Source organism: Pseudomonas sp. IT-P258, from assembly GCF_949767825.1.
GTDB lineage: Bacteria > Pseudomonadota > Gammaproteobacteria > Pseudomonadales > Pseudomonadaceae > Aquipseudomonas > Aquipseudomonas monachiensis.
In genome coordinates this window covers 1-48,184 of the sequence record NZ_CATKPU010000026.1, presented here as the reverse complement: position 1 = coordinate 48,184, position 48,184 = coordinate 1, and the positions used below count along the sequence as shown (strand labels likewise).

Genomic DNA, 48,184 nt, shown 5'->3' with positions numbered 1-48,184 from the left:
TTCGACATTGCTGGGGGACAGGTCGAAGATGCCGTTCACTTGCAGCAGCACGTCATTGAGGTGTTTGTAGACTTCCCGGGGGTGGGTGCTGGTGCCGGGGGACGCCACCAGGAAGATCGGTATATCAAAACCGGTGCGCTGAATGACGTCGAGGGAACCGGCCAGCACATCATTGACCGACACCACGGCCACGGCGACGTCGGTGAAGTCGGTGTGACCGAGCGGGACCACCTCCCGGGCGTTCAGGAAACAAGCGGATGCGCCTTCACTGGCGGCGATTTTCAGGGCTTTCATCGGTGGTGTCTCCTGGCGGGCACTCAATTGTCCGCTGCATTTTTAGAGATCAACTTCCGGGAGAGCCTTCCAGTTCCCCTGATCGGAAATCGTGTCACCACTGGTTATAGAGCATATTCCTGATCTGTCAGGCTTTTACCGCGACCTTGCACATCTTGACGCCTCGCGACCGGCCGGTCAGGCGTGTACCAGCGCAATGGTGAACGAGACCACGATCATGCACGCAAAAGCAAAATTGATATTCATGAGGTTTCCATCCGAAACATGAGTGACGGCGCCATCTTGAACAGGTCACGGGAAAATAAAAAATTCGGCGTAATGATTTGAAAAATCGAAAAAAATGATACCTGGCCGGTTCGGCACCAGATCGCGCGTTCGCTGCCGGTGGAAACCACCATTACCGGCGTGCACACGCTGATCACCGAACGGCATTTGGCGTCTGGCAATGTCGAGGACTATCGGGCGCTGGGGATTGAGGTGGTGCAGGCTTGAGTGGGGCCCTGTGGGAGCGAGCTTGCTCGCTCCCACAGGGGTTGATGTCGACCACAAATATCGAGGCCGGCAAACGAACCCTGTGGGAGCGGGCTTGCCCGCGAAGAGGGCGGCACAAACAACATCAATGCTGGATGTGCAACCAATGGCTCAGCGCAATCGCTCAAGCATCTGGTAGTACCACATGCCGGCGGCGAGCATCGGGTTGCCGAGCAGGTCACCCATGGGCACGCGGATGTGCTGGCAGGCGGCGAAGGTGTCGAACTGTTCCAGTTTTCCTGTGATCGCCCGGCCCATGATTTCGCCCATGATGTGGGTGGTGGCGATGCCGTGGCCGGAGTAGCCCTGGCAATACCAGACGTTGTCCGACAGCTTGCCCAGTTGCGGGATGCGGTTGATCACGATGCCCATCGCGCAACTCCACTGGTAGTCGATGGCCACGCCTTTGAGCGCCGGGAAGGTCTGCTCGATGCACGGGCGCAGTTCGGCGGCGATGTCCCGCGAATCCTTGCCGCTGTAGTTGGCGCCGCCACCGAACAACAGGCGACCGTCGGCGGTGAGGCGGTAGTAGTCGAGCACGAAACGGCAGTCGTAGACCGCCAGGTCTTCGGGGTTGATCTGCCTGGCCAGATCGCCCAGGGGCGCGGTGGTGACGATGCCGCCCATGGCCGGGAAAATCTTGCCCTTGAGCTTGCCCGGTTCCAGCTTGTGGTAGACGTCGCCGGCCAGCAGCACCTGGCTGGCGTCGATCTGCCCGTGGGCGGTGCGTACGCCCGGGCTCTTGTGCAGGCCATCGCGGTGGATGATCTCCAGCACTTCGCTGTTCTCGAAGATCAACGCGCCCAGGCTTTCGGCTGCTCGGGCTTCGCCGATGCACAGGTTCAACGGATGCAGGTGCATGTTGCGGGTGTTCTTGATCGCGCCGTGGTAGAGGTCGCTTTGCAGCAGGTCGCGCACCTGGCTGCGGTCGAGCAGGCTGACTTCGTCGCCCATGCCACGGTGTACCGCCTCTTCGTAATCCTTGCGCAAGCCGACCATGTGCGCGGGTTTGTACGCCGCGTGCAGGTGACCGTGCTTGAGGTCGCAGGCGATGCCGTATTTTTCCACGCGCTGCTGGATGATCTGGTGCCCGCGCCAGCGCAGGTTCCAGATAAAATCGTCGACCTCATCACCGATGCTGCGGCGCATCTGTTTGCGCATGGCCTCGTCGCCCGACAGGCTGCCGGTGACCTGGCCGCCGTTGCGCCCGGTGGCGCCCCAGCCGATCTTGTGGCTTTCGACGATGGCGACCTTCAGGCCTTTTTCCGCCAGCTCGACGGCGGTGGCCACGCCGGTGAAACCGCCGCCAATGATCACCACGTCAACCCGGTGCCGGCCTTGCAGCGTCGGGTAATCGGTGTCCTGGTTGAGGGTGGCGGTGTAGTAGGAATTGCAACGTTGAGTCATGTCGGTGTCCAGGCAGAATTGGGAGAAACCAATGCCGGTCAGGTGAGCGCAGTCATTGTGGGATCGCCGCACCGCCGCTCCCACAGGTTCTGTGTATGGCTGAGCTTCACGCGGACCGGGATAGCGAAGGAGGGGGCTCGCCGATCAGGCGGGCAGGATGCTATCCGGCGGACGTGCGGAGTGACGCAGTTTGGAGCGGCGCAGGGCCATGGGCAGGTTGACGATGCGCTTCATGCAATGCCGTCCACGGCCAGCAGCGAGGTGGCCAGGTTCGAGAGGTTCAGCAGGTGCTGTTCTGACGGCAAAGTACGCATGGCGCAGGTTTCCGGCGGCGGAAATCGTCGGTGGCGAGTGGAACAAGCCATCCGGGGATGGCTGGATACTAGGGAGGATTGGGCCGCGTGTAAATGTTTGATTCAGAACATCAGGTGCACGACAAGGCCGATCAATCCGCAGCCGATCAACACCTCGATCACTCCGCGCTTGAATCCAAGCAATGCAACGCCCGCCACCATCGCGATCAGCAGCGAAGGCCAGTCCAGTGGTCCTTCGAAGCCTTTGGGCCACAGCACGTGGTAGCCAAAAAAACAGGCCAGATTGAGAATCACGCCCACCACGGCGGCTGTAATGGCCGTCAGCGGCGCGGTGAACTTGAGTTCGTTGTGTGTCGATTCCACCAACGGTCCGCCAGCGAGGATAAACAGGAACGAGGGCAGGAAGGTGAACCAGGTCACCAGCGTGGCGGCCACGGCACCGGCGACAAACGCTTGATCCGGTCCGAAGACCTGAAGCACGTAGGCGCCGATGAACCCGACGAAGGCGACGACCATGATCAATGGACCTGGCGTGGTTTCACCGAGTGCCAGGCCGTCGATCATTTGCGTCGGCGTCAGCCAGGCGTAGTGACCGACCGCGCCCTGGTAGACATACGGCAGCACCGCGTAGGCGCCGCCGAAGGTCAGCAACGCGGCCTTGGTGAAGAACCAGGCCATCTGGGTCAGCGTGCCTTCCCAGCCGAACAGCGCGGTGAGCAGGGCCATGGGCAACGTCCACAAGATCGCACTGATAATGGCCAGGCGCGCCAGTTTCCAGCCACTGAAACGGGCGTGTCCGGGGGTTGGGGTGTCGTCGTCGATCACGGCCGGGCCGAAGGACTTTTTCGCCGCGCTGTGGCCACCGGTCCTGAATTTTTCCGGTGCCAGGCGTCCGCCGAAAAAGCCGATGACCGCTGCGCCGAGCACGATCAACGGAAACGGCATATTGAGCACGAAGATGGCTACGAAGGACGCGGCGGCGATGCCCCATAACCAGCCGTTCTTCAGCGCCCGCGAGCCGATCCGGTGAGCTGCCTGCACCACGATTGCCGTGACCGCGGGCTTGATCCCGTAGAACAGTCCGGCGACCACGGGCACTTCGCCAAAGGCGATGTACACCCAGGACAGCGCAATCAGGATGAACAGCGATGGCAACACAAACAGCACGCCAGCGATCACACCGCCCCAGGTCCGGTGCATCAGCCAGCCGATGTAGGTCGCCAACTGCTGAGCCTCGGGCCCGGGCAGCAACATGCAATAGTTGAGGGCATGCAGAAAGCGTCGCTCGGAGATCCAGCGCCGGCGCTCGACCAGCTCCTGATGCATGATCGAAATCTGCCCGGCCGGCCCGCCGAAACTGATGAAGCCAAGCTTGAGCCAGAACAGGAAGGCTTCGCGCAGGCTGATGGACCGGGGTTGCGGCACATCCTGTTGGGTGATCGGGGAGGGCGTGGGGCTCAAGCGGAAATTCCTTGTGCAGAAAGCTTGGAGCCAATGACTGTAGCTACGCCGGGGCGCGTTGCATAGCCGTCTGATACTGCGTATCTGCCCAGCGCTCGAGGGCCGAGCGGTCGCTGTCACGGGCATCGACCCAGCGCGCGCCGCTCGCCACGTCTTCGCGTTTCCAGAACGGCGCGTCGGTTTTCAGGAAGTCCATGATGAACGCACAGGCCTCGAAAGCCGCTTGACGATGGGGGCTGCTGACACCGACAAACACGATCGGCTCGCTGACCGACAACGGGCCGATCCGGTGCACGATCTCCACGGCCCGGAGTGGCCATCGGGCCCTGGCGTTGTCGATGATTGTTTGCAGCGAGCGTTCGGTCATGCCCGGGTAGTGCTCCAGAAACAACCCGGTGACCGCCTCACCCTGATTGATGTCGCGCACGTAGCCGACGAAGTTGACCACGGCACCCACCCCCGGATCGTTCGCCTGCAGGCTGTCGATCAAGCGGCCGACGTCGAACATTTCACGCTGGACCCGAACCGTCATGCCTCAACCCCCGGTGACCGGCGGAAAAAAGGCTATCTCGTCGTAGTCCTCGATCACCCGGTCCGGATGGCACAGCTCCTGGTTCAGCGCACACATCAGGTTGTTTTCACCCAGCACATGGCTCCACAGCTCACCGCGAGCCATCAGCAGTCGGCGCACGTCCTCGATGGTCTTGAGGCTGTCGGTCAGGGGCAGTTTTTCGCCGCCCAGGTTGAGCTGCTCGCGGTAACGGGCGAAGTAATTGATCAGGATCATTGTGCGTCCTCGAACTTGAAATGACCGGAGCGGCCACCTTGTTTGCTCAGCAGGCGGATGTCGTCGATGACCATGCCGCGGTCCACCGCCTTGCACATGTCGTAGAGGGTCAACGCCGCCACGCTGACGGCGGTCAGGGCTTCGAGTTCGACCCCGGTCTGGCCCTCGACGCGGCAGGTGCCGACGATTTTCACGCTGTCCGGTGTGCAGGCCTTGAGTTCGACGTGGATCGAACTGAGCAGCAGGGTGTGGCACAGCGGGATCAGCTCATGGGTTTTCTTCGCCGCCATGATTGCGGCGATCCGCGCCACGGCAAATACATCGCCCTTGGGGTGGCCGTCGCTTTGAATCAGTTTCAGGGTTTCCGGGCGCATGCGCACCCAGGCCTGGGCCTGGGCTTCGCGCTGCGTCGGGGCTTTTTCGCTGACATCGACCATGTTGGCGCGACCCTGGCGGTCGAGGTGGGTCAGGCCATCGGGGGATGCATCTGCAATGTCTGTCATGGAAGGTTCCTGCGCTTGCCGGCGCGGTGATCGGGTGAAGGCATCATGCCGGGCTGTAAATGCGTGGTGCGTTGCGGTGGGGGACGTGAATCAGGTTGAGGCGTCGCCTGACAAACTGACGCGGCATTGTCGTATTCGCCAAAGTTCACACCCGATGGTTTTGGCGCGGGGGCGTTAGTGTCGCTTCGAACATCGGCTTGTTCAACTTTGCACAACATGAAAAGAACCTCGAAGCGCTGGATTAAGTTCAGGCTACGGGTAACTTTTAAACGCGTCCAATCGCTTGTTCCGATGTGCTGATTGGTGATGTCTATCAAGCCGGGCAAACATGTCCGGCTCGGTTTATATAAAACCGAAACTTGATCAGTCGGTCCGGCTGAATAACGTTCGTGCTTCGGCGAAACACTTCTCGGCAATCGCCGAGCGCGGTTCGGTCTTGCGCATCACCAGACCCAGGGGCGCGAGCACGCTGGCATCCGGCAATTCGATGAACGACAGGTGTTCGATGGGCTCTTCCAGGCCGCTGTCCAGTGGCATGATCGCGCAGCAGAAACCCTCGTGGATCGCCTGCAGCAACTGGTAGGTCGAATCGCTTTCGAGGATCGGCTGCGGGTCCAGTCCGCGGCTGCGAAAGCTCAGGTCGATGGATTTGCGGTAGTGCATGCCGTTGCTGAGCATCCCCAGCGGCAGCTCGGCGGCGTCCTCCCAGCTCATTTGCGTGCCGTCGAAATGGAAGTGGCGATTGTCGTACAGCAGGCCGACGCGGGTCTCGCCGATCTCGAAAAACTCGAAATAGCTCGGGTTGACGTGATCGAGGTAGCACACGCCCAGGTCCAGCTGATTGTTGCCTAGGCCCTCGATGATCTGGTCGGAACTCAAGGACGACAGGCTGTACTTGAGCTCGGGAAAGCTGCGGGACAGGCCCTGGATGTAGGTGACCGGGTTGAAGCTGCTCAGCGGCACCAGCCCCAGGCGCAGGTTGCCGACGAGCTGGCCCCGGCACGCGGCGGCCTCGGCGAAGAGCCCGTCGTGGGCGGCCAGCAGGGTCCTGGCCCACGCCAGCACGCGCTCGCCGGCCTCGGTAAAGCCCTCAAAGCGCTGGCCCCGGGTGACCAGCACCAGGTCCAGTTCATCCTCCAGATTGCGCAGGCGCATCGACAGCGTGGGCTGGGTGATGTGGCAGCGCGCGGCCGCCTGGCCGAAGTGGCGGGTCTGCTCCAGGGCGATCAGGAACTTGAGTTGTTTGATGTCCATGACGGCACCTGCTGGCGGGGGAGTGAGGGGGGTAAGTATTGACTCAGGTGCGCAAGACACAAGGCGAGGCAGCAATCGTGAGGTGCAGACGATCTCATTGTCCTTGGCGGGCGTCCAATCACTACTATCTAAGGGGTTATCGATGGGCTCTATCATTGATGTGGTTCGTGGTCTTTTTATATTGATAGATCGGCTCGATAGTCTGGTTGGTTAGAGTGATTAGACAGGGCTTTATTTGTCGAATTAGTCTCCGGAAGTCTTTTAATTAATATCTGCCGGAGAACCCCATGAGCGTCAAACCGGATGCATTGTTTATACCATTGAATATTGCCGTGCTGACCGTCAGCGATACCCGTGAATACGCCAATGACACCTCCGGCCAACTGCTCGTCAGTCGCTTGCTGGAAGCCGGCCACACCCTCAGCGAGCGCAACCTGCTCAAGGACGACCTGTACAAGATCCGCGCGCAGGTGGCGAACTGGATTGCCGACGACGGCATCCAGGTGGTGTTGATCACGGGCGGCACCGGGTTCACGGGCCGCGACAGCACACCGGAGGCCGTGGCCTGTTTGCTGGATAAGCAGATCGATGGCTTCGGTGAGTTGTTCCGGGCGATCTCGATTCTCGACATCGGCACCTCCACGGTGCAGAGCCGGGCCCTGGCCGGGCTGGCCAATGGCACGCTGGTCTGCTGCCTGCCGGGTTCCACGGGCGCCTGCCGCACCGCCTGGGAAGGCATCCTCGCCGAGCAGCTCGACGCGCGCCACCGGCCGTGCAATTTCGTACCGCACCTCAAGCCGATGCAAGCCTGCGGGACGCGGGGATGAGCACTTCACCGCTGATGTCGGTGGAGCAGGCCATCGACCGGCTGCTGACCATGGCTGAGGCGCAGTGGATTGAAGACAGTGAGGCGGTGCCGCTGAGTGCTGCCAGGCAACGGGTGTTGGCCAGTGATCTGGTGGCGAGCCTCGATCTGCCGCCGTGGCCGAACAGCGCCATGGACGGCTATGCCCTGAATCTCGACGGTTGGGGCGGGGAGCCACTGATCGTGTCGCAGCAGGTATTTGCCGGTCACGCCCCTGAAGCCCTGGCACCAGGAACCTGCGCGCGGATCTTCACCGGCGCGCCGGTTCCGCCGGGTGCCAACTGCGTGGAGATGCAGGAGAACACCGAGGTGCTGGATCGCGGACGTATCCGCTTCAAACAGCCCCTGAGCGCCGGCAGCAACATCCGCGCGCAAGGCCAGGAGAACCGCGTCGGCGATGTGCTGTTGCGCGCCGGCAAGCGCCTCGGCCCCTTCGAACTGGCGGTCGCGGCGGCGCAGGGCTGCACCCATGTACAGGTCGTGCGACGACCACGGGTGGCGTTGTTGTCCACCGGCGATGAACTGGTCGAGCCGGGTACGCCACTCAAGCCCGGCAGCCTCTACAACAGCAACCGCACCTTGTTGAGCCATTGGTTGAGTGCGTTGGGTTGCGAGGTCATCGAGGCCGGCATTCTCCCCGACGAGCCACGCCAGACGCGGCTCAGGCTTGAACAGCTGCAACACACGGCGGACCTGATGCTCAGCACGGGCGGCGTGTCCGCCGGCGACGCCGACTGCCTCGGCCAGGTGCTGCGCGAGTGCGGCAAGCCGTTGCTGTGGAAACTCTCGATCAAACCAGGCAAGCCGTTGACCGTGGGCCACTTCGGTCGCGTGCCGGTGATTGGCCTGCCGGGCAATCCGACATCGGCGTTGGTGACATTCGGCCTGTTGGCCCGGGCTTATCTGTTGCGGATTCAGGGGGTCGAAGACGTCGAGCCTTTGAGCTTCCCGGTCAGTGTCGGCTTTGCCTGGCCCAAACCCGGAAGCCGCCGCGAGTACCTGCGGGCGAAACTCGAAGCCGGTCGCGCGGTGCTCTATCCGAACCAGAGCTCAGGCGTTTTGCTGGGGGCATGCTGGGCCGATGGACTGGTGGAAGTGCCGGAAGGCTGCACCCTGGAAGCGGGCGACACGGCGCGATTCATACCCTTCAGCGAACTGTTCTGAATTCCGCAAACAAACTGTGGGAGCGAGCTTGCTCGCGATGAGGCTGGCAAATCCAATAGAGATGTTGGCAGGCAGACCGCTATCACGAGCAAGCTCGCTCCCACAGGTTTTGTGTGTTTCTTGAGTATCAGTTCAACACAAAATCCACCGGCTCCAATTGTGGCGGCAACTCCGTCACACCCAGGGCCGCCAGTACATCACGCTCGATATTGCGCACGATGGCGTCGGTGGGCAGGTCGTTTTCGTCGCGGCCGAAGGGGTCTTCCAGTTCGTCGGCAATCGCATCCAGGCCGAAAAAGGTGTAGCTGACAATCGCCGTGAATATCGGTGTCAGCCAACCCAGGGGTTCGGCCATGGCAAACGGCAGGAGGATGCAGAACAGGTAGATGGTGCGGTGCAGCAACAGGGTGTAGGGGAACGGCAGCGGGGTGTTCTTGATCCGCTCACAGACGGCCTGGGCATGGGTCAGACTGGTCAGATGGTTGGCCATGAGCGTGTAGCGCCAGTCGTTGATCGCCCCGGACTCGTTGAGTGCCGAACACTGTTGACCAACCTGCATCAGGATCTGCCCGCTGATGTCGGTGGAGTTGCTCTTGGGCATCGGGTGCAGCCAGTCGCCACTGGCGGCCATTTCGTTTTCCTGGCGCAGCCGCGCGTTGAGGGCATGGGCGAAGCCGCACAGGTTGCTCAGGATCGTGTGGCGTTCAGCGGTGTCCTTGATCACCAGGGTTTCACGAATCATCGAGCGGACGTCCACGATCACATCGCCCCACGCCTTGCGCGCTTCATACCAGCGGTCGTAGCAGGCGTTGTTGCGAAAGCTCATGAAGATCGACAGCGACAAACCCAGCAGCGTGAAGGGCGTGGCGCTGACCTTGGAGAAGTAGCTGGGGTGCAAGGTTTCGATAAGCACGATGGCCGAGGCGAGCAGCGTCACCATCAGGCTGCGCCAGGCGATGCGTTTGGCAATCGAACCCTTGAGGGACGTCAGCACGCCGATCAGGTTGGGTTTGGGTCTTACGATCATGGGGTTCAGCCGCCCGTCATGTTCATGAAGCGAACAACCTGAACATCGTCGTTCACTTCGAAGTTGTGTCGATAAGGCTTGAGCTTCATCGCCTCGATAATGGCTTTCTCCAGGCGCTCGGGCTGTCCGGGGTGGCTGCGCAGGACAGCCTTGAGATCCACGGAGTGCTCATTGCCCAGGCACAGCAGCAGACGTCCTTCCACGGTCAGCCGCACCCGGTTGCAGGTGCCGCAAAAGTTGTGGCTGTGGGGCGAGATGAACCCCAGGCGAATCTGCGGCGCCTCGGCCAGGCGCCAGTAGCGCGACGGCCCCTGGGTCGACTCGGCGGAATCAATCAAAGTGTAGCGTTCGGCGATGCGTTCGCGGACCTGGCTGCTTGCGAAAAACGCTTCGGCGCGGCTGTGCTCGTCGATGGTGCCCAACGGCATTTCCTCGATGAAGGAGATGTCGAGGTTGCGGTCGATGGCGAAGCTCACCAGATCATTGATCTCATGGTCGTTACGGCCTTTCATCACTACGCAATTGAGCTTGGTGTTGCGAAATCCGACCTGGATGGCCGCGTCGATGCCCTTGATTACCTGCGCCAGGTCACCGGTGCGGGTCAGTTCGCGAAAACGTTGCGGGTCCAGGCAGTCGAGGCTGATATTGAGGCGCTTGACCCCGGCGTCGAACAACGGCCCGGCCAGTTTGGCCAGCTGCGAACCGTTGGTGGTCATGCACAGTTCACGCAGGCCGGGCAGGGCGGCGATCTTCTCGCACAGTTGCACCACCCCGGGACGGATCAGCGGCTCGCCTCCGGTCAGGCGAATCTTGCGGGTGCCCAGCGCCACGAAGCTTTGTGCCAGTTGATAAATCTCTTCCAGGGTCAGCACCCGTTGGCGCGGCAGAAACTGCATGTCCTCGGCCATGCAATAGACGCAACGGAAATCGCAGCGGTCGGTGACCGACATCCGCAGATAGTCCACGCGCCGGGAGAAGCCATCGATCAAGACTCGTTCTGACATGACACCCTCGCTTGGCGTTTTTTTGTATGAGGTTTCCGTCACTGACGGACTTGTTGAGCGCAGGCTAAGAGCAACTTCAGCGGGCGTCCAATCACTATTGATGACCGGCTGATCGAGCGGATCTATGATGAACTTTATTTTGTGGCTTAAAGAGTTTTAAGTGATTTCAAGTTATTGATAAACAACGATAAAAATCCATGATAGAGCGTTTCGATAATGTGGTCATAAATAGCGATTAGACAATAATTAAACGCCATTCATATGCTTTCTCCGCAAATCGAACAATGACCTGAATCAGGTCGAAGCCTGTGTGCATTGTCACGGAGAAGTACCATGTCTCAAGTCGACCGCTACAAACCCTATAAAGGTGCCGCCGCTGGTTGGGGCGCGCTGATCGCTGTTACCAAAAACTGGCTGGGCAGTGAAAACGCGCTGAAGAACATTCGCGCCATGCTCAAGACCAACCAGAATGGCGGGTTCGACTGCCCCGGTTGCGCCTGGGGCGAGTCGCCGGAAAACGGCATGGTCAAGTTCTGCGAGAACGGCGCCAAGGCGGTTAACTGGGAAGCCACGGGCCGTTTGGTCGACCCGGCCTTCTTCAACAAATACAGCGTCTCGGCGCTGGCCGAGCAGAGCGATTACTGGCTGGAGTATCAGGGCCGTCTGACCCACCCGATGCGTTATGACGCGGCCACCGACCGTTACGTGGAAACCACCTGGGACGAAGCGTTCGCGACGATCGCCCGGCACCTCAACGCGCTGGAATCGCCGGATCAGGCCGAGTTCTACACCTCGGGCCGGGCCAGCAACGAGGCCGCCTATCTCTATCAACTGTTTGTCCGCGCCTACGGCACCAACAACTTCCCGGACTGCTCGAACATGTGCCACGAAGCCAGCGCGGTGAGCATGATCGAAAGCCTCGGCGTGGGCAAAGGCACCGTGGTGTTTGACGACCTGGAGCATGCCGACGCGATCTTCGTCATCGGCCAGAACCCCGGCACCAACCACCCGCGGATGCTCGAACCCTTGCGCGAAGCGGTCAAGCGCGGTGCACAGGTGATCTGTATCAACCCGCTCAAGGAGCGTGGGCTGGAGCGCTTCCAGCATCCACAGCACCCGATCGAAATGCTGCTGAACGGCTCCGAGCCGACCAACACCGCGTACTTCCGCCCGGCACTGGGCGGCGACATGGCGGTCATGCGCGGCATGGTCAAGTTCCTGCTGCAGTGGGAGCGCGAAGCACAGGTCAGCGGCGGCGAACCGGTGTTCGACCACCAGTTCATCGCCGAACACACCTCGGGAATGGGTACCTACCTGGGGGAAGTCGACGCAACCAGCTGGGAGCACATCGAGCAGCAGTCGGGCATGTCCCTGGCTGACATCGAACTCGCCGCCCGCATGTACGCCCGGTCCAAGCGGGTGATCATGTGCTGGGCGATGGGCTTGACCCAGCACACGCACTCGGTGCCGACGCTGCAGGAAGTCATCAACCTGATGCTGCTGCGCGGCAACGTCGGCCGTCCGGGCGCGGGGCTGTCGCCGGTGCGTGGTCACAGTAACGTGCAGGGCGACCGCACCATGGGCATCAACGAACTGGCGCCCGCGGATTTGCTCGATGCCCTGGAAAAGCGCTTCTCCTTCAAGCCACCGCGCGAGCATGGTCACAACACCGTGATGGCGATCGGCGCGATGGAGCAGGGGCGTTCGAAAGTGTTTATCGCCCTGGGCGGCAACTTTGCCCAGGCCACCCCCGACACTCCGCGCACCCACGCCGCGTTGCGCAAGTGCGACCTCACCGTGCACATCGCCACCAAGCTTAACCGCAGCCATCTGGTCACCGGTCGTGAAGCGCTGATCCTGCCGTGCCTGGGCCGCACCGACATCGACATCCAGGCCGAAGGGCCGCAAGGCGTCACCGTGGAAGACACCTTCAGCATGATTCACATCTCCCACGGTCAACTGAAACCGAAGTCGAAACACCTGCGCTCCGAGCCTGCGATCATTGCCGGCATCGCCGCCGCGACCCTGGGCAAGCACCCGATCGACTGGAACTGGGCCATCGGCGACTACGGCCGCATCCGCAACATGATTGCCGACACCATTCCCGGCTTCGAGGATTTCAACCGGCGTTTGCTGCATCCGGGCGGTTTCCACATGCCGAATGATGCGGCCAAGCGCATCTGGAAAACCGCCAGCGGCAAGGCCCAGTTCACCCCGAGCGTGCTGCCGGAGCACCTGATCAGCGAGGGCGTGCGCAACCTGGCGGTCAAGCCGCACCTGATCCTGCAGACCATGCGCTCCCACGATCAGTACAACACCACGCTGTACGGCCTGGATGACCGTTATCGCGGGGTATACGGCATGCGCGACGTGGTGTTCGCCAACGAGCAGGACATTCGCCGCCTGGGTTTCGAGCCGGGGCAGAAGGTCGACCTGGTGGCGCTGTGGGACGACGAGCGTGAGCGTCGGGTCAGCGGTTTCACCCTGATCGCCTACGACATTCCGGCCGGTCAGGCGGCGGCGTACTACCCCGAGACCAACCCGCTGGTGCCGCTGGAAAGTTACGGTGACCGCACCTTCACCCCGACTTCCAAGTTCATCGCCATCCGGCTGGAACAGGCGAAGGCCAGCAACCTGATTTCGACTTCCGCCGCCTGACACCGGGGGCGGCCCGATGCCGCTCGCGTAACCCTTTCGACTTGTGTTGGCTGCAGGCCCCCCGGCCTGACGGTGGCCCGGCCGTGTGCCGCCGTTTTTCAGCCGCGATGAGGATATCGACATGTTTAACCTGGAGGCACTGGACCTGGCGCGCATGCAATTCGCGTTCACGGTTTCGTTCCACATCATCTTTCCCGCCATCACCATCGGGCTGGCCAGTTTCCTGGCGGTGCTCGAAGGGCTTTGGCTGAAGACCCACAACGACACCTACCGCGATCTCTACCATTTCTGGTCGAAGATCTTCGCCGTCAACTTCGGCATGGGCGTGGTCTCGGGGCTGGTCATGGCCTACGAGTTCGGCACCAACTGGAGCCGCTTCTCCGATTTCGCCGGCAGCATCACCGGGCCCTTGCTGACCTATGAAGTGCTCACGGCGTTCTTCCTCGAGGCCGGTTTCCTGGGGGTCATGCTGTTCGGCTGGAACCGGGTAGGGCGCGGCTTGCACTTCTTCTCGACGGTCATGGTCGCCATCGGCACGCTGATTTCGACTTTCTGGATTCTTGCCTCCAACAGCTGGATGCAAACGCCCCAGGGCTTCGAGATCGTCGACGGTCGGGTGATGCCGCTGGACTGGCTGGCCATTGTGTTCAACCCGTCGTTCCCGTACCGCCTGGCGCACATGGCGATCGCCGCATTCGTGGCCACGGCGTTCTTTGTCGGCTCGTCGGCGGCGTGGCACCTGCTGCGCGGCAACGACACCAAACAAGTGCGCAAGATGCTGTCGATGGCGTTGTGGATGGCCTTGATCGTCGCGCCGATCCAGGCAGTGGTCGGCGACGCCCACGGCTTGAACACCCTGGAACATCAGCCGGCGAAGATCGCGGCCATCGAAGGGCACTGGGAAAACAACGGCAGCGAAGCGACGCCGCTGGTGCTGTTTGGCATCCCCGACATGCAGGCCGAGAAGACCCGATATGCCATCGAGATTCCTTACCTGGGCAGCCTGATCCTGACCCACAGCCTCGACAAGCAGATCCCGGCGCTCAAGAGCTTCCCGAAAGAGGACCGGCCGAATGCGACGGTGGTCTTCTGGAGTTTCCGCGTCATGGCCGGGCTGGGCATGTTGATGGTGCTGGCCGGCGTGCTCGGCCTGGCCCTGCGCCGCAGCGGCGCCATCTACCGCAATCGCTGGTTCCTGCGCCTGATGCTGTGGATGGGGCCAAGTGGCCTGATCGCCATGCTGGCCGGGTGGATAACCACCGAAGTCGGGCGTCAGCCGTGGGTGGTGTATGGCCTGTTGCGTACCGCCGATGCCGCGTCGAATCACAGTGTCGCGCAGTTGAGCATCTCGCTGGCGCTGTTCGTGGTGATCTATTTCTCGGTGTTCACGGTGGGCATCGGCTACATGATGAAACTGGTCGGCAAAGGGCCGCAGCCGCATCACGGGCATGCCGTCGACGGGCATTCCGATCAGGTCATCACACCGCGCCGGCCGCTGTCCGCCGACGCTGAAATCCTCGAAACCGACGCCCGCGTCAATTGAAGGAAGGGAGTTGAGTCATGGGTATTCAAGGTATCGATTTATCGCTGATCTGGGGCGTGATCATCGCCTTCGGCGTGATGATGTACGTGATCATGGACGGCTTCGACCTGGGGTTGGGCATTCTGTTTCCGCTGATCCCGGATGCGCAGGAACGCGATGTGATGATGAACACCGTGGCACCGGTCTGGGACGGCAACGAGACCTGGCTGGTGCTGGGCGGCGCGGCGCTGTATGGCGCGTTCCCGCTGGCCTATTCGGTGATTCTGGAAGCGTTGTACCTGCCGCTGATCCTGATGCTGTGCGGCTTGATCTTTCGCGGCGTGGCCTTCGAGTTTCGTTTCAAGGCCAGCCCTGAAAAGCGGCATGTCTGGGACATGGCGTTCATCGGTGGTTCGCTGCTGGCAACCTTTTCCCAGGGTGTGGTGATCGGTGCCTACATTGCCGGCATCCCGGTGGTCGACCGCCAGTTCGCCGGTGGTTCGCTGGACTGGCTGGCGCCGTTTCCGCTGTTCTGCGGTGTCGGGCTGATCGTCGCTTATGCGCTGCTCGGCAGCACCTGGTTGCTGGTCAAGACCGAAGGCATGCTCGAATCGCGTATGCGCCTGTTCACCCGGCCCCTGGCCTGGCTGCTGTTGGCGGTGATCGGCGTGATCTGTGTGTGGACGCCGATCCTGCATCCGGACATCGCCACCCGCTGGTTTGCCCATGCGCACCTGGCGGTGTTCGGTGGCCTGGCGGTGCTGGCCCTGCTGGCGATGTTCGGCTTGCTCAAGACCCTGCGCCAACGCCACACCCATTGGCCGTTCGCCTTCACCCTGATGCTGGTGTTCCTGGGCTACATTGGCCTGGCGTTCAGCATCTGGCCGAACATCGTGCCGCCGTCGATCAGCCTGTGGGCCGCGGCCTCACCGCCGACCAGCCAGCTGTTCATCCTGATCGGCGCACTGTTCATCCTGCCGATCATCCTGATGTACACGGTCTGGAGCTACTACGTGTTCCGCGGCAAAGTGAGGATTGGCGATGGCTACCATTGATACGAATCAAACGGCACCCGCGCGCTGGTACAAGCGCCTGGGATGGCTGGTGGTGATCTGGCTGGGCAGCGTGGTTGCCCTGGGTGTGGTGGCGGGGGCGTTGCGGATGTTGATGCATGCGGCCGGGATGAGTAGCCACTGAGGTTCACTGCGAAAAAAGAAACCCGGAGCCCATGACAGGGCTTCGGGTTTTGTTGGGTAGGCGTTGTGATTTCTTCCAAAACGGACTTGATTCTTCAGTCCTTTTCAATGGCTCTCTATGAAGTAGGCTGAAACCCTGAGTGCGATCAGGGAAAAAAACAAAACGAACAAAATAATCACCGGAATGATCAAAAGGTTCTTGTAGTGCCTTGGAAGGTCTTTCACTTCGCTGGCATCAATAACGCCCCTTCGAGCGCTGAGCGCGGGCATCATCAATACCATGGCAATAGCGCCACCGCGCATGACCTTGCCGACCAGGCCGCCAGCTGAAAATGCGTTTCTGGTGGTTTTTATAAAAGAGCAATTGGGTAGAAGTTCTTCGATAGCGTCAACGTACTTGTGTGCGATGAAGGCGACAGCGAAACAAGTCAGTATCATCGGCGCCAGTATCAATCCGGCAATCAAACCTATCGGGATACTTGTCATTTTGTCACCTCTCCGTATAGAAACTCGCCAAGTTGCTCACTGAGCCCCAAACATTGCCGTCCAGTAAATCCCCGCATCGCTCTTCGGATCATTCGCATAGGCCGCGCCCAATTCGTTGAACTGAGGGTTCATCAGGTTGGCGCAGTGGCCAGGGCTGACCAGCCAGCCTTCGACCACCTTGCGTACGCTGTCTTGCCCGGCGGCGATGTTTTCGCCGATCTGCTGGAAGTTGTAGCCGGCCAGTTCCGCGCGGTCACCCGGGGTGCGGCCGTCGCGGTCCTTGTGGTCGAAGAAGTTGTTGTTGGCCATGGAGCGGGAGTGGGTTTCGGCGGCCGTGCCCAGTATGGCGTTCCAGGCCAGCGGCGCGGTCGCATTGAACGACTGTGTGCCGCATTGACGCGGTTTGGCCCGTGCGGCGTTGAGTTCGATGAGCAGCTTCTGGCCCTCGGTCTGCCAGTCGCCCAGGCGCGAACTCAGCAGTGGCCGGGCCAGGACGATGCGCCACTGATTGTCCTGGCGGCTGACGCCGACATCGACGAATTGCGGATCGAGGACGATCTGGCAAAAGCTCTCCTGGATCGCCTTCATCGCCGCGGCCGCATCGCGAGGCCCGGACAGGCTGATGGCCTGCACATTCTTCATCGGGTAACCGGCAGTGGCCATGGCCTGCTGCAGATTACCGATGCTCGGGGCGGTCAGCACCAGGCGCGGGTCGGCCGACAGCGGCGGTAGCTCCGATGAAACCTGGCCGGCGCAGCGCTGCAACTGGCTGCGGTAGACGTTGATCGATTCGATCAATTGCGCTTCGTCGGCCGCCATGGCGTTGGCGGCGAATACCAGGCCCAGAGACACACCGGTCAAACGCATTGCGGATGAGATGAAACCCATGAATATCCCCTTGAGCAGATTGCGTCCATGATGCGCGAAGTTGGTCCATCCAGGACAACGGATTTATCCAGAGTGTAGTGGGGTGGGCGAAATCATTTCACTACTAGACTCAATCGAACCACTCACCGAGTGACACCGACCATGCGCTTCGACTGGATCGCCACCTGCCTCGCCCTGACGTTGCTTGCCGGCCCGGTGTCCGCTGCGGATCAAGCGCAAAAGCAGCAAGAGGCCGAGAACAAGGCCGAGGTGCTGGAACACAAAGCCGCCGAGAGCAACAACCCGGCACCGGCGCCCAAGGCAGAAGCCATTACCCCGTCCGAAGTCCAGGCCGTCGACCCGGCCGGCGCCGCGCCGCTGGATGATGCGATCACCTGCCTGGCCCGGTCCATTTACTGGGAAGCCAAGGGCAAGGACACCGCCGACATGGAGGCGGTGGCCAATGTGGTCATGAATCGCCTGGGCCACGAGGGCTTTCCGGACACGGTGTGCAAAGTGGTCAAGCAGGGTTCGCAGACCAAGAGTTGCCAGTTCTCCTGGTGGTGCGACGGCAAATCCGATTCGGTCCAGGAAGAGCTGCCTTACGCGATGGCCAAGGAAATCGCACGCAAGGCCCTGAACAAGGAGCTGCCGGATCGCACCCGGGGTGCCCTGTATTTCCATGACCGTACCGTCAAGCCGGACTGGGCCAGGCAATACATCAGGACCGTGGATATCGGCTTGTTCCGTTTTTACAAACCCCGTGGCGAGTCGGCCAGATAACCGGGGTATTTTCGGCCAGATATTTTATTTTTCCGAGGTAGTGCGAGGCGTTATCCAAACTGAAATGTGTCTGTTTTATAAGCTTCATAACGCAACCGTGCGCGAATGACGCCATAAGCAGGGACTACACATGAAGTTGACGAGGGTCCGGATCAGTAACCTCGCGTCGATCGCGGCGCGGTCTCCGGCGCGTTTCCCATGACCGTCCTGGTCACCGGTGCGGCCGGTTTCATCGGCTTTCATACGGTCCAGCGCTTGTGCCGCGAGGGGCAGGAGGTCGTCGGTATCGACAACCTCAACGACTACTACGACGTGGAACTCAAGCACGCACGCCTCAAGGTGCTGGAGACGCTGCCGGGTTTTCGTTTCCGGAAAATGGACATCGTCGATAAACCGGCCCTGATGAGCCTGTTTCAGGAGCACGCTTTTACCGAGGTGATACACCTGGCCGCCCAGGCCGGGGTGCGCTTCTCGCTGGACAACCCGGATGTCTATGGGCAATCGAACCTGGTGGGCTTCCTCAATGTGCTGGAAGCCTGTCGGCACCATCGCCCCGAGCACCTGATCTACGCCTCGAGCAGTTCGGTGTACGGCGCCAACAGCAAGCTGCCGTTCAGTGTCGAGGACCCGGTCGAACATCCCGTTTCGTTGTACGCCGCCAGCAAGCGCGCCAATGAACTGCTGGCCGAAAGTTACTGCCATCTGTATGGCCTGAAAGCCAGTGGCCTGCGCTTCTTTACCGTCTACGGCCCGTGGGGTCGCCCGGACATGGCGCTGTTCAAGTTCACTGACGCCATTCTCAAAGGCTTGCCCATCGACATCTACAACCAGGGGCAGATGTCCCGCGACTTCACCTATGTCGACGACATTGTCGAAGGGATCGCCCGACTGCGCCCAAGGCCTCCGGTGCCGGAAGGCTCGGTCGCCGGGGTCAACCGGCTCTTCAACATCGGTCGCGGCATGCCTGTGGCGTTGCTGGATTTCGTCGAGTGCCTGGAATCAGCCCTGGACCTGCAGGCCCGGCGCAACTACCTGCCGATGCAGGCCGGTGATGTGGTCAAGACCTGGGCCGATGTCTCGGCACTGGCCGAGCGGGTGGGCTTCAGCCCGCAGGTGACGCTGGAAACGGGCATAAGAGCATTTGTGAAGTGGTATCGGCAGTTCTACCGGATTTGAAGCGTTCGCCTCTGATCTCGAAAAATCAAACAGGGCGAGAGAGACCCCATGAGCCAAGATATTTTTGTATCCGTACTGATTCCCGCCAGGAACGAATCAAACAACCTCAAGCCATTGCTGGAAGAGATCCGTGTGGCGCTGGCCGACGAGGCTTACGAAATCATCGTGGTCGACGATGGCAGCACCGACGCGACCCTGCAGGAGCTGCGGCAGATCCGCAACGACGGCTTGAACACCCTGCGCATCCTGCATCACGAGCGGTCGCTGGGACAGAGCACCTCGCTGTATCACGCGGCCCGTGAGGCTCGCGGGCAGTGGCTGGCGACGCTCGATGGCGACGGCCAGAACGACCCGGCGGACATTCCCGGCATGCTCGCGCTGGTGCGTGGCGAACCGGGCAAGGTCGACGTGCAACTGGTGGCCGGGCACCGGGTCAATCGCCGTGACACCGCGAGCAAACGCTACGCCTCGCGGTTCGCCAACAACCTGCGTCGGCGCCTGCTCAAGGACGCTACCCCGGACACCGGTTGCGGCCTGAAGCTGATCGAGCGTGCGGCATTCCTGCGCCTGCCGTACTTCGACCACATGCATCGCTACATTCCGGCGCTGATCCAGCGCCATAACGGACGCATGATCGTGCACCCGGTCAACCATCGGCCGCGCACGGCCGGAGTCTCGAAATACGGCAACCTCGACCGCGCGCTGGTCGGCATTCTTGACCTGATCGGTGTGTGGTGGCTGATCAAACGCACGCGCCTGCACACCCAGGCCCAGGAGCTCGAAGGATGATTCTGACCCGTGAAACCCTCTGGCTGCTGGTCGGCTTTGCCGGGCAGGCTGCCTTTACCGGGCGGTTTGTCTTGCAGTGGTTGTACAGCGAGTACAAGAAACGCAGCGTGATCCCGACCAACTTCTGGTACCTGAGCATCGTCGGCAGCACCTTGTTGCTCGCCTACGCCATTTACCGCCAGGACCCGGTGTTCATCGTCGGCCAGGCCTTTGGCTCTCTCGTCTATTTCCGCAACCTGCAATTGATTGCCAAAAGCCGAAGCGCAAAGGAATAAGCAATGCGTAGATCGTTGTCGCCCAGGGTCGAGTGCCTGGGCCTGATGCTGCTTGCCCTGTTGCTGATCGGCGCGGGAATTGGCCTGCGTCTGGCGCAGAATGTGGACGAAGAGCGTTTCCTCGGTGTCGCGCTGGAGATGCTGCAGAACGGCTCGTGGCTGATCCCGCACCGGGCCGCCGAGATCTATGGCGACAAGCCGCCGATTTTCATGTGGACGGTGGCGTTCTTCACCTGGCTGACCGGCAAGCCCAACATCTCCCTTTATATCCCGGGGCTGTTTTCGGCGGTAACGGTCACGGCGATGGTCTATGACCTGGGCCGGCGCCTGTGGACCCAGCGTACCGGGCGCAACGCCGCGCTGCTGTACCTGGCGACCTACCAGACCTACAGCATCCTGCGCACCGGTCAGATCGACAGCTTGCTGATTCTGTTCACCTCCCTGGGCCTGTACGGTCTGGCGCGACACCTGCTGCTGGGACCCACGTGGCGCTGGTTCTACGCGGGCTGTGCGGCCATGGGCATTGGCGTGATCACCAAGGGCGTGGGCTTCCTGCCGGCGTTGTTGCTGATTCCTTACGCCTATGGGGTGCGCAAAGGCTGGCCCGGTGTGGTGGCGATGCCCGGCGAGGCGCGCAAGTGGTTGCTCGGGTTTGCACTGATGCTCGCGGCGATTGCGATCTGGCTGCTGCCCCTGGCCTTGTCCATCATCTTGGATGGCAGCGCAGACGAAGTGGCCTATGCGCGGGAGATTCTCCTGCGCCAGACGGCGGGCCGGTATGCCGCCGCGTGGCATCACCGCGAACCGTTCTGGTACTTCTTCACCAAGGTGATTCCGCAGTATTGGCTGCCGTTGGTGCTGGTGCTGCCATGGCTGGTGCCGGCCTGGCGCCGTCAGTTGCAAAAACGCGATGGCCGGGTGTTGGTGCTACTCGGTTGGGTGCTGCTGGTGGTGCTGTTCTTCTGCATCAGCACGGGCAAGCGCAAGTTGTACATCTACCCGGCGCTGCCCGGGCTGGTGCTGGTCGCCGCGCCGTTGGTCCCGTGGCTGCTCAAGCGCTGGTTCAAGCGTCACCCGCGTTTGCGTCGGGTGTTCCCGGCACTGGTGGCGACCTGGTTCGCGTTGTGGTTCGCCCGTGGTTTCATCGAACCGCTCAAGGACGGCACCAACGTTGATCAGGTGCTCATGACCCAGGCGGCGACCATGACCCAGGGCGCCGATCTGGTGCTGGTCAACTGGGAGGAGGGGCACTGGTTGTTCGCCCGGCAGCCGATCGTGCATTTCGGCATGGACAATTCGACCATCGAAAAGGCCGCGCTCTATTTGCGCGAACACCCCAAGGCCTACGCTTTAGTGCCCGATGACGTACTCAACCAGTGCTTCAAGCCCGAAGCGGCCCGTGAGCTGGGGGGAAACGCCCGGGCGAACTGGTCGATCGTCGGCGCGGATGCCGACAACGGCAAATGCCTGCCGCAAGAGGCCGGCAAAGCCTATCGGTTTACCTGGAACGACCCGCATATGCCAGCGTTGCCTGCTCAGGTGGCCAATCCCTGAGGAACAAAAAGGGGCCGCTGTTCACTTAGGCGCGCTCTTGGATCGTGAGTACCTTTGTGGCGAGCGAGCTTGCTCGCGCTGGGCTGCGTAGCAGCCCCAAAAATCTGACAATCATTGCCGATTTTTGTGAGTGCTACGCACTCAAGCGGGAGCAAGCTCCCTCGCCACAGGTTTCTCTGATTCAAGACGCTCTTAAGTGAACAGCATTACGCTTGAACAAGCGGCCCTTTCTCTTCGTTTTTCGCCTGTCACTGACTGGCGTCCAGCACCACGCGGTAGCGCGCCTTGCCGCTGCGCAAATGATCGATGGCCTCGTTGATCCGGCTCATGGGAAACATCTCGACCTGCGGCACAATCTGGTGGCGTGCGCAGAACTCCAGCATGGTCGCGGTATTGGCGGGCGAGCCGACCGGTGAGGCGGACATGGTTTTTTGCTGGGGAATCAGTTCGAACACGTGCATGGGGATGGCATCGGGCACGACGCCGACAAAGTGCAGGCGACCCTTGCCGCGCAGGGTGGCGAGCATGGCGCTCCAGTCGAGGTTGGCGTTGGCGGTGACCAGGAGAAAATCCAGGGTGCCGGCAATGGCATTGAGCGCATCGGTATCGGTCGAGGCGACCACCTTGTGCGCGCCCAGGCGCTTGGCTTCGTCCTGCTTGCTCAGCGATGAGGTGAACGCCGTGACTTCGCAGCCCCAGGCGTTGAGGAAGCGCAGCGCCAGGTGACCAAGACCGCCGATGCCCACCACGCCGACCCGGTCGGTGGGCTTGATGCCGAATTCCACCAGCGGGTTGAACACGGTGGAACCTGCACAGAACAACGGCCCGGCCATCGCCGGATCGAGCCCGGCCGGGATCGGCAGGGCCCAGGCCCAGTGCGAACGAATGCGGTCGGCAAAGCCGCCGTTGCTGCCGATGATGGTTGGTTGCACGGTGCGACACAGGTTATGGGAGCCTTCGATGCACGACGTGCAATGCATGCAACTGCCCTTGTACCAGCCGATGCCCACCCGTTGCCCCATTTCCAGGCCGCGCACCTGATCGCCCAGGCGCACGATACGGCCGACCACCTCGTGGCCGGGGATGAACGGGTAGCGGCTGATACCCCAATCGTTGTCGATCAACGACTGGTCGGAGTGGCAGACGCCGCAATATTCCACGGCGACTTCCACCTCATCGTTGCCCAACGGACCGGGATCGTAGCTGTAGCGTTCCAGTGGCGCGCCCGCTGCGGTGGCGGCCCAGCCGGTAAAGGTGGTGAGTTCGCTGCTGTCGCTCATGGGATACCTCCAGATCAGAAGTCAGGGGTTTGGCCGCTTTGGTGCAGCGGCGCAGCGAGGAAAGTGTAGCGGGTTGCCGGCGTTCCATCGGGTGCGAGCCTGGAGACTGTTGATTTCAGCGTTACCTCAGATCTGCAGGTCAATCACGAAGGCCGCGTCGAAATCAGGGTTTTCGTTGATGCCATTCCTGGCATAGCCCCGGGGGTTGCAGACTACCCGGGTGTTGCCTACTCGATAGTCAAAGCTGCCATGGGTATGGCCATGCAGCCACAGTGCCGGCTGCCAGTCTTTGATCCGCGCTTCGAGGTCCGAGACAAAGCTTGAGTTGATCGGCGAACCGGCAAAGGTCGGGCTGATGCTCGACCGTGTCGGGGCGAAATGCGAGACCACCACCGTGGGTGTGCTGCTGTCGCGGCTGAAGCAGTCTTGCAGCCAGGCGACCGTCTGCAAAAATACCAGCTGGGAAATGGCCGGTGTGAACAGGTCCGGAAAGTCGGGGGCGATCTTGATGTGGCTGAAGTCACGGATCAGCCGGGTCGCCAGATCGATGCCCAGCGCCCGATCATCCGGGCTGTCGAGCAGGCGATAGTCAGACCACAAGGTGCAACCGAGAAAGCGCACGCCGTCGTGGACGTACTCCGAGCGTTCCAGTACGTGGATCCGGGTGCCTTGCGCCAGACTGTTCAATTGTTCGTAGGTGGTGACCAGGTCACTGCCATAGAACTCGTGATTGCCCGCCACATACAACAGTGGAACCGGGCAGGCTCTGGCCCACTCGATGGCCTTGGCCGGCCGTGCTATGTCCCCGGCGAGCACGACGATATCGGCCTCCACGGCGGGAAAGGGGATCGCATTGACGGACAGGTGCATGTCGGACAACAAGGCGATGCGCATGGATCAACTCCGGCGTGTCTTGAAGGGCAGGTCATTCAAGTTACGCGTTGATAAGCGGTTGTCACAAGCCTGCTGGTCAGCAAAACAAGTGTGGGAACGGGCGTACGCCGATGCGGTGTTCACAGCCGGTACATATCCGTTTCTTCGGTAACGGCGGTTATTGGTTCCGCTCTTACAGCGGGTCACTTTGGAAGAGCGCCAAAGTAACCAAAACGCTTTGCCCCTGACGTTCGGCCCTTCGCTTAGGCTCAGGGTGCCCTCGCTCCGGTCCTGCTCCGTGGACCCGCCGCCATCGGCCATCCATGGCCGGCGGCGGCTAACCCGGCATCCATGCCGGGTTACCCACTGCGCAGAACCTGCGCTCGGCCTCACGAGGGGGCGTACACCGCAAAAGCAAAAGCAAAAGCAAAAGCAAAAGCAAAAGCAAAAGCGAGGCGGCCGGCCTGCTCGCGATGAGGTTGACCTGTTTACTTCAAATACCACCCCCACGGCTGGTCGCTGACGTACTCGGTCACCTGCTTGACCTCAAGATAATTGTGCAACCCCCATTGCCCCAGCTCCCGGCCAATGCCGCTGTGTTTCATCCCGCCCCAGGGTGCTTCGACGAAGGTCGGTTGCGAGCAGTTGACCCAGACGATCCCGGCGCGCAGTTGGTTGGCGACCCGGGCGGTGCGCTGCAAGTCGGTGCTCATCACCGCGGCGGCCAGGCCGAAGCGGCTGGCGTTGGCCATTTGCACTGCTTGCTCTTCGGTCTTGAAGCGCTTGATGCACAGCACCGGGCCGAACACTTCTTCGCGCCACAGAATGCTGCTGTGTCCCGGCTCGTCGAAGATTGCCGGCTCAATGAAATACCCTTCGGCCAGATGCGCCGGTCGCCGTCCGCCGGTGAGCAAACGGGCGCCGCTGGCCAGGCCCTGATCGATGAAACCGAGCACCTTGTCGTACTGGCCCTGGCTGACCAGCGGCCCGAGCAGCACGCCGGGCTGCATGCCGGGGCCGATGCTGATCTTGCGGGTTTCTTCCACCAGCCGTTCGGTCAGGCGCGGGGCGATGCGTTCCTGCACCAACAGGCGTGATGTGGCGCTGCACACCTGACCCTGGTTCCAGAAAATCCCGAACAGAATCCACTCCACGGCGGCGTCGACATCAGCATCATCAAACACGATGAAGGCTGACTTGCCCCCCAGTTCCAGGCTGATGTTCTTGATGTCCCGCGCCGCCACTGACATGATTTTCGCCCCGGTGGGCACGCTGCCGGTGAACGCCAGTTTGTCCACCCCCGGATGCTCGGTGAGCGGGCTGCCGGCGTCGGCGCCAAGGCCCGTGACCAGATTCAACACCCCGGCGGGCAAGCCGATGCGGTCGGCGGCAGCGGCCAGTTCCAGGGCGGTCAGCGGCGTCAGTTCGGACGGTTTCAACACCACCGTGGCCCCGGCGGCCAAGGCTGGCGCGACCTTCCACGCGGCCATCAGCAGTGGGTAGTTCCAGGGAATGATCTGCCCGGCCACGCCAATCGGCTCGTGACGGAGGCGGCAGCGAAAGCGCTCATCCGGCAACGCCAGCGGTTGGTCCTGTTGCTGATCCAGCTCACGGGCCAAACCGGCGTAGTACCGGAAGCAACCAATCGCATCACCAATGTCCCACTGTGCTTCGGGCAAGGGTTTGCCGTTGTCACGGACTTCCAGTTCCGCCAGCGCCTGCTGGCTACTTTCCAGTTCATCGGCCAGCGCCTCCAGCCATTGCGCTCGCTCGGTGCCACTGGTCTGGCCCCAGCCATTGTCGAAGGCACGCCGGGCCGCACGCACGGCATGGTCGACATCTTCTTCAGTGCCCGCCGCGACTCGGTGGAAGACTTGTTCGGTGGCCGGATCGATCACGTCCAGATAGCCGCCCAGGTCCGGGCTGACCCATTCGCCGTTGATGTAGAGCTGATCACGCATGGTGCGACTCCTGGACGCCGGTGCGGCGATTTTGCAGATGGCGGGAAGTGAACAGCAGGGCCAGCGACACACAGATGATCACCGTGGAAATGGCGTTGATCTCTGGCGTCACGCCGCGGCGGATGGAGGAAAAGATGTAGATCGGCAGCGTCGTTTCGGAACCGGCGACGAAGAACGCGATGATGAAATCGTCGAAGCTGAAGGTGAACGCCAGCAGGAAGCCGGCCATGATCGCCGGACTGATCTGCGGCAGAGTCACCCGCCAGAAGGTGTCCATCGGTGGCGCGTACAGGTCCGCCGAGGCTTCCAGCAAGGCCTTGTCCAGGGAATCGACACGGCTGCGCACGATCACCATCACCAGGGCCATGGTGAACAGCGAATGCGCGGCGATCACCGTAAAGAACCCCATGTTCAACTTCGGCACCGTCGGCAGCCAACTCGCCAGCAACGGGTTGATCAGGTCGAACAGGCTGATGAAGGCGATCAGTGTCGAGATGCCGATGACGATGCCCGGCACGATGATCGCGCAGTAGGTCAGGGCATCGAACAGCAGGCGTACCTTGGCACCGCAGCGCTGCAAGCCGAACACCGCCAGGGTGCCGAACAGCGAGGCGATCACCGCCGAACTCAACGCGATCAGCGCGCTGTTGCCCAGGGCTTCCATGATGAACGGGTTGCCGAACGCGGTGGCGAACCATTGCACCGAGCAGCACTGGAACGCCAGGCCACTGCGCCCGGCGTTGAAGCTGAACAGCACGATCAAGGCAATCGGCGCGTAGAGAAACAGGTACAGCGAAGTCGAATAGCTGCGCAACCACATGTCACAGGCCTCCGTCGGCAGGGCGGCCGCCATAGCGCGCCACCAGTTTCAGATACACGCCGATGATCAGCAGCATCATCGCCACCAACGTCATGGCCAGCGCACTGCCGAACGGCCAGTTGCGCGATTGCAGGAACAGATCGACCAGCGCGTTGCCGACAAAGAACACCTTGCCGCCGCCGAGAATCGCCGGGATCAGGAACTCGCCCATCAGCAGGATGAACACCAGCATCACCCCGGTGATGATCCCTGGCGCGGACAGCGGCAGGGTGATCCGACGGAAGCTTTCGAAGGCGCTGGCGCCGAGGTCCGCCGAGGCTTCGAGCAGGCGCTTGTCGAGCTTTTCCAGGCTGACGTAGATCGGGAACACCATCAGCGGCAGGTAGCCGTAGACGATGCCGATCAGCACCGCCCACGGCGTGTTGATCAGCCGCACATCCTCGAGACCCAGGCTGGCCAGCAGCGCCGGAATACCCTTGCCGCTGAGGATGAAAATCCAGGCGTAGGTGCGGATCAGGAAACTGGTCCAGAACGGCACGATCACCAGGGTCAGCAACAGCGAGCGGTTCCTCGTGACCTTGACCGCAAGGAAGTACGCCAGCGGATAAGCCGCCACCAGGCACACCAGGGTGCCCAGCGGCGCCAACATCAGCGTATTGCTGAACGCCGCGCCGCGAGAACCGAGGTTCAGGTAGTTGGCCAGGGTGAAGCCACCGGCGTAACCGCCCACGGCGCTGCGCTCGCCGAAACTGAAGACCAGGATGATCACCAGCGGCATCAACAACAGCAGCAGGAACCACAGGGTCGAAGGCAAGAGCATCAGCAGGGTGATGCGCCGGCCGAGGCTGCGCCGTTGGCGAACCTCGACCGACAGGGCATGGCCCGACTGCACCGTTTGCGGGTGGGCGGCGGCATTCATGGGTGACTCCTCATTGGCCATGGTCAGGCGATCAGGCGGACTTGAAACGCGCCATCAGCTCGGCGCGGGCCGGGCTGGTCAGCGTCGCGGCGGCACCGAACTCCAGCGGGCTCAGGGCCTCGGCGGCCGGGTACATGATCGGATCGTCGAGCATCGCCACCGGCAGCAGCGCGTCGACACGCTTGTCGCCACTCGGGTAACCGTGGCTTAGCACTTCGAGCTTGTTGTGCTGCGGGTCGAGCAAGTAGTTGATGAAGGCGTAGGCGGCGTCCTTGTGCTCCGAGCTTTTGGGGATGGCGAAGAAGTCGCTCCACAACTCGCCACCTTCCTTGCCCAGTTCGAACTGCATTTGCGCGTTGTCGCGGTGCAGTTGCGAGGCGTCCCCGGTCCAGGACATCGCCAGCCAGGCATCGCCGCTGCGCATCGATGGCTGAATGTCGGAGTTGATGGCGAACAGGTGCGGCTTGACCTCGATCAGCAGTTTTTCCGCGTCGGCCAGTTCTTTCGGGTCCAGGGAGTTGAAGCTGTAGCCGAAGCTTTTCAGCGCGTTGCCGATGGCGGTCAACTGGTAGTCGTGGACCATCGTGCGGCCGCTGGCCGGGCCTTGGGCGGCGGCCCAGAATTCCTTCCAGCTGGCGGGGCCATTTTTCAGCTTGCCGGTGTCGTAGAGCATGCCGGTAGTGCCCCAGTTTTTCGGCACCGCGTAGACCTTGCCATCCACCGTGCCCTGGGCCATGAACTTCTGCTGGAACGCCGAGGCATCGAAGTTGGGAATGCGCGACAGGTCCAGCGGCTCGATCAACCCCAGGCCGACGTAGGTGCTGATGGTGTAGTTGGTCGGCACCAGCACGTCCCAGCCACTGCCGCCAGCCTGCAATTTGGCGAGCATTTCTTCGTTGGAACCGAACACGCTCATCGACACCCGGGCACCGGTGGTCTTGCCGAAGGTGTCGAGGTTTTCCTGGCTGTGGTAGTTCGGCCAGGTCGCCAGCGACAGGCGATCCCCCAGCTTGGCCTGTTCGGCGGCCTCGGCGGTGGAGGTCAGCAGGCCGGGCATGTTGGTGGCGACCACGGCGGCGGCGATCCCCAGGCCGGTGCGGCCAAGAAACTCGCGGCGGCTGATCGAGCCGTTCTGCCAGCTGCGCAGGGTTTTTATAAAAGTCTTCTGGTCCATAGCACGCTCCACATCCGGTTGATGAAACGAATCGATGATTTACAACGCCATGGCCAGGCCATTGGCGTGATCCCAGCCGACGCGCACTGGCGCGCCGTGTTCGAATGCATTGGCGCCATGATCCTGCTGGCGCGGCACCCGCACGCAGACCACGCCGAAGGCCTGGGTGCGCACGCGGTATTCGGTGGAATTGCCCAGGTAGATGCGGTCCTCGACGCAGCCTTGTAGCTTCACTTCCCGGGTCATTTCGGCGTTGGCGCTGGCGATGCTGATCAGCTCCGGCCGCACCGCAATGCAACCGGCGGCGTTGGCGCTCAGGCCCTTGCCAGTGGGGGTGAGGGGGCTGGTCAGCTCCAGACCCTGCTCGGTACGCAGTACCACCGAGTTGCCGTTGAGCTGGCGCACAGTGCCGTCGAACAGGTTGGACTCACCGATAAAGTCGGCCACGTAACGGCTGGCCGGGGCTTCGTAGAGTTGTTCCGGGGTGGCGGTCTGGATGATCGAGCCGTTGTGCATCACGCTGATGCTGTCGCTCATCGACAGGGCTTCTTCCTGGTCGTGGGTGACCAGCACGAAGGTGATGCCGACCTCGCGCTGCAAACGCAGCAGTTCCGATTGCATCTCCTTGCGCAGCTTGCGGTCCAGCGCCGCCAGCGGCTCGTCGAGCAGCAACACCGTCGGCTTGTTGACCAAGGCGCGGGCGAGGGCGACACGCTGTTGCTGACCGCCGGACAATTCACTCGGCTTGCGCTGGCCGAAGCCGCTCAGGCGCACCATCTCCAGCGCTTCATCGGCCATGCGCATTTGCTGCTTTTTGTCCGGGCGCGGCGTGCGATAACGCAGGCCGTAGGCAATGTTTTGCGCCACGGTCAGATGCGGGAACAACGCGTAATGCTGGAACACCATGTTCACCGGCCGCTCGAACGCCGGCACGCCGGCCACGCTTTTGCCGGCCAGACGAACCTCGCCGCTGGTGGGCTGCTCGAAGCCGGCGATCATGCGCAGGGTGGTGGTCTTGCCACAGCCCGAACCACCGAGAAAGGAATGAAACGAGCCACGCCGCACCGCGAAATCCAGACCGCTGACGGCCTGCACCTCGCCATAGCGTTTGACCACATTGCAGAATTCGATATCGCTTGGCGGGGTGTTGTTCACGAGGCGGGCTCCCTTGCAGTGATGAATCAGTGCGTCGGGGGCCAAACTAGCAATCGGGGTTTTGCGGTGTATATATCCCTTGGGGGATAGGAGGGGGAGTGGTTCAAGTGTTTAGTAGGTGTGCAGTGTAGAGATCACACGCGACAGGCCGCACTTGAGGTTCTGGTGGGCAAGTTCGACTTTCTCATTCATTTCAGTAAGCGGGTATCCAGTCCAAAACGCTCCTGCGAAACAAGCTTGAATTGATCCGCCGCCAAATCACAGCTAACGAGTAGGTTCCAAGAGTGGCGGGTAACTGCGGACGGGATAAGCACGAAAGGATGTTCGGAAAGTAACTCATCGGCAAAGTGCTGCTGATTGGGCGAGAGCTCAGACGGGATGAGCCAGTTCGGGTTTGGCACGTCTTCGGGTTGAACAACTTTTATGAAGTTGGAATCCAGTACTTCGAAACACGTGAGCACGTGGGGCACCGTATCGAGCGTATCGAAACCAGCGTGGGTTGCGACTTCCAAAATGGCGGTGGCCGGGTCGGCCGAAGCGTAAATAACCCGGCGACCGGGAGGGTTCCACCGGCCACCGGATCGCTGAGCACCCAAGCCACTATTCCACGTGTCCTTGTAGACCTCGCGGTCAAGGCGCCAAGCGTGCCACTTCCCATCCCACGGTAAAGGATTCATTGATAAACCCCGTGTTCAATCCGGGTCAAATAATCCTCCACCACCTGGAAACCAAGCGAGTTGTCGATCAGTTCCAGCGGGATATGATCTTCCAGGTACTTGCAGGGTTTCTTCAGCCAGTTCTCAGCCAACTGTAGATTGCCGAACACGTTGATGGCGTGCTCCAAGGCCTGAGCATATTGAAAGGCGACGGTACTTTGCTGCTGATTTAATCGCACCGGTTCTGTCTCCTTTGCCAAGCGTTGTACAGTCCTGACGGACTTCCCTGTGATGCGCTCAACAAGGCCGTGCTCCATGTACAGTTCGGAGGTAGAAAGCATCTCCCTCACGTCGCTCAGATCAAAGCCTTCTTGTGTGTATTGGATGATCATCATGCGCGTATTACCTTCGCGGCCATGTAACAGCACCTCAGTCGGCTTTCGGGTGACAGGTTTTGTCTCCGTCGTGACGACTGTTCTTCCTTTGGATTTGACGGCGGGCATACCGAATACCTCCATGCGACATTTGACGCGATCATAACGCCAAATGTCGCTGTTGGGGCAATTAGCTTTGTCGACTAGTGTCCTGCTCATGCAATCGTTTCACCCTCAATGTCTGAGAGAGCGCCTGCATCAGGCGAAGAATCTCTCGTCTCTGTTTAGGGCTGCAAAGTTAACCCTCGTGCTTCCGGTCGCCAACCTTAAAAATACGTCAGACATTTCCTCTGGCTTCCTAAGAAATTCAACGCGAGTAGCCTGCGTAAATTTTCGGTTGGATATACGTGTTTAATCGCTGTCAGCGTTACTTCATGAAAGCTACAACGCCTTGCGTCGTTGCCTACAGGTACGCCAGAATCCGCCGGCTTGTGCGCCTTGGGGCTGGGTTTTATCGTTCCCGGGTCGCTGCCAATTCAGCGACCGGGCTTGGAACCCCGAGGAGTAAACGGCACAAGGCGTGCCGCTTAACATATGCTGCGCACCTTCAAGTGTGCACTCCGTAATGGCGGCTGTGCGCGGGAGACCTTAGGGTCTGCCGGGTTCCGTTTACCCCGGGTTCCAACCTGCGTACAGCTGCCACCCCTTCGCTTGGAACCGAATGGAGCAGCTCCAACTCGTAGACGGAGACTTGCCATGTTCAAGGTCACACCCAACCCGCCGGACACCGATCCAGCATCCCCATACGAAAGCCTCGACTCCAAAAAACTCCACGAAGCCGCCGAGCGCGCCCTCGATCATTACCTAAACCCCGGCCCTGCAATCATGGCCACCCCGCGCACACCCAGCACGATGTTCATCGTCAATCCCGAACTCAGTGCCGAAACCTTGCTGGTGCACGCTTGTGAATCGCTGGCGTCGGCCAATGTCATGGCCAACGATCTGGTGGATCATCTGGAAGGAACGAGCCGCAATGCGCTGCTCGGGATTGCGCAGGTGATCATGCTGGGGGAACTGGCCGTAAACCGCGTGCTGGATCAACTCGATCCGCCTGAATAACCGCTTATCTGCGGATCACCAATAGACCTGTGGGAGCGAGCTTGCTCGCGATGGCGGTGTGTCAGACACATCAATGTTGAATGTGCTGCCGCTATCGCGAGCAAGCTCGCTCCCACAAGGATATGCGTATACCAACGGGCATCAGGCCTGCAGCTTGAAACCGGGAGCCTGCAACGGATCCTCCGTCAACTCCCGAATAAACAACCCCAGCAATTCCGACTGGCTGCCAATCCCCAGCTTGGCGTAAATATTCTTGCGATGAATCTTCACCGTGCCGGGGCTGATGTTCAGTTGTTCGGCCACCGAAGCGCTGGAGTGGCCGCGCAGCAACAGTTGAACGATTTCCTGCTCACGCCCGGTGAGGATGTGCGCGCCGAAATGGTCGAAGGCTTCGCGGATCTTGAAGTCGAGGTCCTGCGCCGGTCGCGGCTCCTGAGCCTGACGCAAGCGCCAGGCCTCATTGATGACCTGTTCGACCACTGCTTGCGCACACTCGACCAATTGCATTTCATCCCGGCTGAACGCACAGCTGGCGCTGGATCGCATCAACGACAACACCGCCGTGGCACCACCGCCGAGGTCGACGAAAAACGCCACTTCTTCGGCCAGGCCCGTCTGCTGGTAATAGGTCAGGAAGTACTCGCCGAGGTAGAAGTGGTCGGGGGCGAACTGGCGCAGGCGCCACAGCCCCGGCGCCTGCCCGCGTGTACAGGCGAGGTAGAACGGATCGAGCAGGTAAGGCCCGCACTGATAGTCGTCGACATACACCGCCCGCTTGTCCGCCGAGAAGGTATCGAACAACGCCAGTGGCCGGTGATTGCCTTCGTAGACGAACAACACGAAATGATCGACCGGGCAGATTTGCCGAAGCCAATGGCTCAACCCCGACAGCCGTCCATGCCCGGCAGGCAGGTCGAGCAGGTGGGCGACACCGGTGGTCCAGAGTTTCAGTTCCTTGGGGCGCATGGCGGCTACAGGCAGAAGAGGATGGCCATTGGATGCACAAAGTACGCCATGGCGGGTGGCCCCGTGTGGAGCGGGGTGGCGCACGGCAGGGCGTTTAAAAGACGCACCGCATTGGGGCCGGGTGTTACCGAGTGCTACAGCGCTGGTAGCAGAAATGATCAGGCGGTTGAGTTGTGCTGGACGATCTGGATGAGATTGCCGCAGGTGTCGTCCAGTACCGCGAGGGTGACCGGTCCCATCACCGTCGGCGGGCGGGTGAATTGCACGCCGACGGCGCTGAGCCGGGCATATTCGGCCTGCACGTCTTCCACTCCGAAAAAGGTGCAGGGAATGCCGTCCTGCTTGATCGCGCTCTGGAACGTCATTGCCGCGCCGTGGGCATTGGGCTCCAGCAGCAGCTCGACGCCATCGGGGTCGCCGGGGGATGTCAACGTCAGCCAGCGATGTTCGCCCATGGGGATATCGTGCTTGAGTTCAAAACCGAGCACATCCCGGTAGAAGGCAAGTGCCTTGGCCTGATCGTCGACGAGCACGCTGGTGACTACGATTTTCATGGGGGGTTCCTCCTGATGGCTATTCACGCTCCCGACGGGCGTTGTCCAGTAGACGGCAACAGTATGGTCAGAATTCCCAGCAACGGCAGGAACGAACACAAGGTGTAGACATATTCGATGCCATGGATATCCGCCAGGTGCCCCAGCAGCGCGGCACCGATCCCGCCGAAACCGAACATCAGGCCGAAGAACACCCCGGCGATCATGCCGACGTTGCCGGGCACCAGTTCCTGGGCGAAGACCACGATGGCCGAGAATGCCGAGGCGAGGATGAAGCCGATGATCATGCTCAGCACGCCCGTCCAGAACAGGTCGACGTAGGGCAGGGCGAGGGTGAAGGGCGCGGCGCCGAGGATGGAGAACCAGATCACCTGCTTGCGGCCGATCCGGTCGCCGATCGGGCCGCCGAAGAAGGTGCCTGCTGCGACAGCGCCAAGAAACAGGAACAGGTACAGCTGCGAACTGGCCACCGACAGGTCGAATTTCTCGATCAGGTAGAAGGTGAAGTAACTGGTGAAGCTGGCCATGTAGAAGTATTTGGAGAACACCAGCAGCGCCAGCACCACCAGGGCGAAGGTCACCCGCCGTTTCGACAGGCCGTGGGTGGCCTTGCTGCCTTGCTTGAGCTTGAACAGGTTCAGGTGATTGCGGTACCAGCGGCTCAGGCCGTATTGCACGAGAATGGCGAACACCGCGAACAGGCCGAACCAGGCGACGTTGCCCTGGCCGTAGGGAATGATGATCGCGGCGGCCAGCAACGGGCCGAAGGCGCTACCGGCATTGCCACCGACCTGAAAGGTCGATTGCGCCAGGCCGTAGCGACCGCCCGAGGCCAGCCGCGCCACCCTCGAGGTCTCCGGGTGAAAGGTCGACGAGCCAACTCCTACCAGCGCCGAGGCCACGAGAATCGCCGGGAAGCTGCCGACCATCGACAGCATCAGAATACCGATCAGGGTGCAGACCATGCCGGCCGGCAGCAGCCACGGCTTGGGATGACGGTCGGTGTAGAAACCGATCCAGGGTTGCAGCAGTGAAGCGGTGAGCTGGAAGGTCAGGGTGATCAGGCCGACCTGGGTGAAGCTCAGGCCATAGCTGGCCTTGAGCATCGGGTAGATCGACGGCAGCACGGCCTGGATCAGGTCGTTGATCAGGTGCGCCAGCGCGCAGGCGCCGATGACGCGCATGACCAGCGGGCTGGCCTGGCTGGCCACCGAAGCGGTGGGTGACGGTGAACTGAGGGTGGTGGTCGACATGGGCGAGCTTCCGGATAAATAACGCGAACTGCGAACGCAAGGCGCAGCCAATTTCAGGGTTCGGCGTTATCCTAGGGGCCTCAAGGGCGCCCGTCTCGCGCAACTCGGGCATGGACCATCGCAAAAAGGGCGTCATGATCAAACCATTGCAGACATTTCTTGCGGAGATCGACCTGGGCGGCTGGAGCGTTCGCAGCAGTGCGACCGACTACCCGGAAAACTGGTTCATCCCTCCGCATTCCCATGAAAAGCACCAACTGATCTATGCCATCGAAGGCGTGATGGTGGTGCACACCGCCATCAGCCAATGGACGGTGCCACCCAGCCGTGGCATCTGGATGCCCAGTGGTGAGGTGCACTCGATTCGCTGTGTGGGGGCGATCAAGATGCGCAGCGTATTCGTGCGCCCTGACCCGAGCCTGAACCTGCCCGCCGAAACCCGGGCGGTGAGTGTTTCGGCGTTGCTGAGCGAGTTGATCAAGGTCTCGGTCGATTTCGACTTTGCCTGTGAGCCGGACTCGCGGGAGGCCCGGGTGCTGCGGCTGATCCTGGATGAACTGACGATCCTGCCGACCTTGCCCCTGAACCTGCCGCAGCCCGCCGATCAGCGTATCAACCTGATTTGTAGCGCGTTGCAGCGTGATCCCGGGGATGGCTCGACCTTGTCGGACTGGAGCGCCCGCTTGAGCCTCGACGCCAAAACCATCCAGCGCAGGTTCCGCAAGGAAACCGGCATGACGTTCGGCCAATGGCGCCAGCAAGCGCGACTGTTGCTGGCGCTGGAACGCATAGCCGTCGGGGAGAAGATCATCGACATCGCCGGGGAGCTGGGATACGACAGCCCGAGCGCGTTCACGACCATGTTCAAGAAGCAGTTCGGCAAGACGCCGAGTGATTTTTTCAAGTGAGGCGGCCGCCCGTGGGACGGCCGCTTGATGCCTGAATCGGATCAGGACCCTTGCGGTGTTTCACCTCGCGCCAGTCGCGCATTGATGTCTTCGATGACCGCCGGCAAATCGACGATGGTGTCGATCAGGTAGTGCGGGCGGGAGCCTTCGAACATCTTGACGATACGCGCCCGTTCGCTGTCCAGCCTGTCGGAAGGCAGGGCCTTGTATTGCTCGTAGGTCAAGCCCAGGGCATTGCCGGAGCAGGTCAGCGCCACCGTCCACATCCCGGCGGCCCGGCCTTCGAGTATGCCGGGCCAGGTGTCGTCGACCTTGACGCAGGCGGCGACGTCGCTGATACCCAGGGCAATCACGTTGGCCAGGGCCTGGGCCGGGTAGGGGCGGCCGTTCGGCACTTCGTCGGTGGCCACCACATGGTCGGCCACGTAGCCATTGTGCCGCGCCAGTTCGACCACTTTTTCCATGACCACGGCCGGGTAACCGGAGCAGGAACCGATTTTCAGGCCCTTGTCGCGCAAGGCATCGATGGTGTTAAGCGCGCCGGGAATCAGGGCCGAGTGCAGGGCAATTTTCTCGATCTGCAGCGGCATGAACCGTTCGTACAGTGCGGTGACATCGTCATCGGTCGGCAGGCGATCAAACACCGCACGGTAGCGTTCGGCGATCTGCGGTTGATTGCACAAGGTGCGGATGTGATCCCACTTGCCCATGCCCATCGGACCCCGCGCTTCTTCCAGCGAAACGGCGACGCCGAACTCGGCAAAGGCCTCGACGAAAATCTGCGTGGGGGCGAAGGAGCCGAAATCGACGACGGTGCCGGCCCAATCCAGGACCACGGCTTGCAGTTGGGTCGGTTGTTGGTAGTTCATGGTATTTCTCCATTTTTTGTTGTGGGCAGGCCGTCCCTCCTGTCGCCAGGAAGTAGGCCTATGGATTGCTCAAGGGTGAGACGAAATCAGGTGGCCGGTATCGGGCTCGAGTCGAACAGCTCCGCGATCATTGGCCGGTTTCGGCGAATACCCAGGCAGCACAGGTGGTAGTCGATGGAAAACGGGTGATTGACGAAGGTGATCGGTTTGGTGCCCGGGGTTTCGGCGTACTCGACCGCCGAGACGAAACCGATGCCGATGCCCTTGGCGATGGCATGCACGATGGCCTCGCGGCTGTTCAACTGCATGACGCAGTTCAGTGCGACGCCCAGGTGCTTGCAGCTTTCCTCCACCAGTTGACGAGTGCGTGAGCTTTTTTCCCGCAGCACCCATTTCTCTTCGCTGATCTGCTCGACATGCACTTCTTTCTGCCGGGCCCAGGGATGGTCGTCACGCACCACGGCAATGATCGGGTAGCGCCGGTAAAGCTGCGTGTCAAAACGCTGGTCGAATTCGGACAACGCCAGGATCGCCACGTCGATATCGAAGTTGAACAGGCGATCCAGGGTCTCCTTTTCCGGGGAGAACGAGGTTTCCAGCTCGATGTCCGGATGCCGTTGCATCAGTTCGTAGGTCAGGTTCATGGCAATCGGTGGCGACACCGCGCCGAGGCGCAGCATGCCGGTCTTGCGTTGCTTGAAACTTTGCAGCAATTGCACGGCTTCATCCTCCTGGCCGAACAGGCCCTGGGTGATCGCGTAGAGCTGGTGCCCGGCGGCACTCATTTCGATAAAGCGGCCGCGGCGATGGAACAGCTCCACGGAAAACTTCTTTTCCAGGGCATTGACCTGCTCACTGACCGTGGGCTGGCCGACGCTCAAATACTCGGCGGCGAGGGTGAAACTGCCGGTCTTGGCCACGGCATGAAATGAACGTAGCCACTTGTGGTACTGGTACATAGACGATCCTGTTCCTGAGCCGCTGCCGTTGATTCAATCTGTCCAGCCGGGCCATCAGCGCCTGATGAACAGCGCCACCGACGCGCTGCACAGACAGGCCGCGGTGACCACGATGAAGATCAGCGAGGTGTTGCCGGTACTGTCGAGCATACTGCCGATCAGCGGTTCCGCCAGGCCGGCGAACAGGTAGGACGAGAAGTTCATCACCCCGGTCGCTGTGCCGGCGCGTTTGGCGCCGACCAGGTCCGGGCATAGCGCCCAGAAGCTGGAGGCGGGGCCGTACACGAAGAAGCCGCAGAGAAACAACGCCACCAGACCGGTCGCGCTGTGGGGGGCAAGGGTCCACATCCACAAACTGGTCGCCGCACCGAGGAACATGTAAAGCATGATCGCCAGGTAGCGTTTGGAGCCGAACAGCTTGTCCGAGATCCAGCCGTTGCTCAGTGCGCCGATGGCCATGCCGACGGGAAGGGCCACGGTGATCCACTTCGGATCGATCATGCTGTCGCCGGTCTTCCAGTTGGCACCCAGGAAGTGCACCGGCACCCAGACGATCAAACCGTAGCGGGCGGCGTTCTGGAAACCCAGGGACACGGCGGCGATGATCAGGCGGAAGTTTTTCAGAACAGCTTTGTAGCGTTGCGCGGAGGTTTCGACTTCGTCATGGGCCACTTCATGGCTTTTGTCCTCGGCGTTGGCCACGCCCGTGTCGGCAGGCGGTTCGAAACCCAGGTCTTGCGGACGCTCGCGGGCCACCAGGTAGAAGATGATGCCGCCCGCCAGCATGAGCAATACGGGCAGGCGGAAGATCCAGCGCCACTCCAGATGCATCACCTCCAGCACGATGATCGAGGTCACGTAGGAAAGCACCGACGCGCAGCCGGCCGCGAACACATAAAAGCCGTAGACCTTGCCGCGTTCGCCCGCGCTCCACCAGTTGGAGATCAGCCGGCTGCCCGGTGCCCAGCCCAATGCCTGGAAGTAGCCATTGATGCCCCAGGGCAGGATCAGCCCGGCGAATCCGCTGGCGAAACTGGTCACCCAGTTGGCGCCACAGGACAGCACGGCGCCCATGGTCATGATGCGTCGACCACCGAACTTGTCGGCGAGGTTGCCGTTGATGGCCTGGCCAATGGCGTAGGCCCAGAGCATGGCGGCCGATGCCCAGCCAAGGTGCTCTTTGGTAAAGCCGAACTCGGCCTGGATACCGGGAATGGCGAAACCGAACGTTTGTCGCCCGGTATAGAAAAACAGATAGCAAAACATGGCAGCCAGCAGCATGCGCCACTGGGCGACGCGAAACGATGCGGTATGTACAGCGAGACCTGGCATGGCTTGGGCACGATTCATGATCTTTTCCTTATTCTTGTTCGGTCCCTGCGAGTTGCATCGCAGGGTGCACTCTTTTTCAGGTGCAGCAGGAAATCGTCGCGGCTCGTTTCGCCGCTGGCAGGGTAGTGTCTTTGGGGGGCTGGCGAGCCCTAGGCCGCTCGTGAGCCGATGAAGTTCTTGCCGCGTGCGCCTTGCAGGGCGAAGTCGATCATGGTTTGGGCCTCTTCGGCCGTCACGCCGTAGTCGGCGAACTCGGTTTTCACCTCGAGGCTGTGCAGGAAGGCGCGCAAACGGGCCTGGGCTTTATCCAGGTCTGGCCCGAAAACCCGTTGCAGGGTCTTGTCGCGCGTTGCGTCGTGGCCCCAGGCAAGGCCCAGAACCAGTGGCAGGGTGAAGGAGCAGGCGATGCCGTGGGGCAGGCCGAAGCGCAAGGTCATCTCATAGGAAATGGAGTGGGCCAGTGCAGTCTTGGTGTTGGAGAACGCCATGCCGGCCTTGAGTGCGGCGAGGGCCATCCGTGAGCGCAGCTCCTGATTGGACAGGTCACTCCGCAGCAAGGGCAGGCATTCGAGGATGTCCTCGATGGCAGAGATGGCGAAGGTGTCGGAAAGCGGGTTGGCATTGATGTTCCAGATCGACTCCAGCGCGTGGGACAGTGCATCCAGCCCGGTGGAAACGGTGACGCTGGCCGGTACCGTGAGCATTAGTTGCGGATCGATGATCGCGACCTTTGGCCAGGTGCAGTCCAGGTGCAGGGAATACTTCTTGTGGTTGGCCGCGTCCCAGATCGTCGCCCAGGGCGTGACCTCACTGCCGGTGCCCGCCGTGGTCGGGGCAGCGATCAGCTGTTTACTGCGAACCGGAACGAAGGGTTTGCCGCTTGCCAGCAAGGCCAACAGCTCATCGAAGCGACCTGACTCGGTGCCGACAATCAGTGCCTTGGCAGTGTCGATCGCACTGCCGCCACCGACGGCAATCACGGCGTGGCATTCGCCGGCCTCTTGCCAGAAACGTTCATAGGTCGCGCGAAGTTGCGCGACATCGGGATTGGGCTGGACATCTTCGATCACGTAGACCAGGCGGTCGCCCAGCAGCGCTTGAAGGCGATCCACCAGCCCCAGGCCACGGGCTTCGGGAAAGGTCACGACGGCAACGTTCTGGTGTTCGGTGATGGCGGCAAGCTCTTGCAGGCTGCCCCAGCCGAAGCGGGTATCCACTGGATTGTGAAATCGGGCGGTCATGGCGGGTCCTTGGTTTTTGTTGTTGGAAGTGACGCCATGCTCGCGGTCCACGGACCACTGCACAAATCGATAATTCGCAGGTTTGAATCGGCTGGGCCGATAATGGCCGGTAGCTGATGCTTCGCTTTTTCAATCCCAATAAAGAAACTACCTAGAACACTGCGGCAAATGCCGTTGCCGATGGGGTTCGTCTCAATATCCCGCTGGCGGGGGCTGCCCTAGGCTGTGTGCTTTTGGCAAACCGGTGGGCGGAGTCGCTATGCGTTTATTTGAACTGATCACTTTTACCGTGCGGGTGCGCACAGTGACTGATGCGCTGGTACGCATCGAGGCAGAGTTGGCGAAGCCGGAAGTCGGCGGGGTGTTGATGGGCTGCTGGGCCTCGGAAATCGGTCAGTTGAACCAGATCGCCGTACTGCGCGGCTACGCCGACGAACACCTGAGGCAAGCGGAGCGCGAGCGTTTCCTGCTGGGAGGCGGGGCGTTTGGTATCAACGAGTTGATCACCGATCTGCGCATCGAAAACTACACACTGTTTCCCTTCCTCGAACCCTTGAGCGCGGGCCAGCACGGTCCATTCTACGAACTGCGCGTCTATGACCTGGTCAGCAGCGGGTTGCAGCCCACCCTCGAGGGCTGGAGCAACGCCATCGAAGCGCGGACCGCCGAACAATATTCGCCGGTGTACGCGGCGTTCTACGCCACCGACGGCGCGCTGCCGCGCTATCTGCACATCTGGCCGTGGAGCACCCTGGAACAGCGCCTGCAAGTACGCACCCAGGCGGTCGCCGATGGCGTCTGGCCGCCGGAAAACTCCGGCCCGCAACTGCGCGACATGCGCTCGACGATCTACCTGCCCGCGACGTTCTCGCCCTTGCAATGACCCGGGTGTGGCTCGACCGGGGCTCAGAAACGATCCAGCCGGAACGGTGCAGTCGCCGGCAGGCCATGAGGCTGGGTCACGAGCAGCCGTCCGGCCTGGATTAGCGACGGACCGCCAATGGCCCTGTAAACTGGCCGCGCAAAGGCACCAGCCTCATCACTTCAAGCAAGAGAGTCCCCATGGCAAACCACGACCTGACCTTTACCCCCGACCCCGATGCGGATTCGATTTCCTCCGACGTCGTCGGTTTCGCCGGTGTGCTGGTCTCCACCCAGATCCCCACCCGCGCCGACGGCAGCCTGGAACTGGGCGACATCACCCTGCAAAGCGAATGCACCCTGCAAGCGCTGAAGGTCGCGCTGGAGCGTGCCGGCAGTTCCATGGACCGCGTGATGCACCTGACCATCTACCTCACCGACATGGCCGACCGCGCCGCTTTCAACGAAGTCTACAAGCGCTACTTCGCCAAGCCATGGCCGGTGCGCGCCGCTGTCGGGGTTGCCTCGTTGGCGGTGGAAGGCATGCGCGTGGAAGTGACCGCGATGGCGGCCAAGGCCTGATCTCAGCCAGACATACACAAAACCCTGTGGGAGCGGGCTTGCTCGCGAAGACGGCGTGTCAGGTGGCACAAGTGTTGACTGACCCAGCCCTTTCGCGAGCAAGCCCGGTCCCACAGGGGTTGAGGCGCGCCAGGCCTACCCAAATCGCCACCCGGCAGCATTCGGGTGCCGGTCAGGCGTTTCGCCGCTACAATGCACGCCTCGACCGTGACAAGCCTGACTAAAAAAATTATGTCTTTGCCCAAACATCACCTGGAATTGCTCAGCCCTGCCCGCGATGTCGCCATTGCCCGCGAGGCCATCCTGCATGGCGCCGATGCCATCTACATCGGTGGCCCGAGCTTCGGCGCCCGCCACAACGCCTGCAACGAAGTGAGCGATATCGCCCAATTGGTGGAGTTCGCCCGTCGCTACCACGCCCGGGTGTTCACCACCATCAATACCATCCTGCACGACAACGAACTGGAGCCGGCGCGCAAGCTGATCCACCAGTTGTACGACGCTGGCGTCGATGCGCTGATCGTCCAGGACCTGGGGGTGATGGAACTGGACATTCCGCCGATCGAACTGCATGCCAGTACCCAGACCGACATCCGTACCCTGGAGCGGGCGAAGTTCCTCGATCAGGCCGGGTTCTCACAATTGGTGCTGGCCCGCGAGCTGAATCTCCAGGAGATCCGCGCCATCGCCGACGAAACCGACGCGGCCATCGAGTTCTTTATCCATGGCGCGTTGTGCGTGGCGTTTTCCGGTCAGTGCAACATTTCCCACGCGCAAACCGGGCGCAGCGCCAACCGTGGCGACTGCTCCCAGGCCTGCCGTCTGCCGTACACCCTCAAGGACGAAAAGGGCGGGGTGATCGCTTACGAAAAGCACCTGCTGTCGATGAAGGACAACAACCAGAGCGCCAACATCCGCGCCCTGGTCGAGGCCGGTGTACGTTCGTTCAAGATCGAGGGCCGCTACAAGGACATGGGCTATGTGAAAAACATCACCGCCTACTACCGCCAGCGCCTCGACGCCGTGCTCGAAGACCGCCCGGACCTGGCCCGCGCCTCCAGCGGCCGCACCGCGCACTTCTTCCTGCCCGACCCGGAAAAAACCTTTCACCGTGGCAGCACCGATTACTTCGTCACTGACCGCAAGATCGATATCGGCGCCTTTGACTCGCCGACCTTCACCGGTCTGCCGGTGGGTGTGGTCGAGAAAGTCGCCAAGCGTGACATGCAGGTCGTGACGCACGAGCCGCTGTCCAACGGCGACGGTCTCAACGTGCTGGTCAAGCGCGAAGTGGTGGGTTTCCGCGCCAACATCGCCGAACCCAAGGGCGAGTTCGAGGAGGACGGCGAGAAGCGCTATCGCTATCGCGTCGAGCCCAACGAGATGCCGGAGGGGATGTACAAACTGCGCCCCAATCACCCGCTGAATCGCAATCTCGATCACAACTGGCAACAGGCGCTGCAAAAGACCTCAGCCGAGCGTCGCATCGCCCTGAACTGGGTCGCTCGCCTGCGTGAAGACCAGTTGGAACTGACCGCTACCAGCGAAGAGGGCATCAGCGCCAGCGTCACCCTGGCGGGCCCGTTCGGCGCCGCCAACAAGCCGGAACAGGCGCTGGAGCAATTGCAGGATCTGCTCGGCCAACTGGGTACCACGCAATACCACGCCATCGATATCAAGCTGGACGCGCCGCAGGCGTACTTCATCCCGAACTCGCAGCTCAAGGCCTTGCGCCGTGAAGTGATTGAAGCCTTGACCGAGGCGCGGATCGCCGCCCACCCGCGTGGCAGCCGCAAGGCCGAGACCACGCCGCCGCCGGTGTACCCGGATTCGCACCTGTCGTTCCTGGCCAACGTCTACAACCAGAAAGCCCGGGACTTCTATCACCGCCATGGCGTCAAGCTGATCGACGCGGCCTACGAGGCCCACGAGGAAACCGGCGAGGTGCCGGTGATGATCACCAAGCATTGCCTGCGTTTCTCCTTCAACCTGTGCCCGAAACAGGCCAAGGGCGTGACTGGCGTGCGCACCAAGGTTGCGCCGATGCAGCTGATCCACGGCGATGAAGTGTTGACGCTGAAGTTCGACTGCAAGCCTTGCGAGATGCACATCATCGGCAAGATGAAGGGCCACATCCTCAACTTGCCGCAACCGGGTAGCGTGGTCGGTCACATCAGCCCCGAAGACCTGCTCAAGACCATCCCGCGCGCGCCGCACTGAGTGGCAGGCGAGTGCGTCGCAACGGCGCACTCAGCTGTTCCTGCTTGAAACCTGCTTTTGCTGAAGTCTGGACGCTGGCGACAAGCGTGGCGCTGGCGGTCGACACTATCCGCAGGTGTCGGCGACGGCCTTTTCAGCGCGTTTGAATTCCTGTTTGACGTCGGTGGGGATGCGTTGCTTTTTCAGTTCCTGACCGAGGAAAGGTTGTTCGCCTCGGGACTGGACCTCAGCGTCCTCGGCCGATATCTGCGCCTCGATGGCAGCGGCGTGCTTGTCGATGACGGCATCGACCTCGGCTTCATTCCTGGCGGTATCGAGTGCCATGACCAACTGGCCGGCCTCGGCTTTTTCGGCTTCGGCATAGGCTTCGACCGACAACCCGGAGGCCAGGGCTCGCGCCTGGGTTTCCAGGCTATTGAGATGCTCCCGGGCGGCCTTGCAGACCGCTTCCTGTCGCTGGTCCTGGATGTGCTCCCAGGTGTTCAACCCATAAATCGCGGCCCCGAGTACCAGAAGGGTTGCAGCGGCCCCCAGTAATTTGCCTTTCACTTTTGGCGCCCTCAAATGGCAAGGGAAGGGTGTTGCATAAACGATTCCCGATTCAATTCGAGTAAGCAAAAGCGTAGCAGAGCTGTTCGGGGTGAATGTGCGCCGATAGCACCCCGAGATTCGGCTCGACACTAAGCGTCTGTTTTAATAAACAATTTTTTTTGTTTGGGCTTCCCAGATGAAGGAAAAGTTGGTAAATTTGCGCCCACTCTTGCAGCGGTCCTCAGGGAACCAGTCGTGCAGGCAGGCAACAGGTCTTGTTGCCACTCAAGAAAGCGAGTGCCAGGCACTCATCGCAACAGATACAGGGGCGTCGCCAAGCGGTAAGGCAGCAGGTTTTGATCCTGCCATGCGTTGGTTCGAATCCAGCCGCCCCTGCCATTTTTTATTCCTGCCTAATCAGAAAACACTCTACCGACGGTAATTATTCGTCGATTCATTGTTTTTTGCCTCCCGTTCCCCGCTAGCACTGGCGCCACTACCGAAAGCGCTCCGGGATGGCCTCGGCAAACGGATACCAGGAAAAGTACGGCCTTGCCTCGTCGATCACCCGCTTGACCGAGGGCCTTTGGGTCAACCTGTCGAAATAAACACTCAAGTGGCGATGTTCGGCGGGAAACGGCACGAGGGTACTGGCATAGAACAGCGCCGGGGCGGCGGCGCAATCGGCCATGCTGAATGCGGCGCTGGCTGCCCAGGTGTTTGCGGCCAACTGACGTTCAAGCATGCCGTACGCCGTCAACAGCGCGGCGCGTTCGCGGGTCAGGTCGCCGTTTGCGGCATTGATTCGGTCAGCGACCATCTTCTGCATCGGCACCTGGACGTGCAGGTCGAAAAAGCGATCCCACAGGCGGACTTCCAGCGCGGTTTCCCAATCATCCGGAATCAGATGTGCCTGGCTGGGGTGAAGCCGGTCCAGGTACTCAATGATCACACTCGACTCGGGTACGTCCCGTTGGCGGTCGTGATCGCGGATCACCGGGAATTTGCAGAGTGGCCAAAGTGCTTGTAGCTCGGCCCTGTCAGCCTCGTCTCCCAGGTCGATGATCCTTTTTTCAAACTCGATTTCCAGTTCATAGAGCGCGATGAGCGCTTTGTGGCAGAACGATGAGAGCGGATGGAAATAAAGAGTCAGCGGCATCCTTCAATTCCTCGGTGAGATGAAAACCAGTTGATTATCCGTCGCGATCGGCCAAGGCGCGAGGGGCTCCATTCTGGTGTTTTTTTGCGTTTCAGCGACGCCAGATGAAACGCGCCAGCAGCGCATCGATGCTGAACTTGCCGGCGCCCGACAGCAGCAGCGGCGTGAGGGCCACAAGGTAGATCAGGGGCAGCTTGAAGTTGCCGTAACCCTTGTTGCTGATGGCATAGCCTTGGGCGAGTTCACTGAGGCTGTGCCAGTCGGCGGGCCAATGCACGGCGGCGGTTGCGACGAGGGTCACCACCATCAGGCTCAACGCCGAAAAACGTGTGCCCAGGCCCACCAGCAAGGTCAAGGCGAAGATCAGCTCCGCCCACATCGACAGTTCCCAGTTCAGCGTCGCTGGAAGGTGGTCGAACGGAAAAGGGAAGCGCGCCTGGATATCGGCGAACCAGTTCTCGCCGTTGTATTTTTCCAGGCCGGACTCGAGGAATTCCCAGGCGAGGAACACCCGCAACGCCAGGGGGGCAACCCAGTCGCCGGCACGGTCGAGGTTCAGGTGCAGGCCTTTGACGGCCGAAGAAATGGAGGTGCTCATGGACGTTGCTCTCTTTCAGGTCGGGGGAGGTGGGGCAACGACATGCCCCGTGAGTTGAGCGCTTTGATCGGCGTGGCCAATCGACAGGCGCATTTCATCAACGGGGTGTATCTGCGGTGTGTCGTTATGACGGGGTTTTGAGTGTGGGGTGTGTCTGGGGCGGGGCTGTATACATTGAGATACGTAACCGCCACTCCTGTGGGAAAGAGCCTGCCCGGGGCAGCGATCCGACGATGGCGGAGTGTCAGGCGCGATGGACGTTGGATGGAAAGGCCTCTTCGCGAGCAGGCTCGCTCCCACAGGGAAATTGCTATACATTTTCCGGCCGCCCCCTGCATGGTGATACTGCTTCATGTCCCTCGCGCTCGAACGTCTAGTCGCTGGCACGCCAATCCCTTTCGCCGGCAATCGTGTCACTGTCGTCAGTCCCGAACTGGCGCAACGTTTCCAGCCCGGTGATCACCTGCTGGTGGAGCAGGTCAGTGGCGAGTTGCTGCTGATCCCCGTGGCGGACCAGCAAGCGGCCAACGTCGCGATCGAGCGCGCCCAGGCGGCATTCACCGCGCTATCGGCGGTGTCTGACCAGGCGATCAGCGCTTTCTTCGACCTGTTTGCCAAACGCCTCGAAACCCCGGAAAGCTGGGCCTTGATCGAAGCCGCCAACCTGGCCGACATCGAACGGGCCAAGGCGCGCGGTCGCTCGACCACCCGGTTGCTGGCCGATGAGCGCATGCGTCGCGACATGATCGCCGGCCTGCGCGCCTGGCGTGATGCGGCGGCCAGCCGTGGCAAGGTGATCAGTTGCGTCGAGCACGATGGCTGGAAGGTCGAGCAAGTGGTCTCGCCGTTGGGCATCGTCGCGTTTGTCTTCGAAGGCCGTCCGAATGTGTTTGCTGACGCGGCCGGTGTGTTGCGCACCGGCAACACCGCCGTGCTGCGCATCGGCAGTGATGCGTTGGGCACGGCCCAGGCGATCGTCACCCATGCACTGAACCCTGCACTGAGCGACGCCGGCTTGCCGGTCGGTGCCGTATCGCTGGTGGAAAGTGTCAACCACGCCGCCGGTTGGGCGATGTTCGCCGACCGGCGCCTGTCATTGGCGGTGGCCCGTGGTTCGGGTCGTGCCGTCAGCCAGTTGGGCAGCATCGCCCAGCAGGCCGGCACGGCGGTCAGCCTGCACGGCACCGGTGGTGCGTGGCTGATCGCCAACACCGATGCCGACGCCCCGCGCTTTGCCGCCGTGGTGCGCAACTCCCTGGACCGCAAAGTCTGCAACACCCTGAACGTCTGCCTGATTCACCGCGACCGCGCCGCTGAACTGGTGCCGCTGTTCTTGGGCGCGCTCAAACAGGCCGGCGCCGCACGGGGGCAGGGCTGCAAGCTGCACATCGTCGAAGGCAGCGAGTCGTGCCTGCCGCAAGACTGGCTGGCTGCAACGGTCCAGGTGTACCGCGCCGAAGGCTATCAGAGCGAAGCGCAGGCCGAGCCGTTGCCGGAAGATCAATTGGGTCGTGAGTGGGAGTGGGAAGAAACCCCGGAAGTCAGTCTGAAGATTGTCGACGACCTGGACGATGCCATTACCTTGTTCAATCGTTATAGCCCGCAATTCACGGTGTCTTTGATCAGTGACAGTGCCGAGGTCCAGGAGCGTTTCTACAACGCGGTCAACGCGCCTTTTGTCGGCAATGGCATCACCCGTTGGGTCGACGGCCAGTACGCGCTGAACAAGCCGGAACTGGGGCTTTCGAACTGGGAGAGCGGGCGCCTGTTTGCTCGCAGTGCGATTCTCTCCGGCGATGGTGTGTTCACCATTCGTAGCCGCATGACCCAGGTCGATCTGGGCGTCAAACGCTAAACCCTGTGGGAGCAGGCTCGCTCCCATATCCGGTTTACGTTCCAGCAT

The 48,184-nt window shown here is 61.4% G+C and carries 48 protein-coding genes, 1 tRNA gene and 1 pseudogene; 19 read left to right on the top strand and 31 right to left on the bottom strand.

Features of this window, described 5'->3' with window-relative positions; translation table 11 throughout:
- The coding region (locus tag ACM6G4_RS11930; RefSeq protein WP_414913747.1) for an Orn/Lys/Arg decarboxylase N-terminal domain-containing protein at window positions 1-294 on the bottom strand (294 nt) is incomplete at its 3' end.
- A 405-nt stretch (window positions 295-699) separates the two neighbouring features.
- Between ACM6G4_RS11930 and ACM6G4_RS11925 the strand changes: the two are divergent.
- Window positions 700-786 (top strand): annotated as a pseudogene (locus ACM6G4_RS11925) (DeoR/GlpR transcriptional regulator); the annotation flags it as partial.
- A 150-nt stretch (window positions 787-936) separates the two neighbouring features.
- Here ACM6G4_RS11925 and ACM6G4_RS11920 read toward each other — a convergent pair.
- The 7 genes from ACM6G4_RS11920 to ACM6G4_RS11890 all read right to left on the bottom strand — a co-directional run bounded on the left by ACM6G4_RS11920 (window position 937) and on the right by ACM6G4_RS11890 (window position 6,551).
- Window positions 937-2,232 carry an NAD(P)/FAD-dependent oxidoreductase gene (locus ACM6G4_RS11920; protein WP_414913746.1) on the bottom strand — a complete coding sequence of 432 codons (1,296 nt, stop codon included), beginning with the start codon at window positions 2,230-2,232 and terminating at the stop codon, window positions 937-939.
- Between the two features lie 416 nt (window positions 2,233-2,648).
- Window positions 2,649-4,007 (bottom strand): chromate efflux transporter, encoded by a 1,359-nt coding sequence (gene chrA / locus ACM6G4_RS11915; RefSeq protein WP_414913745.1) that lies wholly within the window; start codon window positions 4,005-4,007, stop codon window positions 2,649-2,651.
- A 43-nt stretch (window positions 4,008-4,050) separates the two neighbouring features.
- On the bottom strand, window positions 4,051-4,539 hold the full coding sequence (moaE, locus tag ACM6G4_RS11910) for a molybdopterin synthase catalytic subunit MoaE (RefSeq protein ID WP_414913744.1): 489 nt from the start codon (window positions 4,537-4,539) through the stop codon (window positions 4,051-4,053).
- Window positions 4,540-4,542: 3 nt separating this feature from the next.
- Complete coding sequence (gene moaD / locus ACM6G4_RS11905; RefSeq protein WP_046044028.1) at window positions 4,543-4,794, bottom strand: molybdopterin converting factor subunit 1; 252 nt, start codon at window positions 4,792-4,794, stop codon at window positions 4,543-4,545.
- The gene (gene moaC / locus ACM6G4_RS11900) at window positions 4,791-5,297 is read right to left on the bottom strand and encodes a cyclic pyranopterin monophosphate synthase MoaC (protein ID WP_056727925.1); all 507 of its coding nucleotides are present in this window, start codon (window positions 5,295-5,297) and stop codon (window positions 4,791-4,793) included. Before moaC ends, moaD begins: the two co-directional genes overlap by 4 nt.
- A complete protein-coding gene (locus ACM6G4_RS11895) occupies window positions 5,294-5,614 on the bottom strand; it encodes a hypothetical protein (protein WP_156385872.1) in 321 nt (106 codons plus the stop codon). Before ACM6G4_RS11895 ends, moaC begins: the two co-directional genes overlap by 4 nt.
- Window positions 5,615-5,660: 46 nt before the next feature.
- A complete protein-coding gene (locus tag ACM6G4_RS11890; protein ID WP_056727923.1) occupies window positions 5,661-6,551 on the bottom strand; it encodes a LysR family transcriptional regulator in 891 nt (296 codons plus the stop codon).
- A gap of 287 nt (window positions 6,552-6,838) precedes the next feature.
- Here ACM6G4_RS11890 and moaB point away from each other — a divergent pair, with 287 nt between their 5' ends.
- Complete coding sequence (moaB, locus tag ACM6G4_RS11885) at window positions 6,839-7,378, top strand: molybdenum cofactor biosynthesis protein B (RefSeq protein WP_056727922.1); 540 nt, start codon at window positions 6,839-6,841, stop codon at window positions 7,376-7,378.
- Window positions 7,375-8,580 (top strand): gephyrin-like molybdotransferase Glp, encoded by a 1,206-nt coding sequence (glp, locus tag ACM6G4_RS11880; RefSeq protein ID WP_414913743.1) that lies wholly within the window; start codon window positions 7,375-7,377, stop codon window positions 8,578-8,580. Before moaB ends, glp begins: the two co-directional genes overlap by 4 nt.
- A gap of 127 nt (window positions 8,581-8,707) precedes the next feature.
- Here glp and ACM6G4_RS11875 read toward each other — a convergent pair whose 3' ends face one another.
- Window positions 8,708-9,607, bottom strand: coding sequence for a bestrophin family protein (locus tag ACM6G4_RS11875; RefSeq protein ID WP_414913742.1), 900 nt, complete (start codon window positions 9,605-9,607; stop codon window positions 8,708-8,710).
- Between the two features lie 5 nt (window positions 9,608-9,612).
- Window positions 9,613-10,611, bottom strand: coding sequence for a GTP 3',8-cyclase MoaA (moaA, locus tag ACM6G4_RS11870; RefSeq protein ID WP_414913741.1), 999 nt, complete (start codon window positions 10,609-10,611; stop codon window positions 9,613-9,615).
- A 333-nt stretch (window positions 10,612-10,944) separates the two neighbouring features.
- On the opposite strand from moaA, the gene ACM6G4_RS11865 reads away from it, so the two are divergent.
- The 4 genes from ACM6G4_RS11865 to ACM6G4_RS11850 all read left to right on the top strand — a co-directional run bounded on the left by ACM6G4_RS11865 (window position 10,945) and on the right by ACM6G4_RS11850 (window position 15,988).
- The gene (locus ACM6G4_RS11865; protein WP_414913740.1) at window positions 10,945-13,269 is read left to right on the top strand and encodes an FdhF/YdeP family oxidoreductase; all 2,325 of its coding nucleotides are present in this window, start codon (window positions 10,945-10,947) and stop codon (window positions 13,267-13,269) included.
- Between the two features lie 121 nt (window positions 13,270-13,390).
- Window positions 13,391-14,812 carry a cytochrome ubiquinol oxidase subunit I gene (locus ACM6G4_RS11860; RefSeq protein WP_056728101.1) on the top strand — a complete coding sequence of 474 codons (1,422 nt, stop codon included), beginning with the start codon at window positions 13,391-13,393 and terminating at the stop codon, window positions 14,810-14,812.
- Between the two features lie 17 nt (window positions 14,813-14,829).
- Window positions 14,830-15,846 carry a cytochrome d ubiquinol oxidase subunit II gene (cydB, locus tag ACM6G4_RS11855; RefSeq protein WP_056727912.1) on the top strand — a complete coding sequence of 339 codons (1,017 nt, stop codon included), beginning with the start codon at window positions 14,830-14,832 and terminating at the stop codon, window positions 15,844-15,846.
- Window positions 15,833-15,988: a DUF2474 domain-containing protein gene (locus tag ACM6G4_RS11850; protein ID WP_082563029.1), complete on the top strand. Its 156-nt coding sequence runs from the start codon at window positions 15,833-15,835 to the stop codon at window positions 15,986-15,988. The genes cydB and ACM6G4_RS11850 overlap by 14 nt, the downstream gene beginning before the upstream one ends.
- A gap of 104 nt (window positions 15,989-16,092) precedes the next feature.
- On the opposite strand, the gene ACM6G4_RS11845 is transcribed toward ACM6G4_RS11850, so the two are convergent.
- Window positions 16,093-16,473 (bottom strand): hypothetical protein, encoded by a 381-nt coding sequence (locus ACM6G4_RS11845; protein WP_414913739.1) that lies wholly within the window; start codon window positions 16,471-16,473, stop codon window positions 16,093-16,095.
- Between the two features lie 36 nt (window positions 16,474-16,509).
- Window positions 16,510-17,361 (bottom strand): CAP domain-containing protein, encoded by an 852-nt coding sequence (locus ACM6G4_RS11840; protein WP_414913738.1) that lies wholly within the window; start codon window positions 17,359-17,361, stop codon window positions 16,510-16,512.
- 141 nt (window positions 17,362-17,502) lie between these two features.
- On the opposite strand from ACM6G4_RS11840, the gene ACM6G4_RS11835 reads away from it, so the two are divergent.
- From ACM6G4_RS11835 to ACM6G4_RS11815, 5 genes are all read left to right on the top strand, one after another.
- Window positions 17,503-18,123, top strand: a complete 621-nt coding sequence (locus tag ACM6G4_RS11835; protein ID WP_414913737.1) for a cell wall hydrolase — start codon at window positions 17,503-17,505, stop codon at window positions 18,121-18,123.
- Between the two features lie 198 nt (window positions 18,124-18,321).
- Window positions 18,322-19,299 carry an NAD-dependent epimerase gene (locus ACM6G4_RS11830; RefSeq protein WP_414913736.1) on the top strand — a complete coding sequence of 326 codons (978 nt, stop codon included), beginning with the start codon at window positions 18,322-18,324 and terminating at the stop codon, window positions 19,297-19,299.
- A gap of 48 nt (window positions 19,300-19,347) precedes the next feature.
- Complete coding sequence (locus tag ACM6G4_RS11825) at window positions 19,348-20,088, top strand: glycosyltransferase family 2 protein (protein ID WP_056727899.1); 741 nt, start codon at window positions 19,348-19,350, stop codon at window positions 20,086-20,088.
- Window positions 20,085-20,363 (top strand): lipid-A-disaccharide synthase N-terminal domain-containing protein, encoded by a 279-nt coding sequence (locus tag ACM6G4_RS11820; protein WP_095945709.1) that lies wholly within the window; start codon window positions 20,085-20,087, stop codon window positions 20,361-20,363. The genes ACM6G4_RS11825 and ACM6G4_RS11820 overlap by 4 nt, the downstream gene beginning before the upstream one ends.
- A 3-nt stretch (window positions 20,364-20,366) precedes the next feature.
- Entirely contained in the window at window positions 20,367-21,917 is a 1,551-nt protein-coding gene (locus ACM6G4_RS11815) for an ArnT family glycosyltransferase (RefSeq protein WP_414913735.1), read from the top strand.
- Window positions 21,918-22,165: 248 nt separating this feature from the next.
- Here ACM6G4_RS11815 and ahr read toward each other — a convergent pair whose 3' ends face one another.
- The 9 genes from ahr to ACM6G4_RS11770 form a co-directional block, all read right to left on the bottom strand.
- On the bottom strand, window positions 22,166-23,197 hold the full coding sequence (ahr, locus tag ACM6G4_RS11810) for an NADPH-dependent aldehyde reductase Ahr (RefSeq protein ID WP_414913734.1): 1,032 nt from the start codon (window positions 23,195-23,197) through the stop codon (window positions 22,166-22,168).
- Window positions 23,198-23,323: 126 nt separating this feature from the next.
- The gene (locus ACM6G4_RS11805) at window positions 23,324-24,091 is read right to left on the bottom strand and encodes a metallophosphoesterase (protein WP_409078752.1); all 768 of its coding nucleotides are present in this window, start codon (window positions 24,089-24,091) and stop codon (window positions 23,324-23,326) included.
- A gap of 467 nt (window positions 24,092-24,558) precedes the next feature.
- A complete protein-coding gene (locus tag ACM6G4_RS11800) occupies window positions 24,559-26,031 on the bottom strand; it encodes an aldehyde dehydrogenase family protein (RefSeq protein WP_223542622.1) in 1,473 nt (490 codons plus the stop codon).
- A complete protein-coding gene (locus ACM6G4_RS11795; RefSeq protein WP_223542621.1) occupies window positions 26,024-26,851 on the bottom strand; it encodes an ABC transporter permease in 828 nt (275 codons plus the stop codon). The genes ACM6G4_RS11800 and ACM6G4_RS11795 overlap by 8 nt, the downstream gene beginning before the upstream one ends.
- A 1-nt stretch (window position 26,852) precedes the next feature.
- Complete coding sequence (locus tag ACM6G4_RS11790) at window positions 26,853-27,770, bottom strand: ABC transporter permease (protein ID WP_223542620.1); 918 nt, start codon at window positions 27,768-27,770, stop codon at window positions 26,853-26,855.
- Between the two features lie 31 nt (window positions 27,771-27,801).
- Window positions 27,802-28,944, bottom strand: a complete 1,143-nt coding sequence (locus ACM6G4_RS11785) for an ABC transporter substrate-binding protein (RefSeq protein ID WP_056727887.1) — start codon at window positions 28,942-28,944, stop codon at window positions 27,802-27,804.
- 39 nt (window positions 28,945-28,983) lie between these two features.
- Window positions 28,984-30,099 (bottom strand): ABC transporter ATP-binding protein, encoded by a 1,116-nt coding sequence (locus ACM6G4_RS11780; protein WP_414913733.1) that lies wholly within the window; start codon window positions 30,097-30,099, stop codon window positions 28,984-28,986.
- Between the two features lie 188 nt (window positions 30,100-30,287).
- Window positions 30,288-30,776, bottom strand: coding sequence for an RES family NAD+ phosphorylase (locus ACM6G4_RS11775; protein WP_409078754.1), 489 nt, complete (start codon window positions 30,774-30,776; stop codon window positions 30,288-30,290).
- Window positions 30,773-31,258 (bottom strand): antitoxin Xre/MbcA/ParS toxin-binding domain-containing protein, encoded by a 486-nt coding sequence (locus tag ACM6G4_RS11770; RefSeq protein WP_056727882.1) that lies wholly within the window; start codon window positions 31,256-31,258, stop codon window positions 30,773-30,775. The genes ACM6G4_RS11775 and ACM6G4_RS11770 overlap by 4 nt, the downstream gene beginning before the upstream one ends.
- Before the next feature lie 627 nt (window positions 31,259-31,885).
- Here ACM6G4_RS11770 and ACM6G4_RS11765 point away from each other — a divergent pair.
- Window positions 31,886-32,248 (top strand): DUF6124 family protein, encoded by a 363-nt coding sequence (locus ACM6G4_RS11765; protein ID WP_223542618.1) that lies wholly within the window; start codon window positions 31,886-31,888, stop codon window positions 32,246-32,248.
- Window positions 32,249-32,389: 141 nt separating this feature from the next.
- On the opposite strand, the gene ACM6G4_RS11760 is transcribed toward ACM6G4_RS11765, so the two are convergent.
- The 3 genes from ACM6G4_RS11760 to ACM6G4_RS11750 all read right to left on the bottom strand — a co-directional run bounded on the left by ACM6G4_RS11760 (window position 32,390) and on the right by ACM6G4_RS11750 (window position 35,021).
- Entirely contained in the window at window positions 32,390-33,214 is an 825-nt protein-coding gene (locus tag ACM6G4_RS11760; RefSeq protein WP_414913732.1) for a response regulator transcription factor, read from the bottom strand.
- A gap of 158 nt (window positions 33,215-33,372) precedes the next feature.
- Entirely contained in the window at window positions 33,373-33,768 is a 396-nt protein-coding gene (locus tag ACM6G4_RS11755; protein WP_414913731.1) for a VOC family protein, read from the bottom strand.
- Between the two features lie 23 nt (window positions 33,769-33,791).
- Window positions 33,792-35,021 carry an MFS transporter gene (locus tag ACM6G4_RS11750; protein ID WP_414913730.1) on the bottom strand — a complete coding sequence of 410 codons (1,230 nt, stop codon included), beginning with the start codon at window positions 35,019-35,021 and terminating at the stop codon, window positions 33,792-33,794.
- Between the two features lie 134 nt (window positions 35,022-35,155).
- Here ACM6G4_RS11750 and ACM6G4_RS11745 point away from each other — a divergent pair, with 134 nt between their 5' ends.
- The gene (locus tag ACM6G4_RS11745; protein ID WP_414913729.1) at window positions 35,156-35,929 is read left to right on the top strand and encodes an AraC family transcriptional regulator; all 774 of its coding nucleotides are present in this window, start codon (window positions 35,156-35,158) and stop codon (window positions 35,927-35,929) included.
- Window positions 35,930-35,970: 41 nt separating this feature from the next.
- Here the strand turns inward: ACM6G4_RS11745 and phnX are convergent, their stop codons facing one another.
- The 4 genes from phnX to psrA all read right to left on the bottom strand — a co-directional run bounded on the left by phnX (window position 35,971) and on the right by psrA (window position 40,330).
- Window positions 35,971-36,798, bottom strand: a complete 828-nt coding sequence (phnX, locus tag ACM6G4_RS11740) for a phosphonoacetaldehyde hydrolase (protein ID WP_007980567.1) — start codon at window positions 36,796-36,798, stop codon at window positions 35,971-35,973.
- Window positions 36,799-36,884: 86 nt separating this feature from the next.
- A complete protein-coding gene (locus tag ACM6G4_RS11735; RefSeq protein WP_056727874.1) occupies window positions 36,885-37,757 on the bottom strand; it encodes a LysR substrate-binding domain-containing protein in 873 nt (290 codons plus the stop codon).
- A gap of 54 nt (window positions 37,758-37,811) precedes the next feature.
- On the bottom strand, window positions 37,812-39,107 hold the full coding sequence (locus ACM6G4_RS11730) for an MFS transporter (RefSeq protein ID WP_414913728.1): 1,296 nt from the start codon (window positions 39,105-39,107) through the stop codon (window positions 37,812-37,814).
- Window positions 39,108-39,238: 131 nt separating this feature from the next.
- Window positions 39,239-40,330: an iron-containing alcohol dehydrogenase PsrA gene (gene psrA, locus ACM6G4_RS11725; protein WP_414913727.1), complete on the bottom strand. Its 1,092-nt coding sequence runs from the start codon at window positions 40,328-40,330 to the stop codon at window positions 39,239-39,241.
- A 259-nt stretch (window positions 40,331-40,589) separates the two neighbouring features.
- On the opposite strand from psrA, the gene ACM6G4_RS11720 reads away from it, so the two are divergent.
- The 3 genes from ACM6G4_RS11720 to ACM6G4_RS11710 all read left to right on the top strand — a co-directional run bounded on the left by ACM6G4_RS11720 (window position 40,590) and on the right by ACM6G4_RS11710 (window position 43,993).
- On the top strand, window positions 40,590-41,213 hold the full coding sequence (locus ACM6G4_RS11720; RefSeq protein WP_056727868.1) for an NIPSNAP family protein: 624 nt from the start codon (window positions 40,590-40,592) through the stop codon (window positions 41,211-41,213).
- A 179-nt stretch (window positions 41,214-41,392) separates the two neighbouring features.
- Window positions 41,393-41,773, top strand: coding sequence for a RidA family protein (locus tag ACM6G4_RS11715; protein ID WP_414913726.1), 381 nt, complete (start codon window positions 41,393-41,395; stop codon window positions 41,771-41,773).
- Between the two features lie 231 nt (window positions 41,774-42,004).
- Window positions 42,005-43,993: a peptidase U32 family protein gene (locus ACM6G4_RS11710; RefSeq protein ID WP_056728097.1), complete on the top strand. Its 1,989-nt coding sequence runs from the start codon at window positions 42,005-42,007 to the stop codon at window positions 43,991-43,993.
- A gap of 105 nt (window positions 43,994-44,098) precedes the next feature.
- Here ACM6G4_RS11710 and ACM6G4_RS11705 read toward each other — a convergent pair whose 3' ends face one another.
- The gene (locus ACM6G4_RS11705) at window positions 44,099-44,527 is read right to left on the bottom strand and encodes a hypothetical protein (protein ID WP_056728096.1); all 429 of its coding nucleotides are present in this window, start codon (window positions 44,525-44,527) and stop codon (window positions 44,099-44,101) included.
- 321 nt (window positions 44,528-44,848) lie between these two features.
- Here ACM6G4_RS11705 and ACM6G4_RS11700 point away from each other — a divergent pair.
- Window positions 44,849-44,923 (top strand) — tRNA-Gln (locus ACM6G4_RS11700).
- Between the two features lie 97 nt (window positions 44,924-45,020).
- Here the strand turns inward: ACM6G4_RS11700 and ACM6G4_RS11695 are convergent.
- A complete protein-coding gene (locus ACM6G4_RS11695) occupies window positions 45,021-45,683 on the bottom strand; it encodes a glutathione S-transferase family protein (RefSeq protein WP_414913725.1) in 663 nt (220 codons plus the stop codon).
- A 91-nt stretch (window positions 45,684-45,774) separates the two neighbouring features.
- Complete coding sequence (locus ACM6G4_RS11690; RefSeq protein ID WP_409078756.1) at window positions 45,775-46,281, bottom strand: DoxX family protein; 507 nt, start codon at window positions 46,279-46,281, stop codon at window positions 45,775-45,777.
- A 352-nt stretch (window positions 46,282-46,633) separates the two neighbouring features.
- Between ACM6G4_RS11690 and ACM6G4_RS11685 the strand changes: the two genes are divergently transcribed.
- Window positions 46,634-48,136, top strand: coding sequence for an aldehyde dehydrogenase family protein (locus ACM6G4_RS11685; protein WP_414913724.1), 1,503 nt, complete (start codon window positions 46,634-46,636; stop codon window positions 48,134-48,136).
- Window positions 48,137-48,184 lie beyond the last annotated feature (48 nt).

Excerpts from the sequence above, each read along its gene's own strand:
- ACM6G4_RS11920 (WP_414913746.1), bottom strand. The coding sequence starts at position 2,232 with ATGACTCAACGTTGCAATTCCTACTACACCGCCACCCTCAACCAGGAC.
- moaE (WP_414913744.1), bottom strand. The coding sequence starts at position 4,539 with ATGACGGTTCGGGTCCAGCGTGAAATGTTCGACGTCGGCCGCTTGATC.
- moaD (WP_046044028.1), bottom strand. The coding sequence starts at position 4,794 with ATGATCCTGATCAATTACTTCGCCCGTTACCGCGAGCAGCTCAACCTG.
- moaC (WP_056727925.1), bottom strand. The coding sequence starts at position 5,297 with ATGACAGACATTGCAGATGCATCCCCCGATGGCCTGACCCACCTCGAC.
- ACM6G4_RS11890 (WP_056727923.1), bottom strand. The coding sequence starts at position 6,551 with ATGGACATCAAACAACTCAAGTTCCTGATCGCCCTGGAGCAGACCCGC.
- moaB (WP_056727922.1), top strand. The coding sequence starts at position 6,839 with ATGAGCGTCAAACCGGATGCATTGTTTATACCATTGAATATTGCCGTG.
- glp (WP_414913743.1), top strand. The coding sequence starts at position 7,375 with ATGAGCACTTCACCGCTGATGTCGGTGGAGCAGGCCATCGACCGGCTG.
- ACM6G4_RS11875 (WP_414913742.1), bottom strand. The coding sequence starts at position 9,607 with ATGATCGTAAGACCCAAACCCAACCTGATCGGCGTGCTGACGTCCCTC.
- moaA (WP_414913741.1), bottom strand. The coding sequence starts at position 10,611 with ATGTCAGAACGAGTCTTGATCGATGGCTTCTCCCGGCGCGTGGACTAT.
- ACM6G4_RS11865 (WP_414913740.1), top strand. The coding sequence starts at position 10,945 with ATGTCTCAAGTCGACCGCTACAAACCCTATAAAGGTGCCGCCGCTGGT.
- ACM6G4_RS11860 (WP_056728101.1), top strand. The coding sequence starts at position 13,391 with ATGTTTAACCTGGAGGCACTGGACCTGGCGCGCATGCAATTCGCGTTC.
- cydB (WP_056727912.1), top strand. The coding sequence starts at position 14,830 with ATGGGTATTCAAGGTATCGATTTATCGCTGATCTGGGGCGTGATCATC.
- ACM6G4_RS11850 (WP_082563029.1), top strand. The coding sequence starts at position 15,833 with ATGGCTACCATTGATACGAATCAAACGGCACCCGCGCGCTGGTACAAG.
- ACM6G4_RS11845 (WP_414913739.1), bottom strand. The coding sequence starts at position 16,473 with ATGACAAGTATCCCGATAGGTTTGATTGCCGGATTGATACTGGCGCCG.
- ACM6G4_RS11840 (WP_414913738.1), bottom strand. The coding sequence starts at position 17,361 with ATGGGTTTCATCTCATCCGCAATGCGTTTGACCGGTGTGTCTCTGGGC.
- ACM6G4_RS11835 (WP_414913737.1), top strand. The coding sequence starts at position 17,503 with ATGCGCTTCGACTGGATCGCCACCTGCCTCGCCCTGACGTTGCTTGCC.
- ACM6G4_RS11830 (WP_414913736.1), top strand. The coding sequence starts at position 18,322 with ATGACCGTCCTGGTCACCGGTGCGGCCGGTTTCATCGGCTTTCATACG.
- ACM6G4_RS11825 (WP_056727899.1), top strand. The coding sequence starts at position 19,348 with ATGAGCCAAGATATTTTTGTATCCGTACTGATTCCCGCCAGGAACGAA.
- ACM6G4_RS11820 (WP_095945709.1), top strand. The coding sequence starts at position 20,085 with ATGATTCTGACCCGTGAAACCCTCTGGCTGCTGGTCGGCTTTGCCGGG.
- ACM6G4_RS11815 (WP_414913735.1), top strand. The coding sequence starts at position 20,367 with ATGCGTAGATCGTTGTCGCCCAGGGTCGAGTGCCTGGGCCTGATGCTG.
- ahr (WP_414913734.1), bottom strand. The coding sequence starts at position 23,197 with ATGAGCGACAGCAGCGAACTCACCACCTTTACCGGCTGGGCCGCCACC.
- ACM6G4_RS11805 (WP_409078752.1), bottom strand. The coding sequence starts at position 24,091 with ATGCGCATCGCCTTGTTGTCCGACATGCACCTGTCCGTCAATGCGATC.
- ACM6G4_RS11800 (WP_223542622.1), bottom strand. The coding sequence starts at position 26,031 with ATGCGTGATCAGCTCTACATCAACGGCGAATGGGTCAGCCCGGACCTG.
- ACM6G4_RS11795 (WP_223542621.1), bottom strand. The coding sequence starts at position 26,851 with ATGTGGTTGCGCAGCTATTCGACTTCGCTGTACCTGTTTCTCTACGCG.
- ACM6G4_RS11790 (WP_223542620.1), bottom strand. The coding sequence starts at position 27,770 with ATGAATGCCGCCGCCCACCCGCAAACGGTGCAGTCGGGCCATGCCCTG.
- ACM6G4_RS11785 (WP_056727887.1), bottom strand. The coding sequence starts at position 28,944 with ATGGACCAGAAGACTTTTATAAAAACCCTGCGCAGCTGGCAGAACGGC.
- ACM6G4_RS11775 (WP_409078754.1), bottom strand. The coding sequence starts at position 30,776 with ATGAATCCTTTACCGTGGGATGGGAAGTGGCACGCTTGGCGCCTTGAC.
- ACM6G4_RS11770 (WP_056727882.1), bottom strand. The coding sequence starts at position 31,258 with ATGCCCGCCGTCAAATCCAAAGGAAGAACAGTCGTCACGACGGAGACA.
- ACM6G4_RS11765 (WP_223542618.1), top strand. The coding sequence starts at position 31,886 with ATGTTCAAGGTCACACCCAACCCGCCGGACACCGATCCAGCATCCCCA.
- ACM6G4_RS11760 (WP_414913732.1), bottom strand. The coding sequence starts at position 33,214 with ATGCGCCCCAAGGAACTGAAACTCTGGACCACCGGTGTCGCCCACCTG.
- ACM6G4_RS11755 (WP_414913731.1), bottom strand. The coding sequence starts at position 33,768 with ATGAAAATCGTAGTCACCAGCGTGCTCGTCGACGATCAGGCCAAGGCA.
- ACM6G4_RS11750 (WP_414913730.1), bottom strand. The coding sequence starts at position 35,021 with ATGTCGACCACCACCCTCAGTTCACCGTCACCCACCGCTTCGGTGGCC.
- ACM6G4_RS11745 (WP_414913729.1), top strand. The coding sequence starts at position 35,156 with ATGATCAAACCATTGCAGACATTTCTTGCGGAGATCGACCTGGGCGGC.
- phnX (WP_007980567.1), bottom strand. The coding sequence starts at position 36,798 with ATGAACTACCAACAACCGACCCAACTGCAAGCCGTGGTCCTGGATTGG.
- ACM6G4_RS11735 (WP_056727874.1), bottom strand. The coding sequence starts at position 37,757 with ATGTACCAGTACCACAAGTGGCTACGTTCATTTCATGCCGTGGCCAAG.
- ACM6G4_RS11730 (WP_414913728.1), bottom strand. The coding sequence starts at position 39,107 with ATGAATCGTGCCCAAGCCATGCCAGGTCTCGCTGTACATACCGCATCG.
- psrA (WP_414913727.1), bottom strand. The coding sequence starts at position 40,330 with ATGACCGCCCGATTTCACAATCCAGTGGATACCCGCTTCGGCTGGGGC.
- ACM6G4_RS11720 (WP_056727868.1), top strand. The coding sequence starts at position 40,590 with ATGCGTTTATTTGAACTGATCACTTTTACCGTGCGGGTGCGCACAGTG.
- ACM6G4_RS11715 (WP_414913726.1), top strand. The coding sequence starts at position 41,393 with ATGGCAAACCACGACCTGACCTTTACCCCCGACCCCGATGCGGATTCG.
- ACM6G4_RS11710 (WP_056728097.1), top strand. The coding sequence starts at position 42,005 with ATGTCTTTGCCCAAACATCACCTGGAATTGCTCAGCCCTGCCCGCGAT.
- ACM6G4_RS11695 (WP_414913725.1), bottom strand. The coding sequence starts at position 45,683 with ATGCCGCTGACTCTTTATTTCCATCCGCTCTCATCGTTCTGCCACAAA.
- ACM6G4_RS11690 (WP_409078756.1), bottom strand. The coding sequence starts at position 46,281 with ATGAGCACCTCCATTTCTTCGGCCGTCAAAGGCCTGCACCTGAACCTC.
- ACM6G4_RS11685 (WP_414913724.1), top strand. The coding sequence starts at position 46,634 with ATGTCCCTCGCGCTCGAACGTCTAGTCGCTGGCACGCCAATCCCTTTC.